At 71.7% G+C, this 56,904-nt stretch carries 51 protein-coding genes and 2 pseudogenes (2 of these 53 only partly in view); 39 read left to right on the top strand and 14 right to left on the bottom strand.

The annotated features are described in order from the left end of the window. Positions 1-964: the 3' portion of a rhodanese-like domain-containing protein gene (locus tag ACH4S9_RS21155; protein WP_398373536.1), read on the top strand. 416 nt of this gene lie to the left of the window's left edge; only the last 964 of its 1,380 coding nucleotides appear in the window; its start codon lies beyond the left edge, outside the window; the stop codon is at positions 962-964. Between the two features lies 1 nt (position 965). On the opposite strand, the gene ACH4S9_RS21150 is transcribed toward ACH4S9_RS21155, so the two are convergent. Continuing rightward, positions 966-2,066: a winged helix DNA-binding domain-containing protein gene (locus ACH4S9_RS21150; protein WP_398373535.1), complete on the bottom strand. Its 1,101-nt coding sequence runs from the start codon at positions 2,064-2,066 to the stop codon at positions 966-968. Between the two features lie 2 nt (positions 2,067-2,068). Then, entirely contained in the window at positions 2,069-2,647 is a 579-nt protein-coding gene (locus ACH4S9_RS21145) for a DinB family protein (RefSeq protein ID WP_311728979.1), read from the bottom strand. 99 nt (positions 2,648-2,746) lie between these two features. On the opposite strand from ACH4S9_RS21145, the gene ACH4S9_RS21140 reads away from it, so the two are divergent. The 17 genes and pseudogenes from ACH4S9_RS21140 to ACH4S9_RS21060 all read left to right on the top strand — a co-directional run bounded on the left by ACH4S9_RS21140 (position 2,747) and on the right by ACH4S9_RS21060 (position 21,501). Then, positions 2,747-3,856: a helix-turn-helix transcriptional regulator gene (locus ACH4S9_RS21140; RefSeq protein ID WP_398373534.1), complete on the top strand. Its 1,110-nt coding sequence runs from the start codon at positions 2,747-2,749 to the stop codon at positions 3,854-3,856. A 144-nt stretch (positions 3,857-4,000) separates the two neighbouring features. Continuing rightward, a pseudogene (locus tag ACH4S9_RS21135) lies at positions 4,001-4,955 on the top strand (cupin domain-containing protein); the annotation flags it as partial. Then, a complete protein-coding gene (locus ACH4S9_RS21130; RefSeq protein ID WP_398373533.1) occupies positions 4,952-5,788 on the top strand; it encodes a fumarylacetoacetate hydrolase family protein in 837 nt (278 codons plus the stop codon). The pseudogene ACH4S9_RS21135 and the gene ACH4S9_RS21130, both read left to right, overlap by 4 nt. Beyond that, complete coding sequence (locus ACH4S9_RS21125) at positions 5,785-6,504, top strand: maleylpyruvate isomerase family mycothiol-dependent enzyme (protein ID WP_398373532.1); 720 nt, start codon at positions 5,785-5,787, stop codon at positions 6,502-6,504. The genes ACH4S9_RS21130 and ACH4S9_RS21125 overlap by 4 nt, the downstream gene beginning before the upstream one ends. Positions 6,505-6,645: 141 nt before the next feature. Continuing rightward, positions 6,646-8,685 carry a glycoside hydrolase family 127 protein gene (locus ACH4S9_RS21120; protein ID WP_398373531.1) on the top strand — a complete coding sequence of 680 codons (2,040 nt, stop codon included), beginning with the start codon at positions 6,646-6,648 and terminating at the stop codon, positions 8,683-8,685. 159 nt (positions 8,686-8,844) lie between these two features. Next, positions 8,845-10,542, top strand: a complete 1,698-nt coding sequence (locus tag ACH4S9_RS21115; RefSeq protein WP_014175754.1) for an ABC transporter substrate-binding protein — start codon at positions 8,845-8,847, stop codon at positions 10,540-10,542. A gap of 5 nt (positions 10,543-10,547) precedes the next feature. After that, a complete protein-coding gene (locus ACH4S9_RS21110; protein WP_398373530.1) occupies positions 10,548-11,507 on the top strand; it encodes an ABC transporter permease in 960 nt (319 codons plus the stop codon). After that, positions 11,507-12,502 carry an ABC transporter permease gene (locus ACH4S9_RS21105; protein WP_398373529.1) on the top strand — a complete coding sequence of 332 codons (996 nt, stop codon included), beginning with the start codon at positions 11,507-11,509 and terminating at the stop codon, positions 12,500-12,502. The genes ACH4S9_RS21110 and ACH4S9_RS21105 overlap by 1 nt, the downstream gene beginning before the upstream one ends. Next, a complete protein-coding gene (locus ACH4S9_RS21100; RefSeq protein WP_014175751.1) occupies positions 12,499-13,410 on the top strand; it encodes an ABC transporter ATP-binding protein in 912 nt (303 codons plus the stop codon). Before ACH4S9_RS21105 ends, ACH4S9_RS21100 begins: the two co-directional genes overlap by 4 nt. Then, positions 13,407-14,303, top strand: a complete 897-nt coding sequence (locus ACH4S9_RS21095) for an ATP-binding cassette domain-containing protein (protein WP_398373528.1) — start codon at positions 13,407-13,409, stop codon at positions 14,301-14,303. The genes ACH4S9_RS21100 and ACH4S9_RS21095 overlap by 4 nt, the downstream gene beginning before the upstream one ends. Further along, positions 14,300-15,823, top strand: coding sequence for an aminopeptidase P family protein (locus ACH4S9_RS21090; protein WP_398373527.1), 1,524 nt, complete (start codon positions 14,300-14,302; stop codon positions 15,821-15,823). Before ACH4S9_RS21095 ends, ACH4S9_RS21090 begins: the two co-directional genes overlap by 4 nt. Before the next feature lie 124 nt (positions 15,824-15,947). Beyond that, the gene (locus tag ACH4S9_RS21085) at positions 15,948-16,856 is read left to right on the top strand and encodes a dihydrodipicolinate synthase family protein (protein ID WP_398373526.1); all 909 of its coding nucleotides are present in this window, start codon (positions 15,948-15,950) and stop codon (positions 16,854-16,856) included. Beyond that, positions 16,853-17,854, top strand: a complete 1,002-nt coding sequence (locus tag ACH4S9_RS21080) for a proline racemase family protein (protein WP_358842544.1) — start codon at positions 16,853-16,855, stop codon at positions 17,852-17,854. The genes ACH4S9_RS21085 and ACH4S9_RS21080 overlap by 4 nt, the downstream gene beginning before the upstream one ends. Before the next feature lie 13 nt (positions 17,855-17,867). Then, positions 17,868-18,557, top strand: a complete 690-nt coding sequence (locus ACH4S9_RS21075) for a GntR family transcriptional regulator (protein ID WP_311728965.1) — start codon at positions 17,868-17,870, stop codon at positions 18,555-18,557. Further along, complete coding sequence (locus ACH4S9_RS21070) at positions 18,554-19,759, top strand: NAD(P)/FAD-dependent oxidoreductase (protein WP_398373525.1); 1,206 nt, start codon at positions 18,554-18,556, stop codon at positions 19,757-19,759. Before ACH4S9_RS21075 ends, ACH4S9_RS21070 begins: the two co-directional genes overlap by 4 nt. Beyond that, positions 19,749-20,063, top strand: a complete 315-nt coding sequence (locus ACH4S9_RS21065; protein ID WP_311728963.1) for a (2Fe-2S)-binding protein — start codon at positions 19,749-19,751, stop codon at positions 20,061-20,063. Before ACH4S9_RS21070 ends, ACH4S9_RS21065 begins: the two co-directional genes overlap by 11 nt. Next, entirely contained in the window at positions 20,047-21,501 is a 1,455-nt protein-coding gene (locus ACH4S9_RS21060) for an FAD-dependent oxidoreductase (protein WP_398373524.1), read from the top strand. Before ACH4S9_RS21065 ends, ACH4S9_RS21060 begins: the two co-directional genes overlap by 17 nt. A 24-nt stretch (positions 21,502-21,525) precedes the next feature. Here ACH4S9_RS21060 and ACH4S9_RS21055 read toward each other — a convergent pair whose 3' ends face one another. From ACH4S9_RS21055 to ACH4S9_RS21030, 6 genes and pseudogenes are all read right to left on the bottom strand, one after another. Next, complete coding sequence (locus ACH4S9_RS21055) at positions 21,526-23,043, bottom strand: WD40 repeat domain-containing protein (protein WP_398373523.1); 1,518 nt, start codon at positions 23,041-23,043, stop codon at positions 21,526-21,528. A gap of 185 nt (positions 23,044-23,228) precedes the next feature. Continuing rightward, positions 23,229-23,456: pseudogene (locus ACH4S9_RS21050) on the bottom strand (helix-turn-helix domain-containing protein); the annotation flags it as partial. A gap of 1,939 nt (positions 23,457-25,395) precedes the next feature. Continuing rightward, positions 25,396-25,965 (bottom strand): TetR/AcrR family transcriptional regulator, encoded by a 570-nt coding sequence (locus ACH4S9_RS21045; protein WP_311728960.1) that lies wholly within the window; start codon positions 25,963-25,965, stop codon positions 25,396-25,398. A 19-nt stretch (positions 25,966-25,984) separates the two neighbouring features. Continuing rightward, on the bottom strand, positions 25,985-27,292 hold the full coding sequence (locus tag ACH4S9_RS21040) for a DUF3533 domain-containing protein (protein WP_398373522.1): 1,308 nt from the start codon (positions 27,290-27,292) through the stop codon (positions 25,985-25,987). Between the two features lie 40 nt (positions 27,293-27,332). Continuing rightward, positions 27,333-28,034 (bottom strand): SDR family oxidoreductase, encoded by a 702-nt coding sequence (locus ACH4S9_RS21035; protein ID WP_358842550.1) that lies wholly within the window; start codon positions 28,032-28,034, stop codon positions 27,333-27,335. A gap of 130 nt (positions 28,035-28,164) precedes the next feature. Then, a complete protein-coding gene (locus ACH4S9_RS21030; protein WP_398373655.1) occupies positions 28,165-29,709 on the bottom strand; it encodes a glycoside hydrolase 43 family protein in 1,545 nt (514 codons plus the stop codon). Positions 29,710-30,127: 418 nt separating this feature from the next. Between ACH4S9_RS21030 and ACH4S9_RS21025 the strand changes: the two genes are divergently transcribed. After that, the gene (locus ACH4S9_RS21025; RefSeq protein ID WP_398373521.1) at positions 30,128-31,408 is read left to right on the top strand and encodes a polysaccharide lyase family 1 protein; all 1,281 of its coding nucleotides are present in this window, start codon (positions 30,128-30,130) and stop codon (positions 31,406-31,408) included. A 107-nt stretch (positions 31,409-31,515) separates the two neighbouring features. Next, the gene (locus ACH4S9_RS21020) at positions 31,516-33,945 is read left to right on the top strand and encodes a glycosyl hydrolase family 95 catalytic domain-containing protein (protein ID WP_398373520.1); all 2,430 of its coding nucleotides are present in this window, start codon (positions 31,516-31,518) and stop codon (positions 33,943-33,945) included. A 12-nt stretch (positions 33,946-33,957) separates the two neighbouring features. Here the strand turns inward: ACH4S9_RS21020 and ACH4S9_RS21015 are convergent, their stop codons facing one another. Together ACH4S9_RS21015 and ACH4S9_RS21010 are read right to left on the bottom strand one after the other, a co-directional pair. Then, on the bottom strand, positions 33,958-34,323 hold the full coding sequence (locus tag ACH4S9_RS21015; protein ID WP_311728955.1) for an MmcQ/YjbR family DNA-binding protein: 366 nt from the start codon (positions 34,321-34,323) through the stop codon (positions 33,958-33,960). A gap of 187 nt (positions 34,324-34,510) precedes the next feature. Continuing rightward, positions 34,511-36,382, bottom strand: coding sequence for a potassium transporter TrkA (locus ACH4S9_RS21010; protein ID WP_398373519.1), 1,872 nt, complete (start codon positions 36,380-36,382; stop codon positions 34,511-34,513). A 364-nt stretch (positions 36,383-36,746) separates the two neighbouring features. On the opposite strand from ACH4S9_RS21010, the gene ACH4S9_RS21005 reads away from it, so the two are divergent. The 6 genes from ACH4S9_RS21005 (at position 36,747) to ACH4S9_RS20980 (ending at position 42,227) form a co-directional block, all read left to right on the top strand. Beyond that, positions 36,747-37,319: a TerD family protein gene (locus tag ACH4S9_RS21005; protein ID WP_311728953.1), complete on the top strand. Its 573-nt coding sequence runs from the start codon at positions 36,747-36,749 to the stop codon at positions 37,317-37,319. Positions 37,320-37,479: 160 nt separating this feature from the next. Further along, positions 37,480-37,866, top strand: a complete 387-nt coding sequence (locus ACH4S9_RS21000; protein WP_311728952.1) for a helix-turn-helix transcriptional regulator — start codon at positions 37,480-37,482, stop codon at positions 37,864-37,866. A gap of 20 nt (positions 37,867-37,886) precedes the next feature. After that, positions 37,887-38,714, top strand: coding sequence for a molybdate ABC transporter substrate-binding protein (modA, locus tag ACH4S9_RS20995; RefSeq protein ID WP_311728951.1), 828 nt, complete (start codon positions 37,887-37,889; stop codon positions 38,712-38,714). Next, positions 38,711-39,574 carry an ABC transporter permease gene (locus ACH4S9_RS20990; RefSeq protein WP_385337175.1) on the top strand — a complete coding sequence of 288 codons (864 nt, stop codon included), beginning with the start codon at positions 38,711-38,713 and terminating at the stop codon, positions 39,572-39,574. The genes modA and ACH4S9_RS20990 overlap by 4 nt, the downstream gene beginning before the upstream one ends. Positions 39,575-39,579: 5 nt before the next feature. Next, a complete protein-coding gene (locus ACH4S9_RS20985) occupies positions 39,580-40,695 on the top strand; it encodes an ABC transporter ATP-binding protein (RefSeq protein ID WP_311728949.1) in 1,116 nt (371 codons plus the stop codon). Positions 40,696-40,922: 227 nt separating this feature from the next. Beyond that, positions 40,923-42,227 carry an SGNH/GDSL hydrolase family protein gene (locus tag ACH4S9_RS20980; protein WP_398373518.1) on the top strand — a complete coding sequence of 435 codons (1,305 nt, stop codon included), beginning with the start codon at positions 40,923-40,925 and terminating at the stop codon, positions 42,225-42,227. 11 nt (positions 42,228-42,238) lie between these two features. Here the strand turns inward: ACH4S9_RS20980 and ACH4S9_RS20975 are convergent, their stop codons facing one another. Further along, positions 42,239-42,949, bottom strand: a complete 711-nt coding sequence (locus ACH4S9_RS20975; RefSeq protein WP_398373517.1) for a FadR/GntR family transcriptional regulator — start codon at positions 42,947-42,949, stop codon at positions 42,239-42,241. Between the two features lie 124 nt (positions 42,950-43,073). Between ACH4S9_RS20975 and ACH4S9_RS20970 the strand changes: the two genes are divergently transcribed. The 3 genes from ACH4S9_RS20970 (at position 43,074) to ACH4S9_RS20960 (ending at position 46,128) form a co-directional block, all read left to right on the top strand. Next, complete coding sequence (locus tag ACH4S9_RS20970) at positions 43,074-44,333, top strand: cellulase-like family protein (RefSeq protein ID WP_398373516.1); 1,260 nt, start codon at positions 43,074-43,076, stop codon at positions 44,331-44,333. A 128-nt stretch (positions 44,334-44,461) separates the two neighbouring features. Beyond that, positions 44,462-44,992, top strand: coding sequence for a hypothetical protein (locus tag ACH4S9_RS20965; protein ID WP_398373515.1), 531 nt, complete (start codon positions 44,462-44,464; stop codon positions 44,990-44,992). Next, complete coding sequence (locus ACH4S9_RS20960) at positions 44,992-46,128, top strand: hypothetical protein (RefSeq protein ID WP_398373514.1); 1,137 nt, start codon at positions 44,992-44,994, stop codon at positions 46,126-46,128. The genes ACH4S9_RS20965 and ACH4S9_RS20960 overlap by 1 nt, the downstream gene beginning before the upstream one ends. On the opposite strand, the gene ACH4S9_RS20955 is transcribed toward ACH4S9_RS20960, so the two are convergent. Further along, positions 46,125-47,225 (bottom strand): serine hydrolase domain-containing protein, encoded by a 1,101-nt coding sequence (locus tag ACH4S9_RS20955; protein ID WP_398373513.1) that lies wholly within the window; start codon positions 47,223-47,225, stop codon positions 46,125-46,127. The two genes, ACH4S9_RS20960 and ACH4S9_RS20955, sit on opposite strands and share 4 nt — an antisense overlap. Positions 47,226-47,227: 2 nt before the next feature. Next, a complete protein-coding gene (locus tag ACH4S9_RS20950; protein ID WP_398373512.1) occupies positions 47,228-47,740 on the bottom strand; it encodes an ArsR/SmtB family transcription factor in 513 nt (170 codons plus the stop codon). A gap of 214 nt (positions 47,741-47,954) precedes the next feature. Between ACH4S9_RS20950 and ACH4S9_RS20945 the strand changes: the two genes are divergently transcribed. The 8 genes from ACH4S9_RS20945 to ACH4S9_RS20910 all read left to right on the top strand — a co-directional run bounded on the left by ACH4S9_RS20945 (position 47,955) and on the right by ACH4S9_RS20910 (position 54,352). Beyond that, positions 47,955-48,779, top strand: a complete 825-nt coding sequence (locus ACH4S9_RS20945) for a hypothetical protein (RefSeq protein WP_311728940.1) — start codon at positions 47,955-47,957, stop codon at positions 48,777-48,779. A gap of 237 nt (positions 48,780-49,016) precedes the next feature. Then, entirely contained in the window at positions 49,017-49,406 is a 390-nt protein-coding gene (locus ACH4S9_RS20940) for a 6-pyruvoyl trahydropterin synthase family protein (protein ID WP_398373511.1), read from the top strand. A gap of 146 nt (positions 49,407-49,552) precedes the next feature. After that, positions 49,553-50,182, top strand: coding sequence for a 7-carboxy-7-deazaguanine synthase QueE (locus ACH4S9_RS20935; protein WP_398373654.1), 630 nt, complete (start codon positions 49,553-49,555; stop codon positions 50,180-50,182). Next, positions 50,182-50,796: a GTP cyclohydrolase I gene (gene folE / locus ACH4S9_RS20930; RefSeq protein WP_311728938.1), complete on the top strand. Its 615-nt coding sequence runs from the start codon at positions 50,182-50,184 to the stop codon at positions 50,794-50,796. Before ACH4S9_RS20935 ends, folE begins: the two co-directional genes overlap by 1 nt. Before the next feature lie 38 nt (positions 50,797-50,834). Then, on the top strand, positions 50,835-51,995 hold the full coding sequence (locus tag ACH4S9_RS20925; RefSeq protein WP_398373510.1) for an IMP dehydrogenase: 1,161 nt from the start codon (positions 50,835-50,837) through the stop codon (positions 51,993-51,995). Continuing rightward, positions 51,988-52,575, top strand: a complete 588-nt coding sequence (locus ACH4S9_RS20920; protein ID WP_352132217.1) for a phosphoribosyltransferase family protein — start codon at positions 51,988-51,990, stop codon at positions 52,573-52,575. The genes ACH4S9_RS20925 and ACH4S9_RS20920 overlap by 8 nt, the downstream gene beginning before the upstream one ends. Beyond that, positions 52,503-53,837, top strand: coding sequence for a UbiD family decarboxylase (locus ACH4S9_RS20915; RefSeq protein WP_398373509.1), 1,335 nt, complete (start codon positions 52,503-52,505; stop codon positions 53,835-53,837). Before ACH4S9_RS20920 ends, ACH4S9_RS20915 begins: the two co-directional genes overlap by 73 nt. Before the next feature lie 14 nt (positions 53,838-53,851). Further along, positions 53,852-54,352, top strand: coding sequence for an NUDIX hydrolase (locus tag ACH4S9_RS20910; protein WP_311728934.1), 501 nt, complete (start codon positions 53,852-53,854; stop codon positions 54,350-54,352). A 31-nt stretch (positions 54,353-54,383) separates the two neighbouring features. On the opposite strand, the gene ACH4S9_RS20905 is transcribed toward ACH4S9_RS20910, so the two are convergent. Further along, positions 54,384-55,421 carry a PfkB family carbohydrate kinase gene (locus tag ACH4S9_RS20905; RefSeq protein WP_398373508.1) on the bottom strand — a complete coding sequence of 346 codons (1,038 nt, stop codon included), beginning with the start codon at positions 55,419-55,421 and terminating at the stop codon, positions 54,384-54,386. An 81-nt stretch (positions 55,422-55,502) separates the two neighbouring features. On the opposite strand from ACH4S9_RS20905, the gene ACH4S9_RS20900 reads away from it, so the two are divergent. Both ACH4S9_RS20900 and ACH4S9_RS20895 read left to right on the top strand, forming a co-directional pair. Further along, positions 55,503-56,843 carry an MFS transporter gene (locus tag ACH4S9_RS20900; protein WP_385337144.1) on the top strand — a complete coding sequence of 447 codons (1,341 nt, stop codon included), beginning with the start codon at positions 55,503-55,505 and terminating at the stop codon, positions 56,841-56,843. A 30-nt stretch (positions 56,844-56,873) separates the two neighbouring features. Next, on the top strand, positions 56,874-56,904 hold the 5' end (the start) of the coding sequence (locus ACH4S9_RS20895; RefSeq protein ID WP_311728931.1) for an HAD family hydrolase. It continues 683 nt past the right edge of the window; only the first 31 of its 714 coding nucleotides appear in the window; the start codon lies at positions 56,874-56,876; its stop codon lies off the right edge, out of view.

Raw genomic sequence — 56,904 nt, 5'->3', positions numbered from 1 at the left:
CGGCGGCTCGGTGCTGTACGGGACGACCGGGCGCACGGACCTGATGGGGGCGGAGCTCGCCGAGCCGCTGGCCCGCCGCCAGTACCGGTCGGCCCGCCACCTGGCCGAGGTGCTGCCCGATGAGACCGTGATCCTGCCGACCCACGGCTTCGGGAGCTTCTGTGCCGCGGCGACGGCCGGTGCGGTCGAGCGTTCGACGATCGGCTCGGAGCGCGCCGCCAATCCCGTGTTCAACCTGGACGAGGAGGCCTTCGTCTCCGGCGCGCTGGCCGGTCTCGAGCCCTTCCCCGCGTACTACCGCCGGATGGCCGCGATCAATGCCGCCGGGCCGGCCCCCGTGGCCGGCCTCGGCGCTCCCCGCCCCGCGGACCTGACCGAGGTGGCCACCCGCATCGCGGCCGGGGAGTGGGTGGTGGACGTACGGCCGCGGGCGGACTTCGCGCACACCCATCTGCGGGGCGCCGTGAACATCGACGCCCGCGGCGCCTTCGCCACCTATCTGGGCTGGCTGGTGCCGTTCGACGGACCGCTCACCCTGCTGGCCACCGACGCCGAACAGCTCGAAGCCGCCCGGAGGGAGCTCCTCAGGATCGGCTTCGACCATCCCGCGGCCGTCGCCACCGGTAACCCGCTGGAATGGGCAGGCCCCCGGTGGCTGGCCTCCTACCCGCGCACGGACTTCGCCACCCTGGCCACCGCCCTGGCCGGGCGGCCGGTGGAGGTGCTGGACGTCAGGAGCGGCGGCGAGTGGCGGCGCGGACATCTGCCCGGCGCCCGCCACATACCGCTGCCCGAGCTGCCCCGCGCCCTTCCCGCCCTGCCGGACGCCGAGATCTGGGTGCACTGTCACAGCGGCTTCAGGGCCGCGATCGCGGCCTCCCTGCTGGCCGCCGCGGGACATCAGGTCGTACTCGTCGACGACACCTTCGAACACGCGCAGCCCGAACGGGCGGGATCACACTGAATCAGCCCGGGGACGAGGCGACTTGCACGCGGTGGCTTTCGTCGTCCGAGAGGAACGCCGCCAGTTCCCGCCCCTCCTCGGCGACCGCGGCGTGTTCTGCCGGGGAGAAACCGCGCAGCGGGGCGACGACCACGGTGTCGGCCTTGACGCTCCACGTCGCGGCGACGCGCCCGTCGACCAGCACGACACGCTCGCCGGCGACCGAGAGGCCGCGGTGGGCGTCGTCGATGATCCGGCCGCGGTCGTGGTAGCCGAGGATCGCGTTGTCGAAGGCGGGCAGAAACCGCACCGGAGCGGGGGTGTCGGGGTCGGGGCGAGGCGCGCCGGGGAGGTCGAGCAGCTCGCGGCCCCGCTCGTCGCGAAAGGTGACCAGCTCCTCGCGGATCGCGGCCACCGCGGCGGGGAGTCCGGCCAGGCCGCACCAGGCGCGCAGATCCGCCGAGGCCGCGGGGCCGTACGCGGCCAGATAGCGCCGTACCAGCGCCTGGCCGACCGGGTCGGAGCCATCCGGGGCGAGCGGGTCGGGCTTTCGCCCCAGCCAGGAGGAGAGCAGGACGTTGCGCACCCCCGCCTTGGTGCGCCACAGCCCGCGAGGCGGTGTCTGCACCACCGGGACGAGTGCCGCGACCAGCATTTCGCCCAGCGCCCGCGGTTGCGGCGCCGGCCGGTGCGGGGCGACCACCCGCACCAGCTCGGCCATCGTGCGGGGCTCGCCGTCGGCCATCACCGCCCGGCCCGCCTCGCCGAGTTCGTCGAGGTCGATCCCCTCGAACTCACGGCGGTAGGTCCCGAGCACCCGTTGGCGCAGCATGGCGTCATGGCGGGATCGCCAGGCCAGGACGTCGTCGGCGGTGAGGAGATGGACGGTGCGGCGCATGAGATGGGTCCGCACCACGCTCCGCCCCGTCAGCAGCTCCGAGAGGACCGCCGGGCCGAAGGCGCGCAGCCGCGACCAGAGCCCGACGAACGGCTCCTGCGGCTCCTGTGCCTGCATGCCGCACAGGTGGGCGACGGCGTCCAGGGCCGGTAGGTCGGCGCGATCGAGCAGCAACTGCCGGGCGAGCGTCGCGCGGCCCAGGGCCCGGTTGTCCAGAACGGTCACCGTCAGCTCGACTTCCGCCCGTCGAGGGCCTCGCGCAGGATGTCCGCGTGCCCGGCGTGCTGGGCGGTCTCGGCGATGACGTGCATCAGCACCCGGCGCACGCTCCGCACCGCTCCCGGCTCGTTCCAGGGCGCCTCCGGCAGTGGGTGCGTCGCCGACAGGTCGGGCACGGTGGCGATGATCTCCTCGCTCCGGGCGGCGACCCGCTCGTAGCCCTCGAGGATCCCGGCCAGTGTCTCGCCGGGGAGCATCTGGAAGTTGTTCCGGTGGTCGATCGCCCACTGCGGGATCTCGCGTGCGGTACCACCCGCGAGATCCGCCCAGGTGACGCCGTCGGGCAGGTCGTAACGCAGCGCCGACGGGCCATCGGCCACAAAGCGCAGCCATCCCTCCTCGATGGATGCGACGTGTTTGATCAGCCCGCCCAGGCTCAGCTCGCTGACCGTCGGGCGCTTGGCGGCCTGCTCGTCGCCGAGCTCGCGCACCGTGTTGGTCAGAGCGGATCGCGCGGCGGCCAGCTCGGCGAGCAGGTCGGCCCGCTCGCCGTCGAGGGCTGCGGGGGGCGTGGTGGTGGCAGTCACGGTGTTCGGGTTCCTTCTGGTCGTTCTCGTTCCGGCAGGGACAACCGTGGCAGGGGAAGAGGTCAGGGTGTGGCCGCTTCTCCGGGCACCATGGGCCTCATGCCGAAAACCTCAGCGCGACTGCTGTCCCTGCTCTCCCTGCTCCAGGCGCGCCGGGACTGGCCGGGCCGGTTGCTGGCGGAGCGGCTGGAGGTCAGTCCGCGCACCGTGCGCCGCGACATCGACCGCCTGCGCGAGCTCGGCTACCCGATTTTCACCACCAAGGGCCCGGACGGGGGCTACCGGCTGGAGGCGGGCACGGAACTGCCGCCGCTGCTGTTCGACGACGACCAGGCCGTGGCCCTCGCCGTGGCGCTCCGGACCGCCGCCGCCACCGCCGGTGTCGGCATCGAGGAGGCCGCGGCCCGCGCGCTGAACACCGTCCGGCAGGTGATGCCCGCGCGGCTGCGTCACCGTGTCGACGCCCTGCGGGTCACCGCCGTCGAGAGCCCCGGGGCCCGGCCGAATCCGCAGGTCGACCCCCGGGTGCTCATGACGCTCAGCGCGGCCGTGCGCGCCCGCGAGGTGCTGCGCTTCGACTATGCCCCCGCGTATCCGCCGGGAGCCGCCGACGCCGGACTCGCCGCCGCGGCTCCGCCGCGCCGGGCGCAGCCACACCACCTCGTCACCTGGGGCGGGCGCTGGTATCTCGTCGCCTGGGACCTCGACCGCGACGACTGGCGCACCTTCCGCGTCGACCGGATCGCCCCGCGCACCCCGACGGGGCCCCGCTTCACCCCGCGCGACCTGCCCGGAGGGGACGTGGCCGCCTTCGTCGCCGACCGGTTCCGGGGCTCCGACGGGTCCGGCGGCTGGCCCTGCCGCGGCGAGGTGATCCTCGACCTGCCCGCCCGCGAGGTGTCCGGCCACGCCCACGACGGGGTCGTCGAGGAACTCGGCCCGGACCGCTGCCGGCTCGTGCTGGGCTCGTGGTCATGGCCCGCGCTGGCCGCCGCCATCGGCAGGTTCGACGCCGGTATCGAGGTCATCGGGCCGGCCGAGCTCAAGGACGCCTTCGCGCGCCTGGCCCGCCGCTACGCCGACGCCGCGTCAGCGCACTCCGCGTCAGCGCTCTCCGCGGATCGGCGCCGTGGCCGGGTAGTTGCTGTCTCCCCCGCCGATGGTCAGGAAGAGCGGTGCGATCAGCGGGGCGAGGAACTGGGGCAGTGAGTTGGCGATAGCTGCTGGAGCTGTCCATTCGGCTCGCTACGCTCTTCGCCACCGACCAGTGAGCGGTGCACCCGGCACCGGGCCGGTCAGGCCGCGGAGCGCAGCTCCCCCTCGACGCGGGAGACGGCCCGGTTCAGGTGGCGCTACCGGGAGTTCGAGCAGCAGCTCCTCGTCCCGCTGTGGACCGAGATCGGTGAGCTGATGCCGGCCCACCCCTCCTCCCGGGCCCTGCCGCACCTGTGGCGCTGGAACGACCTGCTTCCCTCGGCCGAGCGCGCGGGGCGGCTGGTCCCGGTCGGCCGGGGCGACGAACGCCGCACCATCGCGCTGGCCAACCCGGGGCTCGGCGTTCAGCCGTTCGCGACGCCGACGCTGTGAGCGGCGATCCAGTACCTCAACCCCAACGAGGACGCGCCGGTCCACCGCCACACCCAGCACGCCTTCCCCTTCGTGGTCGAGGGCGAGGGGGGGTGGACCGTGGTCGACGGCGACCCGGTGGCCATGCGGCGCGGCGACTTCCTGCCGCAGCCCGGCTGGCACTGGCACGCCCACCTCAACCACAGCGACCGCCCGATGGCCTGGATCGACGGGCTGGACATCCCGTTCCAGCACTACACTGTGGTCCCACCCCGGGCTGCGCCCGCTGACCCATCTGCACCCCACCCCGGCCACACCGCTGCTGGCCTACCGGTGGGAACACACCGACGACGCGCTCCGCGAGCAACTGGCCCTGGAACGCGAGGGCCACGACGTGACCGTCGAGCCCGGCCACGCCGCGGTGCGCTACACCAACCCGACCACGGGCGGCGACGTCATGCCGACGCTGCGCACCGAGTTCCACCGGCTGGCCCCGGACACCGCGACGGCCACCCGGCGCGAGGTCGGCTCCTCGGTGTTCCAGGTGTTCGACGGCACCGGCGAGGTCACGGTCGGCGCGTCCCGCTGGACCGTCGAGCGCGGCGACCTGTTCGTCGTCCCCTCGTGGCAGCCGCTCACCGTGGCGACCGAGCGGGGACTGGACCTGTTCCGGTTCTCCGACGCGCCGATCTTCGAACGACTGCATCTCCACCGCTCCCACCAGGGAGGCGACCGAGCATGAAGCTGGCGACCGTACGCGCCGAGGGCGGGTTCCGCACGGTGCGTGTCGAGCCCGACGGCCATGTCGACATCGGCCCCGGCGACGTGGGCGAGTTGCTCACCCGGGCGGACTGGCGGACGGTCGCGGCAGCCGCCACCGGCGACCTCCTGCCGATCGAGCCCGCCCGGCTCGCCCCGGTCGTCCCCCGCCCCGGCAAGATCGTCTGTGTGGGGCTCAACTACCGTACGCACATCACGGAGATGGGCCGCGATCTGCCCGAGTTCCCCACGCTCTTCGCCAAGTTCCCCGAGGCGCTGATCGGCCCGAACGACCCGCTGCCCCTGCCGCCCGAGTCCGACGCGGTGGACTGGGAGGCCGAGCTCGTCGTGGTCGTCGGCCGGCGCGTCCGGCGCGCCGACCGCGCCACCGCGGCGGCCGCCATCGCCGGATACACCATCCTCAACGATGTGACCTTGCGCGACTGGCAGTTCCGCACCCGCGAGTGGCTCCAGGGCAAGACCTGGGAGGACACCACTCCGCTCGGCCCCTGCCTGGTCACCCCGGACGAGCTGGCCCCCGACGCCGAGATCAGCTGCACCCTCGACGACGAGGTCGTCCAGAAGTCCACCATCGGTGATCTGCTCTTCGACCCGGCCGACCTGATCGCCTATGTGTCGACCATCGTCACCCTCGACCCGGGCGACCTGATCGCCACCGGCACCACCGGAGGGGTGGGTCACGCGCGCGAACCACCGCGCTGTCTGCGGGACGGCCAGCGCCTGGTCACCCGCATCGAGGGCATCGGCGAGCCGGTCACCCCGGTGCGGCGCGCGGAACCGGACACCGCGTCATGAGCGCCACCGCACCGGTGACGTATCTGCGCTGGATGGCGCAGGGGCACGAGTACTTCACCGCCCGCCTCGAAGCCATCGGCGATGAGCGGCTGGACGGGCCGAGCGCCCTGCCCGGCTGGTCCGGCGGACACCTGCTGTCCCACGTCGGCCACAACGCGACGGCGCTGGCCCGGCTGGCGCACTGGGCGGCCACCGGGGAGCCGACGCCGATGTACCCGAGCCCGTCCGCCCGCGCCGAGGAGATCGAGTCCGGCGCGCGATGGCCGGCGAGCCGGCTGCGCGACTTCGTCGAGGAGGAACAGGAACACCTGGACACCGCGCTCGACAAGATCACCGACGAGGGGTGGCGGGCCGAGGTGGTCACGGCCCAGGGCCGGACCGTGCCCGCGGCCACGATCCCCTGGCTGCGCTGTCGCGAGGTGTGGATCCACGCGTGCGATCTGCCGGACGGCGGCGACTTCACGGCCCTCCCCGACGCTCTGCTCGACGCGCTGATCGGCGACGCCCTGACTCGCCGGCGCGGCACGCAGGGGGTCGAGTCGGACGTGCGGGCCACCGACCGCGAAACCGGCGGCGCCCACGAGGCCGGTGGCGCGGCGGTCCGCGTCGAGGGACGCGCCGCCGATCTCGCGCGGTGGCTCACCGGCCGCGGGCGGGCCCAGGGCCTGCACACCACCACGGGGGCGCCGCTGCCGCAACTGCCGCCCTGGCTGTGACCCGAGGCGTGCCCGGCCGCTGGGCGACCCGGTCGGGCTGCCTCCGGATTTCGCGGAAGTTTCTCTTCCGTCCAAGACCTTGGCATGTCCCGCATCACTGTTTATGGTTCAGTGCAATGCTACACAGCACTGGAGATGCGAATGGATGATCGGGATTCCCTGGACCGATCCCCGCGTGACGCCGTCGGCCGGACCGGCGCGGTGGCTCCGCTGGCCCCCGGAGAGGTGACACCCCTGGGCGGCTCACGGGTGCGGATCACCGGGGGGCTGCTGGCCGACTGGCAGCGGCGCAACCGCGAGGCCACCGTGCCGCACACGCTCGAACAGCTCGAGAAGGCGGGCAACCTGGAGAACCTCCGTCGTCTGCTGCCCACGAAGCTCGCGGAGAATGAGCAGGTCAGGCCCTATCAAGGCCGGTATCCGTTTCTGGACACCGACCTCTACAAGACCCTGGAGGGGCTGGCCTACGAACTGGCGCGGCCGGACGAGGGCGGCGACCTGGAGCGGCAGGTGATGCGGGACTTCTACGAGGAGACCGTGGGGCTGCTGGAGCGTGTCCAGGCCCCGGACGGCTACCTCAACTCCTTCTTCCAGGACCCCGACTGTGCCAAGGCCCCCTGGGAAGATCTTGCATGGGGCCATGAAATGTACAACCTCGGTCACCTCGCACAGGCCGCGGTCGCCGCCCACCGGCAGCTCGGCGACCGACGCCTGCTGGATGTGGCCATCCGCTTCGCGGACCTGGTGGTGGAGCGCTACGGGCCGACGGGCGAGGAGGCGGTCTGCGGCCACCCCGAAGTCGAGATGGCTCTGGTGGAGCTCTACCGGGAGACCGGCGACGAGAGATATCTGACCCAGGCCCGGCTGTTCGTGGACCGCCGCGGCCGCGGCACCGTGGTGTCACGGGTCTTCGGCTCCCAGTACTTCCAGGACCATGTGCCGCTGCGCGAACTCCCGTCGGTCACCGGACACGCGGTGCGGATGACCTACCTGGCCGCGGGCGCCGCCGATGTGTACCGGGAGACCGGCGACCGGGAACTGCTCGACGCGCTGCGGCGGCTGTGGGACGACATGGTGGCCACCAAGCTGTATGTGACGGGCGGGCTGGGCAGCCGCCACTCCGACGAAGCCGTGGGCGACCGCTACGAACTCCCCTCCGAGCGCTCCTACAGCGAGACCTGTGCCGCCATCGGCACCATGCAGTGGGCCTGGCGGATGTTCCTGGCCACCGGTGACGCCCACTACCCCGACGTCCTGGAACGCGTCCTGTACAACGCGTTCGCGGTGGGCCCCGCGGCGGACGGGCGCGCCTTCTTCTACGACAACCCGTTGCAGCGGCGCGCCGACCACGACCAGCGCAGCGGCGCCGAGGAGGGCGGTGAGGCACTGCGCCGGGCCTGGTTCGGCTGTCCCTGCTGCCCTCCCAATGTGGTGCGCTGGATGGCCCAGCTCGCCGACTTCCTGGTCGCCGAGCGCGCCGGAGAACTGCTGGTCGCAGGGTATGCGCAGGCTCATGTGGACGGGACGGAGGTCGCGCTGGACATGGCGACCGGCTATCCCTGGGACGGCGAGGTACGGCTCACCGTGCGCCGGGCGCCCGACCGGCCGTACCGGATCTCGCTCCGGGTGCCCGGCTGGGCGGACGCCGGGCGGATCCGGCTCACGGTGGGCGACGAGGCCGTGGCCGGGGAGGTGCCGGCCGGGACCGCGGTGGACGGCTGGCTCACCGTCGAACGGCTCTGGCGCCCGGGTGACGAGCTGCGGCTGAGCCTGCCCATGCCGGTCCGCGGCCATGTCTCCCATCCCCACCTGGACGCGACGCGTGGCGCGGTCGCGGTGGCCCGCGGCCCGCTGGTCTACTGCGTGGAGCAGCAGGACTGCCCGGCCGGCGTCGACGACGTGGTGATCGGCGCGGAACACCTCGCGGCCGCCGGGACCGTCGTCGCCCCGGAGGCCGACGGCGGCGGTCCGGCGGGGACGGTGCTGATCCGGGTGGCGGCGGATGTCGCGCCGCCGCGGTCCCCGGAGTTGTATCCCGTGCTCACGGCCGGACCGCGAGCAGCCTCCCCCGACACCGACACCGACACCGACACCAGCACCGCTGACATGCTGCTCGTTCCGTACTTCGCGTGGGGCAACCGAGAGCCCGGCCCCATGCGCGTGTGGATCAGAAACGTCTGACCAGCCTCCCCCTGGTTCCTCTGATCCCCTGATCCCCTGGTCCTCCTGGACCCCGGCCCCCAGGCCGCAGGTACGTCACCCGTACCCCCCCCTTTACTCGCACCTCCCCCACGTGTGCGTCCCCTTGTCCGTGCGTCACTCACTTCCGGAGAAGGCCCCATGAGAAGAGCCGTCCTGTCCTGTGCCGCCCTGTGCACCGCCATTCCCCTGACCCTCACCGCTTGCAGCGGAGGCGGGCCCGCCGCCTCCGGCCAGGCCAAGCCCACCGCGGACCCCGCCACCGGCGGCACCGTGCACTTCCTGGAGAAGCCCGACTTCTCGCACCTCGATCCGGCGCGCGGCTTCGACGGCGGGGTCAACAACTTCTACCGCCTGATCTACCGCACCCTCACCACCCGGGAGGCAGCCGGTCCGCACAGCGACGGGACGAAGATCGTCGGTGATCTGGCCACCGACACCGGCCGGGCCTCCGAGAACAACAAGACCTGGACCTTCACCCTCAAGAAGGGGCTGTTCTTCCAGAATGGCGCCCCGATCACCAGCCAGGACGTCAAGTTCGGCGTGGAGCGGGCCTGGGATCCCGACGCGGGCATCGGCTCGCCGTACGCCAAGCAGGTCATCGCCGCACCCGCCGACTACAAGGGCCCGTACCAGTCGGGCGACCTGGACACCATCGAGACCCCTGACGAGCGCACCATCGTCTTCCATCTCAAGAAGTCCTATCCGCAGTTCTCCAGCGTCGTCGCACAGCCGAACTTCACCCCCTTCCCCAAGGGCACCGGCGCCAAGGCCGCCTTCGACACCAAGCCGATCGCGTCCGGCCCGTACGAGGTGGCGAACTACCGGCGGGGCTCGTCGCTCGAGCTGGTCCGCAACAAGCACTGGAAGCGCTCCACCGACACGGTGCGCGCCGCCCGCCCGGACAGTTTCGTATGGACCTTCGGCCTGGACGCGGCGACCATCGACGAGCGTCTGATAGCGGGGCAGGGCAAGGACATCAACGCCGTCGGCCCCAAGGTGCAGCCCGCGACCATCGCCCGGCTCCAGACACCGCAGCTCAAGCAGCGCACGCTCGCCGGCGTGACCGGCTGCACCACGTATATGAGCCTGAACACCACCAAGGGGCCGCTCCGGGACGTCCGGGTGCGCCAGGCGATCGAGTACGCCGTCAACAAGCAGACCACGGTGGACGCCCTCGGCGGCTCCGCCCTGGCCACCGCGGCCACCTCCATCGAGCCCCCGTCGATCCCCGGGCGGGACGCCACGGATGTGTATCCCTCCAAGGACGGCACCGGCGATCCGGAAGCCGCCCGCAAACTGCTGGCCGAGGCCGGCCAGTCCAAGGGCTTCACCCTCACCGTGGACGCCCGCGCCAACGCGACCGAGCAGGCGGTGGCGGTGGCCGTCCAGCAGGGGCTGAAGCGGGTGGGCATCAAGGTGAAGATCAACACCATTGACACCTCGACCTTCTACGAGGTCATCGGCACGCCCTCACAGCAGCACGACGCGGCGCTCACCGGCTGGTGCCCGGACTGGCCGGGCGGCACCACCTTCCTGCCGCCGCTGTTCGACGGACGCCTCATCTCCGACAAGGGCAACTCGGTGCTCTCCATGCTCGACGACAAGAAGATCCAGAAGCGCATCGACGAGATCGCGGCGATGGAGGACGAGACGGCGCAGAACGAGGCCTACGGCAAGCTCGACGCCGAGATCATGAAGCGCGCCCCGATCGTGCCGCTCAACTACTCCAAGACCGTGCTGGTGGTCGGCACCAATATCGCGGGCGCCCACACCTCGATCTCGTACAGCGGCGGAATCGACCTGGTCGGCATCGGCCTCGCGGACCCGAAGAAGTAACCGGCATGGCGACCACCACCCTCCACGAGGCGCAGCCGTCACTGCCCTCGCCACCGACCGGCGCCGCGCCGCCCGGCGGCACCGCGCGACGTGTCCTGCGCGAGCTGCGGCGCGACATCGGGGCCGTGCTCAGCACCGCGTTTCTCGTCCTGATCGTGCTGATGGCCCTCTTCGCGCCGCTGATCGGCACGCTGGCCGGGCACGGCCCGGACACCTTCGACAGCGCGGCCGTCGACAAGGACCTGGGCGGGCTGCCCAAGGGGTCGCTCGGTGGCATCAGCGGCGACCACTGGCTGGGCGTGGAACCGCAGAACGGCCGCGACATCCTGGTCCGGATCGCCTACGGGGCGCGGATCTCGATGCTGATCGCCGTCTCCGCGACCCTTCTGACCACCGTCATCGGCGTGGTGCTCGGCCTGCTGGCCGGGTTCTACGGCCGCTGGGTGGACCAGGTCATCTCCCGGCTGATGGACTTCCTGATGGCGTTTCCCGCCCTGATCTTCATGATCGCGGTGCTGTCCGCGCTGCCGGCCGGCAACCGCCCAGTGCTGCTGGTGATCGTGTTGAGTGTCTTCGGCTGGCCGTATCTGGCGCGTGTAGTGCGCGGTCAGACGCTGACCCTGACGGGCCGGGAGTTCGTCGAGGCGGCGCGGTCCTCCGGGGCCGGCAGCCGGGCGCTGATCTTCGCGGAGATCCTGCCCAATCTGCGCAGCACCATCATCGTGATGACCACGCTCGCCGTGCCCGGATACATCGGCACCGAGGCCGGACTCTCCTTCCTCGGCGTCGGGGTCACCCCGCCGACCGCCTCCTGGGGGCAGATGATCGCCAACTCGGTCAGCTGGTACCAGGTGGACCCGATGTACTTCGTGATCCCCGGCGCCTTCCTCTTCGGCACCGTGCTCGCCCTGACCGTGGTGGGCGACCGGCTGCGGCACGCCCTGGACGCGGGGGAGGCCTCCTGATGCTCCGCTACGTCGTCGGCCGGCTCTCCTGGGTGCTGGTCATCCTGCTGGCCGTCTGTGTGTTCACCTATGTCATCTTCTTCCAGCTCTCACCCGACCCCGCGGTGATGATCTGCGGCAAGACCTGCACACCGGAGCGCATCGACACGATCCGGACCTCCCTCGGCCTCGACCGCCCCTTCCTTCAGCAGCTGGGGGACTTCCTGCGCGGCATCGTGGCCGGCCGGGACTACGGCTCGGGCGCCAATCTGGTCCACTGCCCCGCCCCCTGCCTCGGCTACAGCTTCCAGAGCGGCCAGTCGGTGTGGGAGATGGTCCTCGAGCGGCTCCCGGTGAGTGTCACCGTCGCCGTCGGCGCGGCCGTGCTCTGGCTGCTCGGCGGGGTCACCATCGGGCTGCTGAGCGGGGTCAAGGAGGGTACGTGGTGGGACCGCTCCACCATGGCGCTGGCGCTCGGCGGCTCCAGCATCCCCCCGTACGTACTCGCCCTGGCGCTCCAGTACCTGCTCGTGGTCAAGTGGCAAGTGCTGCCGTTTCCTGCGGCGATCCCGTTCGGCGACGATCCGGTGGCCTGGTTCCAGTCGTATCTGATGCCGTGGATCGTGCTCGCCATCGGATACGCCTGTCTCTACGCCCGCATGACCCGGGCCAACGTCATCGACACGCTCGCCGAGAACTTCATGCGCACGGCCCGCGCCAAGGGGCTCGGGCCGGTCCTGATACTCCGCCGGCACGCGCTGCGGCCGGCGCTCACCCCGATCGTCACCATCTTCGGGATGGACTTCGCCGGTCTGCTCGGCGGCGCCCTCATCACCGAAACCGTCTTCGGCCTCAACGGCGTGGGCAAGATGGCCTCGGATGCGATCGCGAAGAACGACCAGCCGGTGATCATGGCGGTCACGCTGCTGGCGGCGTTCTTCGTGGTGATCGGCAACGTCGTGGTCGACCTGCTCTACACGGCGCTGGACCCGCGCGTAAGGACCACCGCGTCATGACCGAATCCCCAGCCCACCGGGCCGGACCGGACGAGTCCGCGGACCTGCTGGAGGTCGAGGGCCTGACCGTGACCTTCCCGACCACCCGCGGACCGGTGGACGTCGTCCGCGACAACACCTTCACTCTGCGGAACAACGAAACCCTGGGCATCGTCGGCGAGTCCGGCTCGGGCAAGTCCATGACGGCTCTCGCCGTCATGGGGCTGCTCCCACGGGGCGCGCGCACCAGCGGCAGCATCCGGTTCCGGGGCACCGAACTGCTCGGCCGCCCGGACGCCGAGCTGCGCCGGCTGCGCGGAAACGCGATGTCCATGGTCTTCCAGGACCCGCTGTCCTCGCTCAACCCGTACTACACGGTGGGCCTCCAGATCGCCGAGGTCTACCGCTGCCACCGCGGCGGTTCGCGCCGCGCGGCCCGCCGGATGGCCATCGACGCACTCGGCCGGGTCGGCATCCCGGACCCGGCCGAGCGGGTCGACCGCTATCCGCACCAGTTCTCCGGTGGACAGCGTCAGCGCATCATGATCGCGATGGCACTGATCTGCGAACCCGCCCTGCTCATCGCGGACGAGCCCACCACCGCGCTGGACGTCACGGTGCAGTCCCAGATCCTCGAGCTGCTGGCCGAGCTGAAGCGGCAGACCGGCACCGGCATGCTCTTCATCACCCACGACCTGGCGGTGATCGCCACGATCGCCCAGCGGGTGCTGGTGATGCGCGACGGGGAACAGCTCGAATACGCCGACACGGAGCGGGTCTTCTCCGCGCCGCGCCACCCCTACACCCGGATGCTGCTGGAGAGCATCCCGCGTATCGACGACGAGCTGGCCGCACCGGGCGTCGTATCGCCGACGGCCCGACCAGCCCGACCGACAGATCCCGCCCCAGCACAGGAGGAAGTCCGGTGACCGGCAGCCGAGGCAGCCAAGCTGATGCACCGCCGCTGCTGCGCGCCCGCGATCTCACCAAGCGCTTCACCACGCGGGGCGGGGGCGGTCCGCTGGGGCGCAAATCGGTGTTCACCGCCGTGGACTCGGTCAGCTTCGAGGTGTTTCCGCACGAGACGCTGGCGCTGGTGGGCGAGTCCGGCAGCGGGAAGTCCACCACCGCGCGGCTGGTGGCGAAGCTGATGGAAGCCACCGACGGCACCATCGAGTTCGCCGGGCGGGACGTCACCCATGCCCGCGGGACCGACCTGGCCCGCTTCCGCAATGACGTCCAGGTCGTCTTCCAGGACCCCTTCTCCTCGCTCAACCCCCGCCACACCGTGGAGCGCATCCTCACCGCACCCCTGGTCTACCAGGGGCTTCCCATCCCCAGGGGGCGGCGGGCCTTCGCCGGGGAGCTGATGGAACGGGTCGGCCTCAACCCCGACCATCTGCACCGCTACCCGGCGCAGTTCTCCGGCGGACAGGCCCAGCGGATCGGCATCGCCCGCGCCCTCGCGGTCGGCCCCAAGCTGGTGATCTGCGACGAGGCGGTCTCCGCGCTCGATGTGTCGGTGCAGGCACAGGTGATGGACCTGCTGCTGCGCCTCCAGCAGGAGAGCGGCTTCTCGTACCTCTTCATCGCCCACGACCTCGCCGTGGTGCGCCGGATTTCGCACCGTATCGCGGTGATGAAGCAGGGTGTCATCGTGGAGTCCGGCCCCTGCGCGGAGGTCTTCGAGCGCCCCCGGGACCCGTACACCCGCACCCTGCTGGCCGCGATACCCCGTATCGACCCGGAATGGGACCGCCGGCGCCGCGAGGGCGCCGCTGAGCACGCGTCCATCACCGCCTCACCCGAGGAACTGCCATGACCGACGACCTGTCAACCCGATCCCGTACCGCCACCGCCACGGAGGCTCCCGCCATCGCCACGGAAACCCCCGCCACGGAAGCCGCCGCCACCGCGCCGCAGTCCTCGCCGCGGTCCACGCGGCTGGACCCCCGTATGCCCCGGCTGGCCGAGCTGCCCTCCTTCGCGGCGTTCATGGCGGAGGGCTGGGACACCCCCGACCGCAGCGCCCGGACCGTGCCGGGAGCCGCGGACGCCGCCGCACACCACCGGGCGCGGCTCAGCGCCGCCCACCCGGGAGCGCCGATCGTGGTGGCCGCCGGGCGCGCTCCGGTGCGTTCCAACGACACCAACTACGACTTCCGCCCGGACAGCGACTTCTACTGGCTGACCGGGTGTGGCGGGGTGGAGCACGGCGTACTGGTGCTGCGCCCCGTACCGGGGGGCCATGACGCGACCCTGCACCTGCCCACCCCGGCCCGCCCCGGGGATCTGGGGTTCTTCGCCGACGCCGCGCACGGCGAGCTGTGGGTCGGTGGCGCACCCGGGCTTGACGAGTGGAGCGAGGCGCTGGGCCTGGACGTCCGCCCGCTCGACGAGCTCGACGCCGCGCTGGCCGGACTGACCAAGCCGCTGCTGACCGGCGCGCTCGACCCCGACACCGCACACCGCCACGGACTCGCCGCGTCCGCCGATCTGGGCCGTACTCTGTCCGAACTGCGCATGGTCAAGGACGCCTGGGAAATCGAGCAGATGCGGCAGGCCGTGGACCGCACCGTCGAGGGATTCGCCGCCGTGGTGCGCGAGTTCCCGGCGGCCATCGCGGGCGGCGGAGAGCGCTGGCTGCAGGGCACCTTCGACCGCTACGCCCGCACCCACGGCAACGGCCCCGGCTACGCGTCCATCGTGGGCAGCGGCGCACACGCGGCCACGCTGCACTGGGTGCGCTGCGACGGCCCGGTGGCGGAGGACAAGGCGGTGCTGCTGGACCTGGGTGTGGAGACGAACAGCTACTACACCGCCGATGTGACGCGCACCTTCCCGGCCTCGGGCCGGTTCAGCCCGGCCCAGCGCGCCGCGCACGACCTGGTGGAGCGGGCGCACCGGGCGGGCCTGGCCGCCGTCGCCCCGGGCCGGGACTTCGCCGACTTCCACACCGCCGCGATGGAGGTGGTGGCGCGGGGCCTCGCCGACTGGGGGCTGTTGCCGGTCTCCGTCGACGAGGCGCTGTCCCCGCAGGGCCAGCACCACCGGCGCTATCTGGTGTGTGGCATCGGCCACCACCTGGGTCTCGATGTGCACGACTGCGCGCGGGCGGACTACGACGCGTACCAAGGGGCGAAGATGACGCCCGGCATGGTGCTCACTGTGGAACCGGGGCTGTACTTCCACGAGCACGACCGCACCCTCCCGCCGGAGCTCCGCGGGATCGGGATGCGCATCGAGGACGATCTGCTGGTCACCGAGGAGGGTGCGGAGGTGCTGTCCTCGGCGCTGCCGCTCGACGCGACGGGTCTGGAGCGCTGGATGACGACCCGCTGACCGTCTGCCGACCCCCGGCCGATGGACCGTCGGCCCGTCGGCCGGGGAACCGTAACAAGCCCAAGCATCGAAGTAGTATCCACTACAGTGGCATGTAACATTGCACTGTCCCGAAGGAGGATCCATGACTGCTGGCCCCGACACCCCCTGGCGCGGTGTTCACGTCGCGACACCGCTGCCGCTGCGCAACGACCTCTCCGTCGACTACGACGCCTACGCGGAGCACGTCCGCTTCCTCACCGAGGGCGGCTGTGACGGCGTCTGCCCGAACGGCTCCCTCGGCGAGTACCAGACGCTGTCCGACGAGGAGCGCGCCCGGATGGTGCGCACCGCCGTCGAGGCATCCCCCGAGGGCCACACCGTGATGCCCGGCGTGTCCGCGTACGGCGCGCTGGAGGCCCGCCGGTGGGCCGAGCAGGCGGCCGAGGCGGGCGCCGACTCGGTGCTGCTGCTGCCGCCCAACACCTACCGCGCCGACCGCGAGGGCGTGCTGGCGCACTACCGCGAGGTCGCCGCGGTCGGCCTTCCGGTGGTCGCCTACAACAACCCCCACGACACCAGGGTCGATCTCACCCCCGACCTGCTGGCCGAACTGCACGGCGAGGGCCTGATCGTCGCCGTCAAGGAGTTCAGCGGAGACGTCCGCCGCGCCTATGAGCTGGCCGAACTCGCCCCCGGCCTCGACCTGATCATCGGCGCCGACGACGTCCTGCTCGAACTGGGCCTGGCCGGGGCGGTCGGCTGGATCGCCGGCTACCCGGGCGTCCTCCCGGAGAGCTGCGTGGAGCTCTACCGGCTCGCCACCTCCGGCGACCCCGCCGACATCGCCAAGGCCCTGCCGCTCTACCGCGATCTGCACCCGCTGCTGCGCTGGGACTCCAAGACCGAGTTCGTCCAGTCCATCAAGCTGTCCATGGACGTCGTCGGGTTGCGCGGCGGCCCCTGCCGCCCGCCGCGCACTCCGCTCCCGCCCGAGATCGCCGAGCGGGTCGTCCGGGACACCGAGGTCGCTGTCGCCAAGGGATACAAGTGAGATCCAGCCGCGTCTTCCACACCGTCGAATCGCACACCGAGGGCATGCCCACCCGGGTCGTGGTCGGCGGAGTGGGCGTCATCCCGGGCGACACCATGGCCGAGCGCCGCACGTGGTTCATGGCGAACCGCGACGATGTGCGCACCCTGCTGATGTACGAGCCGCGCGGCCACGCGGCGATGAGCGGTGCCATCCTCCAGCCGCCGACCACCCCGGAGGCCGACTGGGGCGTGCTGTTCATCGAGGTCTCCGGGCTGCTGCCGATGTGCGGCCACGGCACCATCGGGGTCGCCACGGTGCTGGTGGAAACGGGCATGGTGGAGGTGCGCGAACCGGTCACCGTCATCCGCCTGGACACCCCGGCCGGGCTGGTGACGGCCGAGGTGGCGGTCCAGGACGGCCGCGCGCGTTCGGTGACCCTCCGGAACGTGGACTCCTTCGCCCACGCCCTGGACCGCACGGTCAAGGTGCCCGGCCTCGGCGAGGTCCGTTACGATCTGGCCTTCGGCGGCAACTTCTACGCCATCGTCGATCTGGCCGAGCTGGGCCTGCCGTTCGACCGGGGGGCCGCCGGCGAGCTGCTGGCGGCGGGCAAGGGGATCATGGCCGCGATCAACGAGAGCGATGAGCCGGTCCACCCCGGCCGCCCCGACATCCACGGCTGCCACCACGTCTACCTCAAGGCGCCCGGCTCCACCGCGGCACACTCCCGGCACGCCATGGCCATCCACCCCGGTTGGTTCGACCGCTCGCCGTGCGGCACCGGCACCAGCGCCCGCATGGCCCAGCTCCACGCGCGCGGCGAACTGGCCCTGGGGGCCGAGTTTGTGAACGAGTCCTTCATCGGCACACGCTTCATCGGCCGGCTGATCGAGGAGACCGAGGTGGCCGGGCGACCCGCCGTGGTGCCTACCATCACCGGACGGGCGTGGGTCACCGGCACCTCTCAGTTCACATTGGATCCGGACGACCCGTTTCCGGCCGGATTCCTGTTGTAGAAAGGCGAACCAGTTGAACGGCGAACTGCCGGTCGCGGAGGACTCGACGACGCACCTGCGCACCGTGGGAAAGCGTGAAATCCTCCGCGACCGGGTCAGAAACGCGCTGCGCGCCGCGATCATCTCCGGAGAGCTGACGGCCGGCACGGTGTATTCCGCGCCGACGCTGGCCGCCAAGTTCGGGGTGTCCTCCACCCCGGTGCGCGAGGCGATGATCGACCTGGTCAAGGAGGGGTTGGTGGTGGCGCAGCCCAACAAGGGCTTCCTCATCACCGAGGTCTCCGAGCGGGACCTGGACGAGGTGACCGCGGTGCGGCTGCTGGTGGAACCGCCCTCGGTCCGGGCGGTGGTACCGCTGGTCCCCGCGGAGGGCCTCCCCGCCCTGCGGGAGCTGGCCCAGCGCATCGTGGAGGCCGCGGAGCGGGGTGACCTGATCGGCTACGTCGAGGCCGACCGGGTCTTCCACCTCGCCCTGCTGGCGCACGGCGGCAACCGCCGCCTGCTGGAGGTGGTGTCCAACCTCCGGGCCCAGACCCGCCTGCTGGGGCTGGCGCCGCTGGTGAAGAACGGCACCCTGGTGGAGTCGGCGGCGGAGCACCACCAGCTCCTCGACTTCGTCGAGTCCAGGAACGCCGAGGCGGCCGAGCTCTTCATGCACCGTCACATCGGACATGTACGGGGCATCTGGGCGGGCGGCACATGACCGCCCAAGACCGTCGGGCGGCGCGCGCCGACACCGCCGACCTGGTGGTGATCGGAGCCGGGGTGGTCGGCGCCGCCGCCGCGTACTTCGCGGCCCGCTCCGGCCTCCGGGTCACCGTCGTCGACCGAGGCCCGCTGGCCGGCGGCACCTCCAGCGCCGGCGAGGGCAATCTGCTGGTGTCCGACAAGGAGGCCGGGCCCGAACTCGACCTGGCGCTCTACTCCCAGCGGGTCTGGCGCGAGGAACTGGCCGAACACGCCGGGCTGTGGGAGTTCGAGTCCAAGGGCGGCCTGGTGGTGGCCTCCTCCCCGGACAGCGCGGGCCCGCTCGCCGAACTCGTGCGAGAGCAGCGCGCCCACGGGATCGACGCCGTCGACGTCCCGTGGGACGAGCTGCGGGACTACGAGCCCCACCTCTCCCCCAAGCTGGCCCACGGCGTCTACTACCCGCAGGACGCCCAGGTCCAGCCCATGCTGGTGGTGGCGCATCTGCTGCGCATGGCGCGGCAGGCGGGCGCCGAGGTGCGGACGGACACCGAGGTCACCGGGTTTCTCCGGGCCGGTGAGCGGATCACCGGAGTCCGTACCGCCCGCGGGCCGCTCGCCGCACCCGCCGTGCTCAACGCGGCGGGCACCTGGGCCGGCGCGGTCGCCGAGCTGGCCGGGGTGCGGGTGCCGGTGCTGCCGAGACGGGGATGTGTGCTGGTCACCCAGCCCCTGCCGGTCATGATCCGGCACAAGGTGTACGCGGCGGAGTATGTGGGCGACGTGGCCAGCTCGGACGCGGCGCTCCAGACCTCCCCCGTCGTCGAGGGCACCCGCGCGGGCACCGTCCTGATCGGCTCGTCGCGGGAGCGGGTCGGCTTCGACCGCGACGCCCCGCCCTCCGTCCTCGCGGCGCTGGCCCGCAACGCGATCGCGCTCTTCCCGTTTCTGGCCTCCGTCCAGGCCATCCGCAGCTATCTGGGCTTCCGGCCGTACTGTCCCGACCATCTGCCGGTGATCGGTCCCGATCCACGGGCCCCCGGGCTGTGGCACGCCTGCGGGCACGAAGGCGCCGGGGTGGGCCTGTCGGTGGGGACCGGCAAGCTGCTCGCCCAGGCGCTGACGGACCGCCCGACCGACCTGGACCTGACCCCCTTCTCGCCCGAACGATTCGAGCGAGCCCTGCCCGGCGACGAGGTGACGCGCGATGTCCCCTGAGATGTCCCCTGAGCTGCCCCCCGGCAACCCGCCCTGCCGGCTGTCCTTCGACGGGCGGACCATCCACGCCCGGCCGGGCCAGAGCGTCGGGGCGGCGCTGGTCGCGGCCGGGGTGGTCGCCTGGCGCACCACCCGTGGGGAGGGGCGGCCGCGCGGGCTGTTCTGCGGGATCGGGGTCTGCTACGACTGCCTGATCACCGTCGACGGCCACCCCGACCAGCGGGCCTGCCTGGTGCCCGCGGCCGACGGCATGCGGCTGGAGTCCGGACATGCGGGAGGGGACGCCGATGCGCGGGAACGATGACACAACGGCAGATGTGCCGGTGGCCGATGTGGCGGTGGTCGGCGCCGGACCGGCGGGCCTGGCCGCCGCGGTCGAGGCGGCGGCGGCCGGGCTGACCGTGGTCCTGGTGGACGCCGGTGAGCGGCCCGGCGGCCAGTACTGGCGGCATGGCCCGCACGACGACGGCCCCGGCCCCGGTCAGCACGGTCGTCGTACGTTCGCCGCCCTGCGCGCGGGCCTGGCCCGCACCGGGACCCGTACCCTCTTCGGGCACCAGGTGTGGCTCATCGAGCGCGGCGCCGACCGGTTCACCCTCCATCTGCGGCCGAGCCATGACGCCCGCGAGCCCGAGGCCCGCGCGCTGACCGCGCGTTCGCTGATCCTCTGCCCGGGCGCGTACGACCGCCAGCTCCCGGTGCCCGGCTGGGACCTGCCCGGGGTCATGGCGGCCGGCGGGGTGCAGGCCCTGCTCAAGGGAAGCGGCACGCTCGCCGGGCGGCGGGCCGTGGTGGCGGGGACGGGGCCCTTCCTGCTCCCGGTGGCGACCGGCCTCGCCGCGGCGGGGGCCGAGATCGTCATGGTCTGCGAGGCCAATCCGCTGCGCGGCTGGCTGCACGACCCGGGCGGCGCGCTGCGCGAACCGGCCAAAGCGGTCGAGGGCGCCCAGTACGCCGCGCTCCTGGCCCGGCACCGCATCCCGTACCGGACCAGGACGGCGGTCACCGAGATCCGCGGGGAGGACCGGGTGCGGTCCGTGCGCATCGCGCCGCTGGACCGCCACGGGCGTCCGCGCGACGGCGTGCGGATGGAGGTGGAGGCCGATCTGGTCGCGCTGGGCTGGGGTTTCACCCCGTCGCTCGAGCTGCCGCTGATGGTCGGCGCGGCCACCCGGCTGGACGTGGACGGTTCGCTGGTCGCCGTGGTCGACGCCCGGCAGCGGGCCGACGTCCCCGGCGTCCCCGGCGTCTATCTGGCGGGCGAGGCCACCGGGGTCGGCGGCGCGGCGCTCGCCGTCCGCGAGGGCCGGCTGAGCGGGCTCGCCGCGGCCGCCGATCTGGGCAGGGCGGTCGACGAGGGCCGGCTGCGCCGGCTCCAGCGCGGGGTGCGCCGGGGGCGGCGGTTCGCCGCCGCGCTGCACGCCGCCTGTCCGATTCCGCCGGGCTGGACCGACTGGCTCGACCGGTCCACGGTCATCTGCCGCTGCGAGGAGGTGACCTATCACGACCTGTGCCACGCGGCCCGCGAACTCGGCGCCGAGGACCCCCGGACGCTGAAGCTGCTGGCCCGCCCCGGCATGGGCATGTGCCAGGGCCGGGTGTGCGGGTTCGCCACCGCCCAGGTGGCGGCGGCGCTCACCGGCCGGTCGCCGAAAGCGGACGATCTCCTGCCGCTGGCCCGCCGGCCGCTGGCGGCGCCGGTGCCGCTCGGCGACATCGCGGCCCTGGGCGAGGAGTCCTGACCTGGGGCGGCGGGTTCCTCCTGCTCAGCAGGGGTTCCGGTAGGGCAGATCGGGCATGAGCGCACGCCACTGCGCCGTCGACGGCTGCCCCTGAACACGTCGGCAGACCTCCTCGGCCACGCGCCGTGGGGCGATCGGGTACGTGTGCAGCGGGACGCGCGGCCCGGCGGCGTACAGGGTGTCGCCGTCCCGGCCGAAGGCCAGCGACAGGATCCGGTCGCCCTGGGTGGACAGGGTCGGGCCCAGCTGGAGGTGGGATTCGGTGTCCCAGAGCCGTATCCCGCCGTCCTCGCCGGCCGCGGCCAGGACGCGGCCGTCCCGGGAGAACGCCATGGCTGAGATCAGTCCCGCGGGGCCGTTGCGCGACACGCCGGTGGAGTTGGCCGTAAGGACCGCGAGACGGCGTTGCGTACGCCCGCTCCACAGGGTGATCTGGCTGACGTAGGTGCCCCCTGCCAGCAGCCGGCCATCCGCACTCGCTGCCGTGGTCCCGTTGATTCCACTCTCCATGAACGGGAGTCGGCTCACTGCGCCGGTTTTCACCTCGGTGATGATGCTGTCCGCGGTGAGCACACGGCGCCCGTCGGACAGGAACTCGACGATGGCCGCCTCCGTATGGGGCAGGACCTTGGTTCTGACCCGGCGGCGGACATCCCACAGCTCGATGGCCGTTATGGGCCTGTCCTTCTGAAACCGGGAGACGATCAGGGTCTTGCCGTCGGGGGTGAGCTTGAGGTCCACGGATCCGCCGCCGCCCTGCTCGGACTTCGCGGACTTCACGGGTGGCGCCAGGTTGATGACGGTCCGTTTGTGCGGTGCCGCGAGGTCGGTCAGCGTGACGTCCTGCCGGTGCCGGGCCGCATCCGGCGGGGACACCTCGGCCACGATGGTTCGCCCGTCCCGGGTGAACAGCGTGAATCTCTCGCATCCGCGCGGAGCGCGACGGGGTCCGGGAAAGTCGCCGCCGGCACAGGGCACATCGCGCAAGGCAGCCAGGCCCGCCCCGCCGCGTCCGTCCCGCACCCGGAAGAGCCGTCTTTCTCCTTGTCCGTCCACGGTGCTCAGGGTGCGTCCGCCCGGGCTGAACACCGCCCACCGCAACGCCTTCTCGCGCCATGTGGTGCCGACGACGCCGCGCAGATCCAGGGACCGGACCACGTGTCCCGAGGCGCCGCCGAGGTAGCGGAGCACGCCGCGCTCCGGATCCAGCCTGAGCTGGGTCGCCTCCTCGCCGAGCAGCGGGTACCGGAGCACCGGGCGGGCCGGGCCGGCGGTTCGCCACACCAGAATCTCGTCGTCGCCGACCGCCGCGACCAGCTCTCCGTCCTCGCTGAACCGCGTCCAGGTCAGCCCCGGCCGCTCGATCCTCAGGCGTTTCCGCCCGGTGGCGAGGTCGTACGGACGGACTCCGGCGCCGGTCGTGACGGCCAGATTCCGGCCGTCGGGGGTGAACCGCAGATCACGGAGGTCGCCCCGGCCGACACCGCACACATCCGGCCCGGCCAGGGACCGGCGCGGGGGAAGCCTGCGGCGCGTGGTCACCTCCCATATCTCGGCCGGCCCGCCCGCCGGACACAGCGCCAGCAGGCGGTCGTCCGCGCTGACGGCCGCACGGCGCAGGGTCTGCCCGGGCTTCAGCGGCAGTTGATCCGTGTCCTTGGGCCGTCGGCGCCGCGTACCTCCACCGATCGGTTGCCCGGATAGGGGTCGATCACGACGATCGGCCGGGCGGCCGTCTCCTCCGCCGCCTCGCGCCAGCGCGCCTCCCACTCGTCCGCATCGCCCCCGCAGGCCGCAACATAGGCCAACGTCACGGGCAGCGTGGGCAGTTGCTCACCATTCGCCGCCCGCGACAACGTGGTGACCGAGTAGCCCGCCCGGTGCGCCATGGCCCGGTAGGTGATCCCGCCCGCCTCTTCCCGCAGCTTCCGTAACGCGAACGCGAACCGTTGCACCGGACCCGCCCCGGGGTTGTGAACAGGTGGTGATCGACGGCACTTGAGCGTGTTCTGGCACGTATGAGTGAGCTTGCGGGCAGTGGCAGGCAGCACTTCCCTGGGTGGGGAACGGGGGTTCTTGCATCGAATGTGTGACCTTTGCCGGTGGTGGTCGTTGGGTGTGGTGACGGATTGATTCGATGACTGGCCGGGGGTGCGGGGGTGGGTGGACTGCGGGAGGTGGTGGCGCCGTTCGTGGTGCCCGGCCCTTCGGGGGTCGCGATCCGTACCCGGCTGGGGCACCTGACTGCCGGTGACGAGAAGGTGCTTCGCCTGGTCGGCGACCTGCTTGGTTCGCTCGCTTCCCGTGATCTCAAGGCCCGGTGTTCGGCCGGGCCGGAGCACGGCAGTGAGCAGTGGGCGCAGCGCAAGCGTGTCCTGACCGGGGAGTCCTCTTCGCGTTGGGCGGGCAGTATCACGAAGGCCACTCACGACCAGTGGGCGCTCGCCCGGCGCGGCCAGCTCGCGTACCTCCAGAGCCTTCAGGCCGGGATCGAGATGATCACCCGCCGGCTGTCCGTGCCCGTGGGTGAGAGGGGTACCAAGGGGGCGCCGGGCGGTTACCGCACACGGCAGGAGTGGTTCGCCAAGTCCCGCCGCCTGCGCGTGCTCGAAGACCGGCTTCAGGCCGTGCGGGCCGACCGTGAGGCCGGGCGGGTGGATGTGGTGCGTGGCGGCAAACGTCTGCTGAACACCCGGCACCACCTGCCGGAAGCGGAGTTGACCGAGGCCGGGTGGCGCAAGCGGTGGGAGGCCGGGCGCCGGTTCCTGCGGGCCGATGGCGAGTCCGGTAAAAGGTTTGGCAACGAGACCATCCGCGTCACGCCCGGCGGCGAGGTCTCGATCAGGCTCCCGGCACCGCTTGTGCACCTGGCGAACGCCCCGCACGGCCGGTACGTGCTCACCGCCCGCGTGGCGTTCGCGCACCGGGGCGAGCAGTGGGCCGACCGCGTCACCGCCCACCGGGCCGTCGCCTACCGCATCCACGAGGACACCGCCCGCGGGCGCTGGTATCTGACCGCGTCCTGGACGATGCCACCGGTCCAGGCCCTGCCGCTGGAGGCGGCCCGCGCGGGAGGGCTGATCGGGGTGGACACCAACGCCGACCACCTCGCCGCCTGGCGCCTCGACGAGCACGGCAACCCCACCGGCGAACCACTGCGGTTCGCATACGACCTGTCCGGCACCGCCGGCCACCGCGACGCGCAGGTCCGCCACGCCCTGATCCGGCTGCTGCACTGGGCCAAGCGCCACGGTCTCGCGGTCGCGATCGAGGATCTCGACTTCCAGGCGGAGACCACCCGCGAGAAACATGGCCGCCGCAAACGCTTCCGCAACCTCGTCTCCGGCATGCCCGTCAGCAAGCTGCGGGCCCGGCTGGTGTCGATGGCGGCCGAACTCGGCATCACCATCATCGCCGTCGACCCGGCCTACACCAGCAAGTGGGGCGCCCAGCACTGGCACAAGCCCCTCACCACCAAGACCAGGAAGACCACACGCCACGACGCTGCCGCCGTGGCGGTCGGAAGGCGCGCCCTGGGGCACCCGATCCGGCGACGGACGGCACCGCCCCGCACCCACCAGAGCGATGGGTGCGGGCATCGGACCGTCCAGGCCCGACCGGGCACCCCAGAGCGTGAGGCTCTGCTCATCAGCGGCCTCCGGCCGCGGGCCGCCCCCGCATCCCCGGACCACGGACACGATCCGTGCGCGCCGGTCGCGGAGCGAACGCGGTGGACCAGAACGCCCAACACCGTTCGGGGCGTCCGGCTGAGCATGAGCCCTGGCAACAGGACTCACTCCCACTCAGTCTTTAGGAACGGTCCACCGGCGCCTCACGACGCCCCGCCACAGCCTCACCCCTTCCAGCCGTCCCCGTGGCATCGGACCTCGGTCGTCAGGCCACGCCGGCCGCGTCCAGCAGGGTGGCGACGGTCGGGGCGATCAGACCGGCCAGGCTGTCGGCCCGGATCCCGGCGCGGGCGCTCGCCCCGTCGAAGAGCAGGACCAGCTGTCTGGCCAGCAGGTCGGGGTCGCCCGCGCCGCCCCGCTCGGCCTCCTTGCGGAAGAACTCCGTCATCCCCTGCTTGATCCGCCGCGCGACCCGGCTGGCGGGGTGCTCGGGGTTCTTCAGCTCGATCTGAACGGCCAGATACGGACAGCCCAGGAACTCGGGCGCGGCGGACTGCGACTCCAGCCGCTCGAAGACGTGCAGGATGCGCTCGCGCGGCGACCGCGCGTCGTCCCCCTCGGGCAGGAGCCGGCCAGCGAAGGCGGCGGCGCGCCGCTCCAGGCTCGCCGCCAGCAGCTCGTCCTTGCTCTCGAACAGCTGGTACATCGAGCGCTTGGACACCCCCGCGGCCTTGCACAGCGCCTCGACGCCGATGCTGACGCCTTCGGCGTAGGCGAGCGTGGCGGCCGCCTCCAGGAGCCGGTCGCGGGAACTGGGCTTCGCATCCGTGGTCATGGTGAGAGGCTAACTCCGTTCACCGCGCCGCAACGGCGGCCTTTGTGGGCACCGCGTCCTCCTCGGGTACGCGGTGCAGCCCCTTGCGGTCGTACAGCCGGGTCACACCGAAGCCGAAGAGGCAGGCGGCCCCGAGGCCGACGGCCAGCATGATCCAGCCTCGCGTCAGGCCCGCGTCGCCCTGGGCGTCGTAGTAGAGGATCGAGCGGACGCCGCCGGTGATCTGCCGCAGCGGCTCGAACTCCGCGAGGAAGCGGTAGAAGTCGGGCAGCGCCTGGAGGGGCGTGGTGGCTCCGGCCGTCGGCACCGCCATGGCGATGAACACCAGCGTGACCAGCAGCATGCCGGGCGTGCCGAAGACGGCGAGCAGGGTGAGCGCGCCGATGCCGCAGACGGCGATGGCGGCGACCGAGTACAGCCACAGCAGCGGCAGATGGGAGGCGTCCATGCCCATGATGCCGACCGCGCCCGCGAGCACCAGGGTGCCCATCAGTACGGACAGGGCGGCCATGAGGGTGGCGGCGATGGCGAGGGTCTGCACCCGGGTGGCGCGCAGCAGGGGGCGGTGCACACGGCGGGGGCCCATGTCGTTGTGGGTGTAGCCGAGGGCGTGGTCCACCTGGCCGCTGATGACGTTGGCGGCGAGCATTCCGCAGACGACGAGGACGAGCGCGTAGTAGAACGCGGTCAGGCCCAGGCCGCTGTGCGAGTCGAGCGGATGTCCGTCCTCGACCGTGACCGCGGCGGGGTCGGCCAGCAGGACCCGCGCGGCGGCCGGCAGTTTCGCCTGCTGCGCGGGCGGGATCCGCGCGGTCAGCTCCTTGCCGACCTGGAGCGAGGCGGACTCGGCGGCTGTGGTCGTGGCCGCCCGCGCCAGGCTGGAGCCGAGGCTGCCGGCGGACTGGTTGGTCAGCACGGTCAGCCGCGGGCGGACCGGGTCCGCGGTGGCCGTGGTCGCGGAGAGCGCGGTGACGGAGGAGGAGAAGTCGGCGGGGACGAGCAGCGCCCCGTACAGCTTGCCCTTGCCTAGCTCCGCCTTCGCCTCCTTCTCGCTCATCACCTTCCAGTCGATCTTGTCGCCGCCCGCGGTCGACTTCTCGATCGACTCGGTGATCCGCGCGCCCAGGTCGATCCGCTTGCCGTCGGCGGCCGCCCCCTTGTCCGCGTCGACCAGGCCGACCGGCAGCTTGCGTAGATGGCCGGCCGGGTCGACGTTGGCGCCGACGTAGAACACGGTGAACAGCAGCGCCAGGACGCCCACGATCACGCCGTTGGCGATCCACAGGGGTTTGGCGCGCAGCACGCGGAAGGGATGAACACGGTTCATGACTTGTCCGGGTCCGTTCGGCTGATCCACTGGGCGGCCGCTACTGGGCGAGCTGCTGGTACATCGACGCCAGATCGCCCGACAGCGCCCCCTTGACCCAGCGCGTGAGGTCGTCGGCCAGCACCTCGTCGGCTCCGGACTCGATGCCGTCCAGGGCGGCGAGGGCGATGTCGCGCGGGCTGGACTTGGGGCTGTCGACGCCGGAGGTCATGTCGGTGTCGACGTACCCCATGTGGAGCCCGGTGACCTGGATGCCGCGTGGCACCAGCTCCAGGCGCAGGCTGTTGGTCTGGGACCACATCGCGGCCTTCGAGGAGCTGTAGGCGGAGCCGTTGGCCAGCCAGGACAGCACGGAGTGGACGTTGAGGACGTGGCCGCCGCCGTTGCGCTCGAGGACCGGGACGAAGGCGCGGGCGAGCAGCAGCGGGCCGTAGTAGTTGATCTCGAATTCGCGGCGGATGTCCTCGATCGGCGAGGTGAGGAAGCGCGCGCCGGTCGAGACGCCGGCGTTGTTGATCAGGACGGTGACGTCCTGGGCCCGCTCGGCCACGGCCGCCACCGAGTCGGGGTCGGTGACCTCCAGGGCCAGCGGGACGGCGTCGGGGTGGGTCACGGTGCGGGGGTCGCGGGCCGTGGCGTAGACCTTGCCGGCGCCGCGCGCGTACGCCTCTTCCACCAGCGCCTTGCCGATGCCGCGGCTGCCGCCGGTGACGAGGACGACGGAGTTCTTGATCGTGGTCATGGGGATCTCCAGAAAACGCAACCAGAAAACGGAACGATGAAACCGATCGGTTTCCACGCATCGTAAACCGATCGGTTTCTCCGTTCAAACCCGGCTGCTCAGCCCCGGGGCGGACACACCCGTCGAGGGCCTAGGGACCCGGCGCCGGACCCGGGCCCACCCGGAACCAGTCGAACGCCGCCGCGCCGCCCGGTCCTGCGGCCTCCGGCGCGGTGGCGAAGAGCCCCACCGTCGCCCCGATCCACTTGCCCGCCGTCGCCTGGAACGGCGCGCCGAGCGGAGCGAACCCGCCGCCGTCCACGTCGGCCGCGAACCGGCACACCGCTCCCGGGCTCACGCTCACCCGCAGCCGCACCGCCGCGCGCCTTCTCCCCAGCGGTACCGGTGGTGCGGCGTCCACCTCGGTGGCGCCCTCGGCCGCGGTGCGATATGCCAGGACGATCCGGTCGCCGTCGTGGCGCAGGCCCGCCCAGGCGTAGCTCCCGCCCAGCATGACCAGCCCGGCCCGGGCCCCTCCGTCCCTGGTGGACAGCGTCAACGAGGTCGTCGCGACGAAGGACTCGGCGGGCAGCCGCTGGCCCAGCACGTTGGGCAGCAGCCGCAGATCATCGGTGTCCGGGCTGGGCCGACAGGCCAGGGTGAGCCGGCTCGGGAAGCGGCGCAGCGACCACCAGGCCGGATCGGCGTTCGCCTGCCAGCTCCACTGCTTCCCCAGTTCCGGCCCGGTGAACTCGTCTCCGGTGGCCGGCGCGGTCACCCTCGCCCGGCCGGCGACGCGCGGCTTGGCGTGCACCGCCACCGGGGTGCCCCGGCCGCTGCCGTCGTCGGCGCCCATCACCGGCCACCCGTCGGCGCGCCACCGCATCGGCTGGAGATGCACCACCCGCCCGTAGGGCCCGCGGTCCTGGAAGTGCAGAAACCAGTCCTCGCCACTCGCGGTGGCCACCCACGCCCCCTGGTGCGGCCCGTTGACCGGGGTGTCGCCCTGGGCGAGCACGACGCGGTCCTCATAGGGGCCCCGGACGGAGCGGGAGCGGAAGGCCGACTGCCAGCCGTTGGTGACCCCGCCGGCCGGGGCGAAGATCCAGTACCAGCCGTCCCGCTTGTACAGCTTCGGCCCCTCCAGCGTGGTGTAGCCGGGCAGTTCGTCGCCGTTGACCACGATCCTGCCCTCGTCGAGCAGGGTGGTTCCGTCCGGGCTCATACGGTGCAGCGTCAGGCGGTTGTTGATGCCGCTGCGGCTCTTCGCCCAGGCGTGGATCAGATAGGCGCTCCCGTCGTCGTCCCACAGCGGGCAGGGGTCGATCAGCCCCTTGCCCGGCTTGACCGGGTGCGGTTTGCTCCACGGCCCGCGCGGATCCGTGGCCGTCACCATGAAGATCCCGAAGTCCGGGTCCGGATAGAAGATCCAGAACCTGCCGTCGTGGTGGCGCAGCGCCGGGGCCCACACCCCTTCGCCGTGCCGGGGCCTGCTGAAGTGGTCCTTGGGCTCCAGCTCGGTCAGGGCGTGTCCGATGACGGTCCAGTTGACCAGGTCGGCCGAGCGCAGGACGGGCAGTCCGGGGGCGCGGTTGAAGGTGGAGGCGACCAGGTAGAAGTACTCGCCCACCCGGATCGCGTCGGGATCGGACCAGTCGGCGTTGAGCACCGGGTTCTGATAGCGGCCGTCCCCCAGGTCCGCCACCCATGGGAGCCGCCCCCGCGCCGAGGCCGCCGCCTCCGCGGCTCCCCCGCCCGCCTCGGCCGCCCCGCCGGCCCGGGCCGCCGCCGAGGCGTGGGCGGGACCACCGACCCCGCCGACCGCCGTCGTTCCGGCCGCCGCGCCAAGGCCGGTCCGCAACACATGCCTGCGACTGTGTTCGCTCACCGTGTCTCCGCACCTCGAACTGGATCGGTCAGGGGCATTTCCGGGGTAAGCGCTTTCAGCGGATGAGTGTGTCAGCGGGGCGCGCCGTGGACAAGAACGCCCGTGCTCGTCCACGGCAACTTTCCGGCCTCCAGGTGCGACAACGGACCAGGAGAACCAACCGAAGGGAGCGCCACTCGTGTTACGCAGGTGGAAGACAGCCCTTGGGGCGATCGCGCTTGCCGCCGTGTCCGGTCCGCTGACGCCGCCCACGGCCGGGGGCGCTCCGGCCACGGCCGGGGGCGCTCCGGCCACGGCCGCGGCGGGCAGCAGTACGGTCATGGCACCGGTCGCCTTCCCCGGCGCGGAAGGGTTCGGGGCGCAGGTCTCCGGGGGCAGAGGCGGCGAGGTCTATCACGTCACCACCCTGGCCGACTCCGGTCCCGGCTCCTTCCGTGACGCGGTGAGCAGGGGCCCGCGCATCGTCGTCTTCGACGTGGGGGGCTACATCACGCTCGCCTCGCCGCTGCACATCGCCAGTGACATCACCGTCGCCGGGCAGACCGCCCCGGGCGACGGGGTGTCCACCCGGGGGTATCAGATCTCCCTGTCGAACTCCGACAACGTGATCGTGCGGTACATGCGGTTCCGTCATGGGCTCACACCGAACCAGAACCGGGACGCCGTGGGGATCGACAGCGGCAGCAACATGATCCTCGACCATGTCTCCACCTCCTGGGGGCGGGACGAGAACTTCTCCATCAACTCGAGCACCAACGTCACCGTCCAGAACTCGATCATCGCCGAGGGCCTGTCCCCGCACTCGTGCGGCGGCCTCGTGCAGAGCGACGGTGTGACGCTGAGCCACAATCTGTATCTGCACAACAAGACCCGCAATCCCAAGTCCAAGGGGCGGCTCCAGTACGTCAACAGCGTGATCTACGACTGGGGTTCGGACGCCTACATCCTGGGCGACTCGGCGGGCGTGAGCAACGCCAACGCCATCGGAAACTACTTCATCAAGGGCCCCTCGTCGTCCGGCGGTCCGTTCTCGCGCGCCAACGCCAATTACCACATCTACGCGGCCGGCAATTTCTACGACGGAGACCTCGACGGGCGGCTCAACGGCCGGGAGACCACACAGGCGGATCTCGGGCCCGCCACCGTCGAGGACAAGCCCTTCGCGTTCCCGCCGGTCACCGTGGAAACGGCGCAGCAGGCGTACCGGACGGTGCTGGCGGGCGCGGGCGCCTCACGGCCGCGTGACGCCATCGACACCCGCCTGGTCGACGATGTGACCCGGCAGACCGGCGCCATCATCAGCGATCCGGAGAGCGTGGGCGGCTTCGGCACCCTGCGCGGCGGCACCCCGCCGCCCGACGGCGACCGCGACGGCATGCCGGACGCCTGGGAACGCGCGCAGGGGTTGAACCCGGCCGACCCGGCCGACGCCAAGGCCACCGGCGCCGACGGCTACACCCACGTCGAGAGGTACCTCAACGGGCTCGCCGACGGCCACCTGCGCTGACGGCCTCCGGGCGGGGACATCCGCCGCTCCGGCGGGCGACGCACCCCCGTTGAAACCAGTCGCCGGCCTCTAGTCACCAGCCATTCGACGCATCGAGTCTTGGGGCCATGGACCGCAGACATTTCTTCGCTCTGTCCACAGCGACCGCGGCGGGCGCGGCCGGAATCGCGTCCGGAGTCCCGGCCGGAGGCGCCCACGCCGCCGGGAGATCCGGCTCCGCGGCATCCGGCACCGGCGCGAGCGCCCCCCTCCCCGGCGAGCTCGCCCTCTGGTATCCGCGGCCCGCCGCCGCGTGGCTGGAGGCGCTGCCCATCGGCAACGGACGGCTCGGCGCCATGGTGTTCGGCGGCACCGACACCGAACGGCTCCAGCTCAACGAGGACACGGTGTGGGCCGGAGGGCCGTACGACCCGGCGAGTCCCCAGGGCCTGAGCAACCTTCCCGAGATCCGCAGGAGGGTGTTCGCCGGGGAGTGGGCCGGCGCCCAAGACCTGATCGACGAGACGTTCATGGGGAATCCGCTGTCCGAGCTGCCCTATCAGACGGTCGGCGAGCTGCGGCTGACCTTCCCAGCGCAGGGCGAGGTCGGCAACTACCGGCGCGAGCTCGACATCGACTCCGCCGTCACGTCCGTGCGCTACACCCAGGGCGGCGTCGCCTACCGCCGCGAGGTGATGGCCAGCCATCCCGACCAGGTCATCGCCATGCGGCTGACCGCGGACACCCCCGGTTCCGTCTCCTTCACCGCCGCCTTCGACAGCCCCCAGGACGTGACCGGCTCCTCGCCCGACCGGATCACCGTCGCCATCGACGGCTCAGGGGAGACCCGGAGCGGCATCGCCGGGCAGGTGCGGTTCCGGGCGCTGGCCCGCGCCCACGCGGAGGGGGGCGCCGTCAGCAGCGAGGGCGGAGAACTCACCGTGACCGGCGCCGACTCCGTCACCCTGCTGATCTCCGTCGGCACCAGCTATACGGACTTCCGGAACCCGACCGGCGACCACCTCGCCCGCGCCACCGCCCCGCTCAACGCCGCCTCCAACGTCCCGTTCGGAACGCTGCGCGAGCGCCATGTCGAGGATCACCGGCGCCTGTTCCGCCGGGTGGGTCTCGACCTGGGGGTGACCGACGCGGCCGGGCTGCCCACCGACGAGCGGGTGAAGAACTTCACCTCCGCCTCCGACCCTCAACTGATCACTCTGCACTACCAGTTCGGGCGCTATCTGCTGATCGCCTGCTCACGGCCCGGCACCCAGCCGGCCAACCTCCAGGGCATCTGGAACGACGTGCTCAGCCCGCCCTGGTCGTGCCGGTACACCATCAACATCAACACCGAGATGAACTACTGGCCCGCCCCCCTCACCAACCTTCTGGAGTGCTGGGAGCCCGTCTTCGACCTGCTCGCCGACCTGTCGGTGTCCGGCGCGAAGACCGCCCGGACGCTGTACGGAGCGGGCGGCTGGGTCGCCCATCACAACGTGGACGGCTGGCGTGGCACCGCCCCCTGCGACAAGGCCTTCTACGGGACCTGGCCCACCGGAGGGGCCTGGCTGGCGACCGGCATCTGGGACCACTATCTGTTCACGGGCGACAAGGAGGCGCTGCGCAAGCGCTATCCGGTGCTCGCCGGCGCGGTGCGGTTCTTCCTCGACGCCCTGGTCACCGACCCCTCCAGCGGCCACCTGGTCACCTGCCCGTCGATGTCCCCCGAGCACGCCCACCACCCGGATGTGTCCCTCTGCGCGGGGCCGACCATGGACAACCAGATTCTCCGCGATCTCTTCGACGGCTTCGTCAAGGCCTCCGAACTGCTCGGCGAGGACCCGGCCGCGCGGGGCGAGGCGCGGGCCGCGCGGGAGAAGTTGCCGCCCATGAAGATCGGCGCCCAAGGCCAGCTCCAGGAGTGGCAGGAGGACTGGGACGCCATCGCCCCGGAACAGAGCCACCGGCACATCTCGCACCTGTACGGGCTCCACCCCAGCCACCAGATCACCGAGCGCGGAACCCCCGAGCTGTTCGCGGCGGCCCGCAGGACCATGGAGCAGCGCGGCGACGCGGGCACCGGCTGGTCGCTCGCCTGGAAAATCAACTTCTGGGCGAGGCTCCACGAGGGCGACCGCTCCCTCAAACTGCTGGGCGACCTGCTCACGCCCGAGCGCACCGCGCCCAACCTCTTCGATCTGCACCCCCCGTTCCAGATCGACGGCAACTTCGGCGCCACCTCCGGGATCACGGAGTGGCTGCTCCAGTCCCACGCCGGTGAACTCCATCTCCTCCCCGCCCTGCCCTCATCGCTGCCCGACGGCCGGATCCGGGGGCTGCTGGCCCGTGGCGGTTTCGAGGCGGAACTCGCCTGGAGCGGCGGCGCCCTGGCCGAGTGCCGGCTGCGCTCGGGCACCGGAGCCCGGGCCGTGGTCCGGTCGACGGGCCGGCTGAGGGTCATCGCGCAGGGAAAACCGGTGCGGGTGGACCACCCCGAGCCGGACCTCACCTCGTTCGACACCGTCCCCGGACGGACGTACCGCCTCGTCCCCGCGTGACGGTGGACGACCTCAGGGGCGGTCGAGCCTGAGGCGCTCGGCCTTCGGCAGCCGCGCGACCACCAGGTCGTAGGAGTCCTCGACGAGCTCCCGGACCAGCCGGTCCGGGAGCCCGCCGTCCACCGTCACCGTGTTCCAGTGGCGCTTGTTCATGTGCCACCCCGGGACGATCAGCCCCGGGTTCTCACCGCGGAGGCGCAGCGCGTCGTCGGGGTCGCACTTCAGGTTCACGGTGAGGGGGCGGGCGTCCAGGGTCGTCAGGGCGAAGACCTTGCCTCCCACCTTGAAGGCCGAGATCTCCTCGAACCGGGGAAAGGGGAAGTCCTCCACGGCCGCGTTGAAGGAGAGGCAGAAGGAGCGCAGTTGCTCAGGGGTCACACGGATCACCCTAGGGGGTGTCCGACGGATCTTTTCCCCTACCCGCCCCTTCCCGTAACCAGGGGCTTTGCCCCTGGACCCCGGGGTCTGGGGCGGAGCCCCCCGCGCGGCGGAGCCGCATATCGACAGGGGTCGGGAAGGGGCGGGGGCGAGCCCGCCGCAGGCGTCAAGATCCGCCGGACAGGTTCTAGTCCTCGGCGAGCACCACGACCGTGTCACCCTCCTGGAGGACGAGCGGGGCGGTCTTGGAGGGGTTGAGGTGGACGCCGTAGAGCGGCGGCTCGTCGCTCTGCCGCGCCAGCCGGTAGCCGATGGCCGACTCACCGCGCTGCCGGGCGGCCTCGATCACGGTGGCGAAGTTCGCCTTCGCGCCCGGGGTGAGATAGCTCGGCGCGGGCTTGAGGTAGATCTCCGATCCCTCGGGGTCGAAGAGGTCGGCGAACACGGCGTACAGGTGGCGGTTCTCGGTGAGCTGGGTGAGCAGCAGGCTGATCACCTTGGTGCTGACGATGAAGTCGTCGGCCTTGGTGACCTGCGCGACCTCGCGGTTCGCGTCGTCGTTCATCTCGGTGACGATCGAGTACGGGTCGCCGAGCTGGATTTCGATGTCGCGCAGATGGAGGAGGGTCACCAGGGTGCGGTCGTCGGCCCGTCCGGCGTCGATCTCGTCGTCCGTCAGCACCACGATGTGCCGATAGGTGTCCAGGTCCAGGGACTCCAGCGACGGCCGGCGGACCGGCTCGCAGTGCTTGTAGCCGACCGTCAGGTTCGCCAGCTCTCCGCTCAGGTCCTCCTCGGGCCGGTGCGGGGCCGCGACATCCACCACGGACCCTGGTTTCACCAGCCGGTCGAGCAGTGAAACGATCTTCGAAGCGCGGGGGTTCCAGCCGATCATCAGGGTCCGGTCCGGCATCGGCGACGCGACGCCGGCTGTGGCGATCGCCGAGCGGACGATCGTGGGCCGCTCGCTCGCCGCCTTGATGAGCAGATCGTCCTCCGCGACCAACAGCAGCTGGTCGCCGCTTCCGATGACGGTGTCCATCGGGGGGTTGACCAGCACCTCTCCGTCCGCGCGGTGCAGGCCGATGGGCACGCCGAGCTCAAAGGCGTTCAGGGACTCCCCGTACGTGGAACCGACCTGCGAGGGCTCGGCCCACGGGTAGACCTCGTTGCCCATGAAGCTGAGCAGCTCGTTGAAGACGGTGGACAGGCCGGATTGCCGGTGGGACTGGACGATCAGCCGGACGGCGATGTCGTCGACGTCGACCACCAGCGCGCTCTCGCCCGCGGCCAAGCGGGCGGCCGCCAGGTTCTCGGAGCTCTGCACCGCCGCCACCACATGCGGACGCGTCCCGCTCCACACGCGGCTGTTCAGCAGCAACAGCTGCTTGATGACGTCGATGTCGCTGTCCTCCCCGACGGGCGGCAGCACCATGATCGCCTTGGCGGTGTCCGGACTCACCAGCTCCAGGTCCCCCCGCTGGAGCGGACTGCCCGAGCGGCAGATCACCCGCGTCTTCCCGGTGTCGGGGATCCGCCGCCGGATCTCGTCGTCCATGTCGACCTTGTCCCGGTCGGCGAGGATCACCACGCAGGAGCGCCGCTCGCTCTGGTTGGCCTCCACCAGCTCGGCTATGACCGTGAAGATCTGCTCCGACCAGCCCAGCACGACGGTGTGCCCGTGCTCGATCAGCCGCGACTTGCCCTTGCGCAGCTCCTGGATCCGGGACTCCAGGCCGGTGGTGATCACACCGATCAGCGCGCTGACGATGAAGATGCCCCCGACGGTCACCGTGAGCATCAGCAGCAGAAACACCGGCCGCCCGGTGTCCCCTCCCATCGTGCCCGGGTCGAGGGTGCGCAGAAGGCTCATCCAGATGACGCCCGGCCAGCCCCCGTTCTCCTCGGTGTCCTTGTGGGCGAGGACCGCCACCGTGCAGGACACCACGGTGATCAATGCCAATGAGGCCAGCCCCAGCCAGCCGATCAGCGCCGAGGTTCCACGGTCCATCGTCCCGTCGAACCAGTAACGCAGCCGCTCCCGCAGCCTCTTGCGCATGCCGTACACCCTCCCTGGCCCCTGCCGTCACCAGCCGCGACCGGCTTCATGATCAGCTCTGTACGCCGACAGGGTGTAGCCCAAGCCTCTCACCACGCCAATCGGACCCGCGGCCGCCCGCCCAACACGGCCCGGTGCGCGGCGTCTTGGGGGTGCCGGGCCCTGAGCCGTCGGGAGGTGCGCCGCTTGGCCGAAGATCGTCCGAGAGCCACCCGCCATCTTCTACATCGTTGTAGATTATGACGCGTGGACGGGCTGTCCTCGGCGATTCCCGGCGCCATCGGCATGCCCGTCCGCTCCATGGCACGCCGCGCGTTCACGCGCATGTGATTCGCAGTCATTCGCACTAAAGGGGAAACACCTCATGGCCGTGAGCCTGACCAAGGGCAGCAACTACTCCCTCACCCGCGCCGAGCCCGGTCTCGCCAGCGTGGTCGTCGGCCTGGGCTGGAAGGTGAACACCGGCCCCGGTGACGTCGACCTGGACGCGAGCGCCCTGGTCCTGGGCGGCAACGGCAGGGTTCTGTCGGACCAGCACTTCGTCTTCTTCAACAGCCGCACCACGCCGGAGGGTTCGGTCCGCCACACCGGCGACAACCAGACGGGCGAGGGCGAGGGCGACGACGAGCAGATCGCCGTCGACTTCAACCTGCTCCCGGCGCAGGCCGAGTCCGTGGTGTTCGTGGTGTCGATCCACAACGAGGGCGGGGCGGCCACCACCTTCGGCCGGATCCGTGACGCGTACATCCGCCTGGTGCACCAGGCGACGGGCGTGGAGATGTGCCGCTACGAGCTGACCGAGGACGCGCACGACCAGACCGCCATGGTGTTCGGACAGCTCTACCGCCGTGAGAGCGAGTGGAAGTTCCGCGCCATCGGCCAGGGCTATGCGACGGGCCTCGGCGGCATCGCCAAGGACTACGGCGTCAACGTGTAACCGCGCCGACGCGGGTGTCCCTCCTTCCAGCGGTGTTCCCCGGAACACCGCTGGTGCCGTCTCGGCCGTCCCGCATCTGCGAGGCCTTCCCCCTGATTGTTCCGCTTCTGCGATGTGAGACGCATCGTAGGGCTGGCATCTGCGGCAGTATGATCGATGTATGCACACCTATCGGATCGGGGACGCCGCCGCCTTGATGGGCGTCAGCGCGGACACGCTCAGGCGCTGGGTCGACAGCGGCAGGCTGCGCGCCGAGCGCGATGAGCAGGGCCGCCGGATCATCCCCGGGCCGGACCTGGCCGCGTTCGTACGGGAGCTGAACCGCGCCGAGCGGGAGAGCACCGGCTCCTCGGCGCGCAACCGCTTCTCGGGCATCGTCACCGAGGTGATCCTCGGGGATGTGTCGGCGCAGGTGGAGATCCAGGCCGGGCCGTTCCGCGTGGTGTCCATGATCAGCCGGGAGTCGGCCGAGGAACTGGGGCTTGAGCCCGGCGTTCCCGCGGTCGCCGTGATCAAGTCGACGAACGTGGTCGTCGAGAAGGCATGACAGGGCAGAGGGAGATATCCGTGACGACCCGTTCCGCACCCCGCAGGACGCGCGCGCTGACGACGACCGCGGCGGGGGCCGCCGCGCTGCTGCTCGCGCTGAGCGCCTGCTCGTCCTCCTCCGACTCCTCCTCGGAGAAGGACTCCTCCGAGAAGGACTCCGCGAAGAAGCTGTCCGGCACGGTCACGGTGTTCGCCGCCGCCTCGCTCAAGGAGAGCTTCACGACGCTGAAGGAGAAGTTCGAGGCGGAGCACCCGGGGACGAAGGTGGCCTTCAACTTCGGCGGCAGCGACACCCTCGCGGCCAGCATCACCTCCGGCGCGCCCGCCGATGTCTTCGCGGCCGCCAGCGACAAGACGATGAAGATCGTCACCGACGCGCATGACACCGACGGCACGCCGACGACGTTCGTCCGCAACCAGCTTGCGATCGCGACGCTCCCCGGCAACCCGCAGCAGATCGGCACCCTGAAGGACCTCACCAAGTCCGGGCTGAAGGTGGCCCTGTGCGCGAAGACGGTGCCCTGCGGTGCCGCCGCGCAGAAGGCGCTCGACGCCTCCGGTCTCAAGCTGACCCCGGTCAGCTATGAGCAGGATGTGAAGGGCGCCCTGACGAAGGTGGAGCTGAAGGAGGTCGACGCCGCGGTCGTGTACAAGACGGATGTGAAGGCGGCGGGCGGCAAGGTCGACGGCGTGGAGTTCCCCGAGTCGGCCGAGGCGATCAACGCGTACCCGATCGCCCCGCTGAAGGACGCGCCCAACGCGGCGGCGGCCAAGGCCTTCGTCGCCCTGGTGAAGTCCGCCGAGGGCCAGAAGGTCCTCACCGCCGCCGGGTTCCTCAAGCCGTGACCGGCCCCTCGGACGCCGCGGTCGACACCCTCACCGGCGGTGGCCGGCGGCCCCGGCGTCCGAGGCGGCGGGCCGTCGGGCGGGGTCTCGCGCCGCTGCCGCTGCTGCTGCCCGCGCTGCTCGGGCTGGCGTTTCTGCTGCTGCCGCTGTTCGCCCTGCTGGTCCGGGCGCCCTGGCACAGCCTTCCGGAGCAGTTGACCAGCCCGGGTGTCTGGGAGGCCCTGCGGCTGTCGCTGGTGACCGCCACGGCCGCCACGGCGGTGGCGCTGGTGCTCGGGGTGCCGCTCGCGTGGCTGCTGGCCCGTACGGAGTTTCCCGGGCGCGGCCTGGTCCGGGCCCTGGTGACACTGCCGCTGGTGCTGCCGCCGGTGGTGGGCGGTGTGGCGCTGCTGCTGGCGCTGGGCCGCAACGGGGTGGTGGGCCGCTGGCTCGACGACGCGTTCGGAATCACGCTGCCGTTCACCACGACGGGGGTGATCGTGGCCGAGGCGTTCGTGGCCATGCCGTTTCTCGTCATCAGTGTGGAAGGCACGCTGCGGGCCGCCGATCCGCGCTACGAGGAGGCCGCCACGACCCTGGGCGCCTCGCGCTTCACCGCCTTCCGCCGGGTGACGCTGCCGCTGATCGCCCCCGGCATCGCCGCCGGGGCGGTGCTGGCCTGGGCCCGCGCGCTGGGCGAGTTCGGCGCCACCATCACCTTCGCCGGCAACTTCCCCGGCCGCACCCAGACGATGCCGCTGGCCGTCTATCTCGCCCTCCAGAGCGACCCGGCCGCGGCGATCGCGCTGAGCCTGGTGCTGCTCGCCGTGTCCATCGCGGTCCTGGCCGGGCTGCGCGACCGCTGGATGACCACGCCGTGAGAACCATGGGAGACGCAGACTCCACCGACGGATCCGGTGCCACCGCCTCCGCCGTCGCCTCCGCCACGTCCGCCGCCCCCGCCGGGGGGCTGGACGCGCGGCTCGTCGTCGACCGGGGCGCCTTCTCCCTCGATGTGGCGCTGACCGCCGCGCCCGGCGATGTCCTGGCCCTGCTCGGCCCGAACGGCGCGGGCAAGACCACCGCCCTGCGCGCCCTGGCCGGGCTGGCCCCGCTCGGCGACGGCCATCTGCGGCTGGACGGCAGGTCCCTGCGCGACACCCCGCCCGAGGCCCGCCCGGTCGGCGTGGTGTTCCAGGACTATCTGCTCTTCCCCCACCTGAGCGCGCTCGACAACGTGGCGTTCGGCCCCCGCTGCCAGGGCCTGTCCAAGGCTGAGGCCCGCGCGCTGGCCGCCACCTGGCTGGACCGCATGGGCCTGGCCGGCCACGCCTCCGTCAAGCCCCGGCGGCTGTCCGGCGGGCAGGCCCAGCGCGTCGCCCTGGCCCGCGCCCTGGCCACCCGCCCCCGGCTGCTGCTCCTCGACGAGCCGCTGGCCGCCCTGGACGCCCGCACCCGCCTCGACGTACGGGCGCAGCTCCGCCGCCACCTCGCCGAGTTCGAGGCGGTGGCCGTCCTGGTCACCCATGACCCGCTGGACGCCATGGTGCTCGCCGACCGGCTCGTCGTCATCGAGGGCGGCCGGGCGGTCCAGGAGGGCACCCCCGGCGAGGTCGCCCGCCGCCCCCGGACCGACTACATCGCCCACCTGGTCGGGCTCAACCTCTACAAGGGCCACGCCGACGGCCACACCGTGCGGTTGGCCGACGGCCCCGCCATCATCACCGCGGACGACCTGACCGGCCCCGCCTTCGTCGCCTTTCCGCCCGGCGCCGTCACCCTCCACCGCGACCGCCCCACCCAGTCCAGCGCGCGCAATGTCTGGCGCGTCCGGGTGGCGGGGCTGGAGTCCCACGGCGACCAGATCCGCGCCGACCTCACGGGCGAACTCCCGCTCGCCGCCGACCTCACCACCGTGGCCGCCGCGGAGCTGGACCTGCACCCGGGGGTCACGGTCTGGGCCTCGGTCAAGGCCGCCCAGACCCACGCCTACCCGGCCTGACGCCGAGGGGCGTGGACAGCAACCCTCGATACATCGGGTGTATCAACTCATCAGTCTTCAGCGCCTCCAGGTTTTCGGCGCCTGGCACCTTGACGCATCCGATGTATTGGTGATGATTGCCTACGGCGCGCTCAATGTCGCCCGGCCCGCACCCCGGCCGGGCGCGGCGCCCCCGTTCCGCACGTGACCTCACTCCGGCTGGCTCTCACCTGGAAGGGCAGCACCACATGGTCTCGATTCGGCACGTTCTCTCAACCCTGGCCGCTGCACTGACACTCGCCCTGGTGCCGCTGAGCGGGGCGGCAACCGCCTGGGCGGACAGCGGACCGGCCCCCGGCCCCGGCGGCCACGGCGGCCGGGGCTGGGTCGGCACCTGGGAGGCCGCCGCGGCCGGCACCGCACCCGCCCTGCCCGGCAACTCGATCCGCAACGTGGTGCACACCAGTGTCGGGGGCCAGGCGGCCCGGATCCGAGTATCCAACCGGCTCGGCACGGCCCCGCTCGAACTCGGCGCGGCCACCGTGGCACTCCAGGAGGCCGGGGCACCGAAGAGCCCGAACGCCATCGCCGGGTCGGCCCGCCGGATCACCTTCCACGGCCGGTCCTCGGCCACCGTGCCGGCCGGCGAGGACGCGGTCAGCGACCCGGTGCGGCTGCGCGTCCCCGCGGACACCAATCTGCTGATCACCCTGTACACCCCGACCGACTCGGGGCCCGCGACCTACCACCGCTCCGCCCTCCAGACCTCGTTCCTCTCCCCGGACGGCGACCACACCGCCGACCAGGACGGCGCCGCGTTCACGGCCACCACGAGCTCCTGGTACTACGTGACCGGCGTGGACGTGCTCAGCCCGCGCACCCCCGGCAGCGTGGTCACGCTCGGCGACTCCATCACCGACGGCTCGGGGTCCACGGCGAGCGCCAACCGCCGCTGGCCCGACCGGCTGGCCGCGCGGCTGCGCGTACTGCCCCCGCGCCGACAGCTGGGCGTGCTCAACGCCGGCATCTCGGGCAACCGGGTGCTGCTGGACGGGACCGGGCCCAGCGCGCTGTCCCGGCTGGACGCGGACGTCTTCTCCCGCAGCGGGGTGCGCGCGATGATCGTGATGGAGGGCATCAACGACATCAAGGGCAGCCCCAACCAGACCGACCCCACGGCGTTCGCGGACGCCTACCGCGGCATCGTCGAGCAGGCCCACGCGCGCGGCATCCGCGTCATCGGGGGCACCATCACCCCGTACGGCGGCAACGGCGGCTACACCGAGGCCCGCGAGGCCGTGCGGCAGGCGGTGAACGAGTTCATCAGGAACAGCGGGGTGTTCGACGCGGTGGTGGACTTCGACGCCGTGGTCCGCGACCCCGCGGACCCGCACCGCATCCTCCCCGCCTACGACACCGGCGACCATCTGCACTTCAACGACACGGGGCTACAGGCCATGGCAGACGCCGTCGACCTGGCCGACCTGACCGAACCGGCCGGCCCGAGGGGCGGCGGGACCGAACCCGTGCCGGCCGGGTCGGCGAGGGGCTGAGCCTGCCGGTGTCAGTTCACGTCGGCCCGCGTGGCCGACACCTGGCCGAGGTCCTCGGCCGCCTTGGCGAGCAGGTCCAGCATGGCGAGTTCGGCGCGGGGCGCGTCCTGCTCGCGTATGGCGTCCAGGACCGCGCGATGGCTGGGCACGGGGTCGTCCGCGCCGCCGTGGGCGTGCACCAGGCGGTCCCGCTCGCGCAGGCCGGGCTCCAGCAACAGATCGAGGCGGGCGAGGAGTTCATTTCCGGTGGCGGCGAGCAGCGCGCGGTGGAAGGAGGCGTCGGCCTCCTCCTCCGCGGCAGCCCCGCGGGCGTCCGCCATGGCGGCGAGCGCGGCGCCGAGCGCGACCAGATCGGCCTCGGTGCGGCGCAGCGCCGCGCGGTGGGCGGCGGCGGGCTCCACGAGGGAGCGCACGTCGGCGAGATCGCGCATCAGCCGCTCGCCGTCCCCCGCCTCCACGCGCCAGCGGATGACATCGGAGTCCAGGAGGTTCCAGGCGGCCCGGGGGCACACGAAGGTGCCGCGCTTCTGGCGGGCGTCGATGAGCCCCTTGCCGGCGAGGACCTTCAGGGATTCGCGCATCACGGTGAGGCTGACGTCCAGTTCGGCGCCGAGGGCCCGTACGTCCAGGACCTCGCCCTCGGCGAACTCGCCGCCCACGATGCGGGCACCCAGCAGCCGGACCACCTGGCCGTGCACACCTCGGCCGGAATAGGACGGCATGGGGGTTCCTCCTCGCAGATCCGGGCGCTCACCCTATCGCGGGCATTAAATATGAATACATCTTGACACTGCCTGTGACACCCGCCGACGATGAACCGTCCCCCTACCGAAAGGCCGGTCCACCGTGCCCGTCGCGCCGCCCGACCACCTGCCGGAGAAACTGACCATCTCCCTGTGGGACTTCAGCTGGTACACCCGTACCGGCCCCGGGGAACCCTTCGCCGACCTCGACCGCGCCTTCGCCGAGGCCGTGGCGCGCGGATACAACACGGTGCGCGTCTGCGCCATGCCCTTTCTGCTCTTCGGCTCCGGGCTCGACACCAGCCGGCTCCGGCTGGCACCCCTGGGCGGCGGATACGGGCAGCGGACCCGCTGGTACGACGTCGGCGGCAGCACCGAGATCGACGGCCGCGCCCATCTGCGCGCGCTGTTCGAGGCCGCCCGCCGGCACGGCTGCTTCGTCATCCTCTCCAGCTGGGAGTACCAGCAGAGCCCGTCGTTCGGCGGCGACCGCTCCTGGTACGACGCCCTGATGGCCGTCGCCCCCGAGCGGCGCGCCGAGGCCCTCGCCGACGCGCTCGCCGACCTGATCGACTTCCTGGCCGTCCACGGGCTGGACGACCGGATCGCCTTCACCGAGCTGCACAACGAGGTCCAGGGCGGGCGGCTCACCGAGGGGCTGGCGGGCCCAGACACCGTGGTCGCCCTGCGGCCGCGCCTGGAGCGCGGCCTCGCCCGGTTCCGGGAGCGCCACCCCGACCGGCCGGTCACGGTCAACTACGCCAAGGTCCCGGTCGGATCGCTGCGCGGCGTCCCGCGCGACGTGGACGTCGCCGTCTTCCACCCGTATGTCTACGGCGTGCTCGACGAGCTCATCGACGCCTTCGCCCTGCGCGCCCCGTCCCGCCCCTTCCCCCAGGACTTCGCCCGGGAACACCTGTTGCGCCCCGACGCCCCGGACCTGGCCGACTGGGCGCCGCCCGCCGGCGACCTGTGGCGTCTCGAGGCCACGCTCGTCGGCCGCGAGATCTACGCACACGACTGGTGCGACCCCGTCAAATGGGACGCCTGGCTGTACGAGCGGTACGCCGTCCACCGCCTCGCGATGGAGCAGCGGCTGGTCACCTGGATCGAGGCCGCCGCCGACTGGGCCGCCGGGGCCGGAGTCCCGCTGGTCTTCGGCGAGGGCTGGATCGGCTACACCCCGCTGCACGGCACCTTCGAGGAGGGCCCGATCGGGGCCGCGTTCTGCCGCCGCGCGGTCGCCGAGTCCGCCCGGGTGGGCGCCTGGGGCACGGTGGTGTGCTCCAACGCCGCGCCCCACCACCCGATGTGGCAGGACCTCGCGCTCCAGCGGGAGTGCAACACGCTGCTGCTCGGCTGAGCGCCCTGCCCCGCCACGGTCATCAGGCGGGGCCGCGCCGTTCCCGGCGATCTGTTTGGACGTTATGAGGGCGCCCGCAGGGCCGACCGACGTACCCTGTCGTGCACACAACGGGGGTGTCAGACGCCATGAGCGACAACGATCTGCCCGAGCCGGGAGACGACCAGCTCCCACTGCCGCCCGGATCGGCCGAGGGAGGCGGGCTCATCGCCCCGCCCCCCTTGGCGGCCCAGCCGGGCAAGCCCAACATCTACGACCCCGGCGCGCCCGCGCCCCGGCGTCCGCTCGCCCCCGGCGTCCAGGGCCCGGTGCCGCAGAACCTCGCGATCGCCCCCGGCGTGCTGCGCGGCGCGGCCGGCAAGGCGGACGAGGTGTACGACACGCTGCACAAGCAGGCGGCGTCGCTGGAGGAGCCGACCTCCGCGGCGCTCAAGGGCGTGGGCGGTCTCCAGGCCGAGAGCGCGCTGAGACAGTCGCACAAACACTGGGAGGAGCAGGCGGGCACGGTCACCGCCTGGCTCGCCCACATCTCCGAGAGCCTGCGGGCCGCGGCCGGCATCCATGTGAAGCAGGACGTGGACACGGGAGATTCGTTCGGCCTGAAGGAACCCCGGTTCCCGGCCGACGACCCGTCCCTCTCATCGATCTCGAGGTTCTGATGGCCACCTTCTATCAGGAGTTCCGATCGGCCGACTTCGGGGCGCTGGACACCCTGGCCACCAAGTGGAAGGGCGTCCACGACAGGATCAAGGACCTCGACGACAAGGTCCGTGACGAGGTGCTGAAGCCCTTGAAGGACAAGGGGTACTGGGAGGGCATGGCCGCCCCCTTCGCCTGGACGCAGATCGATGACATCCAGCGCCAGGTGACCGCCGCCGCCAAGGTGGCCGACGGGGTCCGCCGGAGCATCGAGGACGGGGCCGGGGAGCTGAAGGCCGCGCAGCGCAAGCTGAGCGACGCGGTGCGGGAGTTCGGCGAGCAGGGGATGTACGTCAACCCGGCGAAGGCCCAGGTGGTCCTGGCCGAGGGGTGCACCCCGGAGAACTACGACGCGGCCGACGTGAAGAAGGTGAACGCCGCCCAGACCCGGCTCAACGAGATCCTGCGGGAGGCGTTCGAGGCCGACCAGAACCTGTCGATCACGCTGATGGAGAACGTCGGCCTGGAGCTGTGGTTCAACACCGGGCAGGTCCGCACGGACATCAACCACACCAGCGGCATCAGCACGGACCACTATGACGCCCTCGGCCGGGACATGGACGGCCTCGACCCCTTCCCCTCGACCAACCACCTCACGCCGCGCACCCTCGCGGCCAACTGGGTCGCCGGGACGGGCGACGACCACTACTTCTTCTCCCAGCACGACCCGTTCGTCGAACAACTCCGCAAGAGCGAGAGCATGGACGGCATCCGGAGCCAGACGCTCGCGGGGTGGCAGGCCGGCAAGGGGGAGGGCCAGCTCGCGTACCGGATCTCCGGCAAGTCGTTCGGCGGGCAGGTGAAGGACTTCGCCAAGGACATGGCCGGTATGTCCGGGCTCGACAATCTGTGGGGCGGCGACACCAACGAGGCGCAGTCCCTGCTCGGCTCGTACAACGTGGACTACGTCGTCAAGGGCACCGACCCGGACGGCAAGCTCATCGTGCAGTACACGCTGCACAACGACACCGACACCGAGTCGTTCCTGCCCGGCTACCAGTCCTGGCAGCGCAAGGCCAACCATGGCGTCGGCCCGGGCGCCGACATCAAGGAAACCATGGTCTGGACCGAGCGCATCGCCCCGGACGACCGCTAAACCGCGGTGAGTTCGCCGAGCAGGCCGAAGGTGAGGGCGTCGACCGGGCGGGGGTCGGTCGCGGTCTGCTCGTTGAAGGTGTTCACCATCATCACCACCGCCGAGCCGCTCTCCCGGCTGAATGCGGCACAGGTGCTGAACCCGCCCGTGCCGCCGTTGTGCCAGGTCATGGTCCGGCCGCCGGGCAGCGGGCTGAGGTGCCAGCCGAGCCCGAGCCGCAGGCCGCCCTCAGCCGTGAAATGGGGGCGCTGGGTCAGCTCGATGGCGGCCCGCAGCGGGGAGCGCCCCGGGCGCAGCTGTGCGCTCAGGAAGCGCACCATGTCGTCGGCGGTGCCGTACATCGAGGTGCCGGCCGCGCTGAGCACGCGGTCGCGCCAGTCGGGGACGGGCTGTCCGGCGAAATGTCCGACCGCCTTGCGGGCCGCCATGTCGGGCCGCAGCGCGGTGGTGGTGTCCTTCAGGCCGAGCGGCTCGGCCACCCGGCGGCGCAGCATCGCATCGACGGCATCGAAGGCCAGCGCCTGCCCGAGGAGGCCGACCCCGAAGTTCGAGTACGCGTAGCGGCTACCCGGTTCGGTGGCCAGGGTGGTCTCGCCGAGGCCGCTCGCCAGATCGTCCAGCGTGTAGTGGGCGTACGGGTCGTAAGGGTCCGCGTCGGCGGCCAGGTTCGGCGGCAGCGAGGGCAGGCCGGAGCTGTGGGTGGCCAGATCGACCAGGGTGATCGGGCGTGGCCCCCGGTGCGGGACGGGGAACCGGGCGGGCAGGGTGAGCGGGGCGTCGAGGCGGGTGGTGCCCGCGCACACGGCGCGGGCCAGGGCCGTGGCGGTGAGTGTCTTGGCGATCGAGCCGAGCTGGTAGACGGTTCTGCCGTCGGGCGCCGCGCCGCCCGGGCCCTCGCCCGCGCCCGCCACATGGCGGCGGCCGCCGTGGATGACCCCGCAGACCACGCTGGGGCTGCCGGCCTCCAGCGCACGGGTCACATACCGCCGCACCAGCGCGGGCAGGTCGGGCAGGTCGTCGGCGGCTGCGGCGTTGCCGGCCAGCAGCGTTCCGCCCGCCGTCGCCGTCGCCACGGTGAGGAACTTTCTCCGCTGCATGGTCACTCCCCTGTCGATCGGATTGCCGTGGGTACCACCGTGGACAGCACGACGAGCAGCGGCACCACCCGGCCCGCGGGGACCTGGTAGTGGCCGCGGCCCTCGGCCTGAAGCCAGCCGGTGGCGGTGAGTTGCTTGAGGTGGTGATAGAGCTGGCCGGTGGTGTGCAGGCCCGCGACCTCCTGGAGCTCCGCGGCGGAGCGGGTGCCGCGCAGCGCGGCGCGCAGCAGAGTGAGCCGGACGGGGTGGCCCAGGGCGGCGAGCGGCGCGGCGCACTCCGACCAGTCGGCGTCCAACAGCCTTTCCGTTGAGGCGCCTTGCTGCCATTCGTACGTCTCGCCCGTCGGGAGTTCGAGCGCGCCGGTGAACAGCACTTCACCGGGGCCGCTGAGGCGCTTCCGCAGACCCTCGAGGGCCCAGAACACCGTGTCCCGCTCCGCCTTGGGCTCTGCCTCCAGCCGCGCCACCCGTTCTTCGAGCGCGGCGACCCGTCTCTCCAGGGACTCACCAGCCATAGGACGGAGATTACGTTATTCCGGAATAGCGGAGCAACTCCCCTGCTGCGCCCCAGCTCAGCGATTCCGCACGGCCCAAGACACGAAAGTCGCCCGAGCAAAGGTCGGATGAAAGATTGTTAGGAACCTTGACAGTCCTAGGGGGCCAGCCCATCGTGAGAGGTCCGCACCGCGTGTGTCATCGGTTGACATCCTCAGAAGGAAACCAACGAACATGACCGAACACGCTCCACGCCACCTCAGCCGCCGGGCGGTACTGGGCTCCATGACCGCGGCCGCCGTCGGCACATCTCTCGCCCTGGGCCGGGAGGCGTCGGCCGCCCCGCGGGCGCCGCAGCTGCTCTGGCACCCGGACCCGTCAAGCGCCGGGCTCAAGGCCTTCGAGGGCATCGAGGCCGACCGCGGAGGCGCCCACCCCGACCGGGACTATGTGACCGTCGAGGGAGGTGATCACTACCGCTTCAACATCTGGAAGGACGACCGGGACACCACCGGTGACGGGGACCGTCAGCGCACCGAGTCCAAGGGCATGGTGCAGGACGGCTCGAAGCTGAAGATGCGCGACGGCGAGACATGGACCATCGGCTACGAGATGTTCATGCCGACCTCGCTGCACGGCACCAGCAAATTCACGCATATCTTCCAGACCAAGACACCCGTGGACAACGGGGGCCCGTACGTCACCCTGGACCTGGGCCGCAGCGGCAGCACGGAGACGCTGCGGGCCCGCGCGTACGCCAACTCCGGGTCGCCGGACATCGCCTCGACCAACCTGTCGCCGCTGCGCAACAAGTGGATCACCATCGAGTGGACGCTCACCATCGGCTCGAGCGGCAAGGCGGGGTTCGTGGCCCGCAACGGCACCGGCTCCGGGGCCCCGGTGGCGGTCCAGGGCAGCATGTCGGGCGTGAAGATCCCGGATCAGGACGATTATGTCCGGCCCAAGTGGGGCATCTACCGGTCCGTCGAAAGCGCCTCGTCGGACATCCTCGACACCTATCTGCTCTTCCGTAACTTCAAGGCGTCGAAGGGCACCTGAACCTCCGGGGGCGGAGGAAACCGGTGAATGTGGGGTCGGCGGCAGCCGGCCCCACATTTCCATGCGCGGGCGAACCACTCAACGATCGCTCGCACTTGGGTTGAAGGGCCCAAAGGGCCGGACGGCCCTCTTGTGATCCGGCGTGCGCTCGGGAATCCTCGACAAGGCGTTGAGCAGGAAAGCGGAGCGGAGATTTTTTCTGCCCCCTGTTCACTTAAGCGAGGTGAAGGGTTCATCATGCTCTCCATCACCAAAGAGTTTCACTTCTCGGCGAGCCACCAGCTGGATCATTTACGGTCCGGCCACCCATGCGCCCGACTGCACGGCCATAACTATGTGGTCGTCCTGGAACTGTCCGCGGCGCCGGAAGATCTCGCACGTCCGGGTTTCGTCCGGGATTACGGCGATCTCTCCTCGTTCCAGAAGTGGGTCGACGAGACGCTGGATCACCGGCATCTCAACGATGTGCTGGACGGGGTGAATCCCTCCGCGGAGAACATCGCCATGTGGCTCCACGAGAGGTGGGTGAAGGAGTTCCCCGAACTCACCGCCGTACGCGTGTCGGAGACCCCCAAGACCTGGGCGACCTACCGTCCCTCCGCCAACGGAGTCGACGCGCCCCTCTGACGGCGGACCGGGACCCGATCCTCGACGGAGGACACGAAAGGGGGTGGTGGACGTGACGGCACCGAAGCTCGTGGTCAACGAGATCTTCGGGCCCACCTAGGGCCGTACAGGGAGAAGGGCCCTCAACGGGCACGTCCTGCGCCTTTCTGCGGCTGGGAGGCTGCAATCTGGACTGCCGCTGGTGCGACACTCCGTACACCTGGGACTGGAAGGGCGTCTCGGACACCGGGATCGCCTACCGCCCGGCCGAGGAGCTGCACCCGTTGGACCCGGACGACGTGGCGCGGCGGCTGCTGGACTTCGGCGTCGGCCTGATCGTCGTCTCCGGCGGGGAGCCGCTCAACCAGCAGAGCAGGCTGGTGCCGGTGGTCCGCGCGCTGCGCGGGGCGGGGGTCGCGGTGGAGATCGAGACCAATGGGACGGTGGCCCCCGAAGACGCGCTCACCGCGACCGGAGCGCGGTTCAACGTGTCGCCGAAACTCGCCCACTCGGGGGTCGCCGAGAATCGCAGGATCGTGCCGGAAGTGATGCGCGAGTTCACCCGGCTTCCCGGCACGGCCTTCAAGTTCGTCTGTGCGGCGGCCTCCGACCTGGAAGAGGTGGACGCGCTCGTCGCACAGCACTCGCTGAAGAACATTTGGATCATGCCGCGCGGACAGTCTCCCGAGGAGATCAGCGAGGGCATCCGCACGCTCGCGGACCAGGTCGTCGGACGGAAGTGGAATCTGTCCGGACGGCTGCATGTGACCATATGGGGCAGTAAACGAGGTGTTTGATGAGCAGTGGAATAAGCGAATTGCCGGGGAGCAACCGGATCGACCGGAGCGCGACGCCCCAGGATCCCCTGGAAATACTCGCCCGACAGCTTCTCGTGGAGATCGGTGAGGATCCCGAACGCGAAGGGCTGCGCGACACGCCCGCCCGCTACGCGCGTTGGTGGCGTGAGTTCACCGAGTACGCTCCCGGTTCGACCGATACGGTCTTCGAGTCCAGCTGTAGCGGTGATCTGGTGGCCGTCTCCGGCATCCATGTGTGGTCGCTGTGCGAACACCACCTCTTACCCTTCTCCTGCCGGATGACCATCGGCTACCTCCCCCGCGGACAGGTCCTGGGCCTCAGCAAGTTCGCCCGGATCGCGCACCAGCACGCACACCGGCTCCAGTCTCAGGAGCGGCTCTCGCAGGACATCGCGGACGATGTCGAGAAGCTCACCGGCTGCCCGGACGTCGCCGTGATCGGCAAGGGGGAGCATCTGTGCATGGCCATGCGCGGCATCCGTACCCCCGCCACCATGACCACGGCCGTGTGGCGCGGCGCGCTCCAGGACAGCGCCCGGCGCACCGAGTTGCTCACCCTCACCAGCGAATCGTTCCGCGGCCCCGGCTCCTGAGCGCCCGGCCGCCCCAGTCGAGAAGGGAGACAGATCTCGTGCGGAAAAGTGAACCTCCGCGGACCGGGCTGAGTTTCGACGATGTCCTGCTGGTGCCCCAGCGCACCTCGCTGACCAGTCGCCGCCAGGCCGACACCTCCTCGGAGCTGCTGCCGGGCGTCGTGCTGCGCACGCCCGTCATCTCGGCGAACACCCAGTGGTGCACGGGCGACCGGATGGCCGTGGCCATGGCGCTGAGCGGCGGTCTGGGCGTGCTGCACCGGATGCAGACCGTGGAGCAGCAGCTGGACCACCTGGACGCGGTCAAGGCGCACCGGTCAGAGGAGGGCGCGGCGCCCGAGGCCACCCGCGCCGCCGACGGACGGCTGCTGGCCGGCGCCGCGGTGGGGGTCACCGGCGACTGGCGGGAGCGCGCCGAGCGCCTGGTCGAACACGCGGCGGACATCCTCTTCGTGGACGTCGCCCACGGCCACAGCGACCAGGTGATCGAGGCGGTGGCCAAACTGCGGGCCGCCTACCCGCGGATGCCGCTGGTCGCGGGGAACGTGGGCACGGCCGCGGGGGTCGTGGACCTGGCGGAGGCCGGCGCCGATGTGGTCAAGGTGGGCATCGGGCCCGGCGGGGTGTGCACCACGAGGCTGGTGGCCGGCACCGGAGTCCCCCAGCTCACCGCCGTCATGGACTGCGCGGCCGCGGCGGCCGAACGGGGGGTGGGGGTGATCGCGGACGGCGGCATCCGGGAGTCGGGCGACATCGCCAAGTCGCTGACGGCCGGGGCACACGCGGTGATGCTGGGCTCCGCGCTCGCGGGCGCCGACGAGAGCGCGGCCACCCCGGTGACCCGGGACGGGCGCTCGTACCGGGTCAGCAACGGGTTCGTCTCCCTGGGCATGAAGCTGACGCTGCGCCATGCGGCGGGCGAGAGGATCACCCGGGAAGAGGTTGACGACTATGTGCCGGAGGGCACCGAGGCGACCTTCCCCGCCACCGGCCCGGTGGCCAGGACGCTGCGCCGGCTCATGGGCGGTGTGCAGTCGGCGATGAGCTATTCGGGGGCGCGGGACATGGCCGGCTTCCGGGAACGCGCCGAGTTCATCCGGGTGACCTCCGCGGGCCGGGCCGAGAACCGCCCGCACGCGCGCGAGCGCTCGGAGCAGATCGACATCGACCATGTCTCCCGGGCGGTGGGCGATGAGTGAGTCCGGAGACACGACGCCCCCCGCGGTGGCCGGTGAGCGGCCCGGCATGTGGTCCCGGCAGGGGCCGTACCTCCTGGACTGGGCCTCCTTCGGGGAGCTGATGGCGGACCTCGCCGCACAGGTGCGGGACGAGGGCTTCCGGCCGGACGCGGTGCTGGCGGTGGCCCGCGGCGGTCTCACCCCGGCCGGCTTTCTCACCTGCGCCCTCGACGCGCCCGTCCAGCACACCATCCGGGTGCGCAGGACCGCGGACGACACCCGCTACGCCGCCAAGCAGGCGCCGGTCATCGACATCGGCTCCCCGCCCGAGCTGGGCCCGGGAGACCGGGTGCTGGTGGTGGACGACATCGTCGGCACCGGCTCCACGGCCGATGTGGTGCTGGCGTATCTGGCGGACGCCGGGGTGGCGCGGTCCGATGTGCGCTTCGCCGCGGTGGTCCGCAACCACCGGTCCGGCTATGTGCCCGACTACTGTCCCGCGGTCATCGACGACTGGATCGTCTTTCCGTGGGAGACCGACCGGGAGAGCACGGCGGACTGCCGCCCCCTCCCGGCCACCGCGCGGACGGGGCGCCGATGACGGCGGGAGGCCCGCGGGGGCTGCCCGGCCGCGGGCTCGTGCCGGTGGAGAACGCCGCCGAGGTGTCCCTGCCCGCCTGTTACGACGCGGTGGACCTGTACACCTGTGACACCCCGCTCAGCCGACGGGTGGAGGTGGCGCGCGCCCTCGCCGAGTTCGAGAAGACCCTGGGGACACGTCCGACGACGGTGTTCACCCGGGTCGCGGAGTGTCCCGGCGGGCGGGTGCTCGGGCACCCGTATCCGCGGGCAGTGCTGCTCGCCGCGCTCGGCACCACCGAGGAGAAGCGCCTGGAGGAGATGTCGGACCGGCTGACGGGCCCCGCGCATCCCGTGCGCGCGTCCCAAGGCGGCCATCGCCGGGAGGAGTTGGGCGGGCTGCTGCACGCCCTGCCGATCCTCCAGCACCGCCCGGGCGACGCCGGACCGTACATCACCGCGGGCGTGGGGGTGACGACCCGGCCCGACGGGAGCGGCGTCAACCTCGGCTTCTACCGCATCCAGGTGGTCGCGCCCGACGAGGTCCGCATCTTCCTGGACCCGCGCACCGACGGCCACCGCAATCTGCGGGCCTGGCTGGAGAGCGGACGGCCCATGCCCATCTCGGTGTTCCTGGGCGCGGATCCCGCCATCAGCGTGGTGGCGGCCTCTCGGCTGCCCGCCGAGGGCGACGACTACGAGATCGCCTCCCGTCTGCTGGGGCGCCCGCTCGGCCTCGGCGGCAGCCCTCCGGTGCCGGACGACGCCACCCATGTCATCGAGGGGCATGTGCTGGCCAGGGACGAGGTCGAGGGCCCGTTCGGCGAGTTCAAGGGCTATTACGCGGAGGCCCGTCGCAGCAATGTGATGACGGTCGACCGGGTGGCCGCCGTGCCGGGCGCGCCGTTTCCCACCATCGTGGCGGGGGCCACCTCGGGTCTGACGCTGATGAGCTTCCAGAACGAGTATCTGATGTACGCGCATTTGCGCGGTCGGGGGCACTCCGTACGCTCGGTACGCTACTCGCTCAAGGCCAGGGGTGAGTTCGTGGCGTACATCGAGTCCGACGAGCCCAGCCAGGAGCTGGTGGCGGAGGCGATGGCGTTCGATGTGCGCTCGAAGGTGATCATCTGCGGCCCGGACCTGTCGAATCCCGGACAGGCGCTGGCCACTTATGGCTTCACCACGCACACGGAGCCATATCACCGCAAGGGAAGGGTGGAGGGCGAACGCGTGGGCCTGGCCTTGGTCATTCCGCCCGAGGGGCGGCCCACCGAGTACTGAATGAGGACATCAGCATGAGCCGTTTCGACCGTGTGCTGCCCGCCGCCTTGCTGGTGGTGCCGGGGCCCGGCCGTACCGTGACCTTCGTCCACCAGCTGAAGGGGCCGTACGCCGGGAGCTGGCTGCTGCCGGGCGGAGGCATCGAGCCGGGCGAGGCGGCCTGTGACGCGGCGCGGCGGGAGGCCCACGAGGAGACCGGCATCCTCGTGGACTCCTGCTCGCTCTTCGCCGTCTACGAGTTCACCGGCGCGTGGGAGCAGGGCGACTACCACCTGCTGATGTTCGCCTGCCTGGCCGACCGCGCGTATGAGCTGCCCGAGGGCTTCTCGGGGCACAACGTGGGCGAGGTCCGCCAGGGGAGCATCGACGACTTCCCGATGCACTCCACGGATCTGAAGATCCTCACCGACGCCGGGCTCGCGTCGTACGACCACGAGGTCATCGAGCGCGCCCTCGCCGCGGACGGCATCACGATGCGCGCGCACCGGGTGGCCTCCACCGTCAGCTGCGGCTGAACTGCAACACTCCGTACGCCTCCGGGGCGCCTCAGCCCCTGTCGACGGTCGACCGTGCTCGGCCCCTCGTACCTCGGGGCCTCCGCGCGCTCTCCCTTTCGACAGGGTCGCGCCCCGTCGGCTCCGCACCGACGACGGCCGGAGACAGGGAGTGGCAGGTGGTCTGCGGGCACTCGATGGTCACCCGGGCCGCGCGCAGCCCCTGGGCCAGAGCCTCCCGCGGTGTCTCGCCGTTCACCAGGGCGACGACGAAGGCCGAGGCCAGCGCGTCACCCGCGCCCGTGTCGTCGGTGCATACGCCCGGCTCGGCCGGGAGGTGCACCGGCCCGGGGCCCGTCGCGGTCGCCAGGGCGGCCCCTCGGGCGGCGTCGGTGACCACGACCACCTCCGGGCCCCGGCGCAGGAGCAGGCCTGCCTGCTCGGCGGGGCGGGCCGGCGCGCCGGGGTCCTGTCCCAGCAGGGTGCGCGCCTCCTTGGCGTTGAGGACCAGCACGTCGTAGCGGGGCAGCAGATGGGCGCGCGGGCCGAAGTCGGCCTGCCGGGTGGGCAGGCAGCACACCGGCACCGCGTGACGTCGTGCCTGTTCCGACACCCACACCATCAGGTCCTCGTCGAGCCCGCCCTCCATCACCACCGCGCCCGCGGTGGCGATGCTCCTGGCCAGCTCCGGTCCGCACAGCGCCTTGCCGAGGGCCGGGTCGGGCAGCGCGATGCGCGCGGAGAGCTGTGAGCCGTTCGTATCCAGCGTGACGTCGAACCGGCCGACGCCCTCGGCGGCGCGGCGTAAGTGGAGGACGACACCCAGCCGGGACAGCGCGCCCTCCAGCTCCGCCGCGTCCGGGCCGAATCCGGACAGGCCGACGAAGGTGACCGGCAGGCCGAGCCGGGCCGCGTTCGTCGCGATATTCCGGCCGATGCCGCCGTGGTGCCGCTCCACGGCCCACACCGTTTCACCGCGGGCCGCTCCGCGGCCGAACAGCCCGGCGGCGAAAAACTTACGGTCCATCGCCAGCGAACCGAGCACAAGAATGCCGGAGCGCGGCGCGGTCCCATCCTCTGCTGCCACCATGTCGAGCGATCCTCCCCTGAGTTTCCGCACGATGTATGCCGTTGACCGATTCGTCGACCCGTAAGGAAAGGGCTTTGACCGATGGGCAGGAAGAGCGACACCACTGATACCGCCGACGCGGGGATTCCGGAATCCGGCGAGCAGAACAAGCATGTCCATGGGCAGCGCACTTATTGGTGGAATTTCACATTAATTTACCTGTCGGGGGTCATGGCCGCCACCAGCATCGGCCGAATCACCCCCGTATCCATCGACCTCGAGAGCGACTTGGGACTGTCGCTGGGGCAAGTGGGCCTGGTCGCGTCCTCGGTCACCGCGGTGGCCGCGGTGCTCGGTCTGGCCGTGAGCTTCGCGCTGCGCCCCCTTGATCCACGGCGGACGCTGATCGGCGGTCTGGTGGTGATGGGGCTCGCGGGGCTGCTGGTCTCCCGGGCCGGTGGCTTTCCGCTGCTGCTCGGCGGGCGGCTGGTGGAGAGCGTGGGCTATGTGGTCGTGGTGATCGCGGCCCCCGTGCTGATCCTGGGGCTCGGCGACGACGAGCACCGCACGGTGTCGCTGGCGATCTGGGGCACCTTCATGCCGGTGGGGCTCGCGCTGGGCGCCTTCGGCGGCGGGCTGCTGTCCGGAGGGTTCGGCTGGCGGACCTCCCTGGCGGTCGCCGCGGCCGCCACCCTCGTGGTGGCCGGTGTGGCGCTCCGGCTGCCCGGGGCCCGCGCCGCGGACGCGGACGCGGGCTCGGACTCGGACGGACCGGAATCGGCGAGACCCGGCGCGGACAGACCGGCCCCGGAGGGTTCGGGGGTCACGCGATCGGGGGACGGCGCCGGGTCCCCCGCCCTGCGGGCGCGCGCCCGCAGGCTCGCCCGCCCGGTGGCGCTGGGCGCCGGGTTCGCCACCATCAGCGCCACGATCGTCACCTTCGTCGCGCTGTACCCCACCTATCTGCACGACGAGTTCGACGTGCCCACCGCGGCGGCCGGGACGCTCACCGGAAGCGTGTCCTTCGCCGGGGTCGCGGGGGGCTTCGCGGCGAGTGTGCTGCTGCGCCGGGGGGCGCCCATGAAGTACCTTTTCACGGCTGCTCTGTTGATGCCGGCCGGCGCCTTCGCCGCCTTCGGGGCGACGGGCGGGCTGGGCATCTCCATGACCAGCGCGGTGCTGATCGCGGTCACCAACGAGTTGGTCGTCGCCACCGTCTTCGCGGCCCTCCCCCTCGTGGTGAGGACCAGCGCGGACGTCGGCGTCGCCAACGGCCTGGTGGCCCAGCTCGGCAGCGTCGGATCGCTCGCGGGACCGCCGCTGGTGGGTCTGGTCGTCACCGCGGCTGACGGGTGGTGGGCGGTGGGACCGACGCTGCTGGCCGGATGCGCGGTCGGCGTCGTACTGCTGCGGGCCGCGGTGGGCAGGGAACGGCAGGCGTGACCGGTTCGGGCGGGAAGGGTGAGGAACAGCATGACCATCAAGTACGTCGTCTTCGACTGGG

The organism is Streptomyces sp. NPDC021225, from assembly GCF_044332865.1.
Classification (GTDB): domain Bacteria; phylum Actinomycetota; class Actinomycetes; order Streptomycetales; family Streptomycetaceae; genus Streptomyces.
Note: the sequence above shows the minus strand (reverse complement) of the source record. Positions and strands in the feature narration are given on the sequence as shown.

Bases quoted from the DNA above. Each gene is read 5' to 3' on its own strand.
- ACH4S9_RS21140 (WP_398373534.1), top strand. From the start codon at position 2,747: ATGCCGAAAACCTCAGCGCGACTGCTGTCCCTGCTCTCCCTGCTCCAG.
- ACH4S9_RS21130 (WP_398373533.1), top strand. From the start codon at position 4,952: ATGAAGCTGGCGACCGTACGCGCCGAGGGCGGGTTCCGCACGGTGCGT.
- ACH4S9_RS21125 (WP_398373532.1), top strand. From the start codon at position 5,785: ATGAGCGCCACCGCACCGGTGACGTATCTGCGCTGGATGGCGCAGGGG.
- ACH4S9_RS21120 (WP_398373531.1), top strand. From the start codon at position 6,646: ATGGATGATCGGGATTCCCTGGACCGATCCCCGCGTGACGCCGTCGGC.
- ACH4S9_RS21115 (WP_014175754.1), top strand. From the start codon at position 8,845: ATGAGAAGAGCCGTCCTGTCCTGTGCCGCCCTGTGCACCGCCATTCCC.
- ACH4S9_RS21110 (WP_398373530.1), top strand. From the start codon at position 10,548: ATGGCGACCACCACCCTCCACGAGGCGCAGCCGTCACTGCCCTCGCCA.
- ACH4S9_RS21105 (WP_398373529.1), top strand. From the start codon at position 11,507: ATGCTCCGCTACGTCGTCGGCCGGCTCTCCTGGGTGCTGGTCATCCTG.
- ACH4S9_RS21100 (WP_014175751.1), top strand. From the start codon at position 12,499: ATGACCGAATCCCCAGCCCACCGGGCCGGACCGGACGAGTCCGCGGAC.
- ACH4S9_RS21090 (WP_398373527.1), top strand. From the start codon at position 14,300: ATGACCGACGACCTGTCAACCCGATCCCGTACCGCCACCGCCACGGAG.
- ACH4S9_RS21085 (WP_398373526.1), top strand. From the start codon at position 15,948: ATGACTGCTGGCCCCGACACCCCCTGGCGCGGTGTTCACGTCGCGACA.
- ACH4S9_RS21070 (WP_398373525.1), top strand. From the start codon at position 18,554: ATGACCGCCCAAGACCGTCGGGCGGCGCGCGCCGACACCGCCGACCTG.
- ACH4S9_RS21065 (WP_311728963.1), top strand. From the start codon at position 19,749: ATGTCCCCTGAGATGTCCCCTGAGCTGCCCCCCGGCAACCCGCCCTGC.
- ACH4S9_RS21060 (WP_398373524.1), top strand. From the start codon at position 20,047: ATGCGCGGGAACGATGACACAACGGCAGATGTGCCGGTGGCCGATGTG.
- ACH4S9_RS21045 (WP_311728960.1), bottom strand. From the start codon at position 25,965: ATGACCACGGATGCGAAGCCCAGTTCCCGCGACCGGCTCCTGGAGGCG.
- ACH4S9_RS21040 (WP_398373522.1), bottom strand. From the start codon at position 27,292: ATGAACCGTGTTCATCCCTTCCGCGTGCTGCGCGCCAAACCCCTGTGG.
- ACH4S9_RS21035 (WP_358842550.1), bottom strand. From the start codon at position 28,034: ATGACCACGATCAAGAACTCCGTCGTCCTCGTCACCGGCGGCAGCCGC.
- ACH4S9_RS21020 (WP_398373520.1), top strand. From the start codon at position 31,516: ATGGACCGCAGACATTTCTTCGCTCTGTCCACAGCGACCGCGGCGGGC.
- ACH4S9_RS21010 (WP_398373519.1), bottom strand. From the start codon at position 36,382: ATGCGCAAGAGGCTGCGGGAGCGGCTGCGTTACTGGTTCGACGGGACG.
- ACH4S9_RS21005 (WP_311728953.1), top strand. From the start codon at position 36,747: ATGGCCGTGAGCCTGACCAAGGGCAGCAACTACTCCCTCACCCGCGCC.
- ACH4S9_RS21000 (WP_311728952.1), top strand. From the start codon at position 37,480: ATGCACACCTATCGGATCGGGGACGCCGCCGCCTTGATGGGCGTCAGC.
- ACH4S9_RS20985 (WP_311728949.1), top strand. From the start codon at position 39,580: ATGGGAGACGCAGACTCCACCGACGGATCCGGTGCCACCGCCTCCGCC.
- ACH4S9_RS20980 (WP_398373518.1), top strand. From the start codon at position 40,923: ATGGTCTCGATTCGGCACGTTCTCTCAACCCTGGCCGCTGCACTGACA.
- ACH4S9_RS20975 (WP_398373517.1), bottom strand. From the start codon at position 42,949: ATGCCGTCCTATTCCGGCCGAGGTGTGCACGGCCAGGTGGTCCGGCTG.
- ACH4S9_RS20965 (WP_398373515.1), top strand. From the start codon at position 44,462: ATGAGCGACAACGATCTGCCCGAGCCGGGAGACGACCAGCTCCCACTG.
- ACH4S9_RS20960 (WP_398373514.1), top strand. From the start codon at position 44,992: ATGGCCACCTTCTATCAGGAGTTCCGATCGGCCGACTTCGGGGCGCTG.
- ACH4S9_RS20955 (WP_398373513.1), bottom strand. From the start codon at position 47,225: ATGCAGCGGAGAAAGTTCCTCACCGTGGCGACGGCGACGGCGGGCGGA.
- ACH4S9_RS20950 (WP_398373512.1), bottom strand. From the start codon at position 47,740: ATGGCTGGTGAGTCCCTGGAGAGACGGGTCGCCGCGCTCGAAGAACGG.
- ACH4S9_RS20945 (WP_311728940.1), top strand. From the start codon at position 47,955: ATGACCGAACACGCTCCACGCCACCTCAGCCGCCGGGCGGTACTGGGC.
- ACH4S9_RS20940 (WP_398373511.1), top strand. From the start codon at position 49,017: ATGCTCTCCATCACCAAAGAGTTTCACTTCTCGGCGAGCCACCAGCTG.
- folE (WP_311728938.1), top strand. From the start codon at position 50,182: ATGAGCAGTGGAATAAGCGAATTGCCGGGGAGCAACCGGATCGACCGG.
- ACH4S9_RS20920 (WP_352132217.1), top strand. From the start codon at position 51,988: ATGAGTGAGTCCGGAGACACGACGCCCCCCGCGGTGGCCGGTGAGCGG.
- ACH4S9_RS20910 (WP_311728934.1), top strand. From the start codon at position 53,852: ATGAGCCGTTTCGACCGTGTGCTGCCCGCCGCCTTGCTGGTGGTGCCG.
- ACH4S9_RS20905 (WP_398373508.1), bottom strand. From the start codon at position 55,421: ATGGTGGCAGCAGAGGATGGGACCGCGCCGCGCTCCGGCATTCTTGTG.
- ACH4S9_RS20900 (WP_385337144.1), top strand. From the start codon at position 55,503: ATGGGCAGGAAGAGCGACACCACTGATACCGCCGACGCGGGGATTCCG.